This is a genomic window from Lacticaseibacillus sp. 866-1, assembly GCF_016861825.1.
Taxonomy (GTDB): Bacteria; Bacillota; Bacilli; order Lactobacillales; family Lactobacillaceae; genus Lacticaseibacillus.
Window position 1 is genome coordinate 1 of the sequence record NZ_BOLU01000013.1, and the last position, 56537, is coordinate 56537.

Here is a 56537-nt window from a genome sequence, read left to right on the forward strand (position 1 = left end):
GCATTGCTGGAATTAACCATGGTCACTTTAGGGTAGCTGGCGAATTAGAAACGCAGTCGACCACAGTTGCCACGACCCTGTTCACAGGGACTTTGTACTATGAAAGCGGATATGCTGAGCAGGCCGTAGCGATGTGCGCTGACACTAATTATCTTCTGTATCAAGATGAGAGCCGCAAGGGTCACTTCATCACCATTTCTGGGATAACAGATGATGGTCAAAATAGCATATCATTCTCTGGAATGGACGCCGGTAATGACCTGACAGACGAAGTGGTGCCAGAATATACTGCTGCTAAAGCCATGACCTTTGAACAATACTTCAATCAATTTTGCGCAGACAGTGGTTGGGAAATCGGCGTTAACGAGATTCCATCTAGTGTTCGCACTCTTACATTCTCTAGCGAGCAGTCTTCGTATGACCGTATGAATTCTGTGGCTAAAGAATTTGGCGTAGAGATATACTACTCATTCCAAATTGAGGGGACAACACCTAAGCACCTTTATCTAAATGTTGTTCACCAACGAGGCGCCGATAACAGTGTGACACTTCGGGTTGGTAGCGAATTAAACAAGATTGAAGTAACTAGCGATTCAACCGGCCTTTTGACTTCAATTTATGCGCGTGGTGCTACTCCAGATGGATCTGATTCACCAATCACGCTAAAAGGTTACAAGTGGACTGACCCAGATGGCCGCTATGTCCTGTACAGCGATGGGACGCTGCTTGATACGGTTGCTAACCGCTCATACTCACGGCTGCGTAAGAAGTCAACACCAGACCCGCATGGGTCATACTTGAACCAGTGGCGTGATTATGAAGCTACTACGCAAGCAGACCTATTACAGTCGGCACTGAGCGACTTAAAGCATTATGCAGCACCAGTTACCAACTATACAGTAGACTTCGCATTCATTCCGGACAACATCAGCATTGGCGATACGATTCATGTGGCAGATGAAAAGCGAAATCTGTATGTTTCAGCACGAGTGCTTGAGATTTCTCGCTGCTATTCCTTGCCAAGTTCAAGCACCGCTACACTAGGCGATTATAAAATAGAAGCAGATAAGGTTTCAGTAGCCCTCAAGACGGCGGCAAAACTAGCACAAGCAACAGCCAGCACCGCTAAAGCCACTGCAACACAGGCATACTCCGCAGCTAATGAGGCAGCTAACGATGCGACGGATGCTAAGGAGACTGCGACTAGTGCACAAACCACAGCTAACACCGCTCAGACTAATGCAACAGCTGCTCAAACAACTGCCAACGCTGCTCAGTCTACTGCCACAAACGCTGCTCAAGTTGCCGAAAAAGCGCAAGCAACGGCCAAAGCTGCACGAACCTTCATGAAGTCGGCTACTGCGCCTGACACGACTAATTTGCCAGTTAACGCCGTATGGATTACACCAGCAACGACTGACAGCAATGGTAACACGGTAGCCGCATCTGCAAAGACTTGGGACGGGACCAATTGGCAGAATACGCCAATCGAGTCAAGTCTAATCGCAGAGAACATTGTCGGAAAAAACATTACTGGCTCCACATTTGGCAACACCTCGGGGACCTTTAGCATTGATGAAGGCGGCAACATAACTGGCGCAGTAATTTCGGGCTCCGAGTTTATCAGTAGCTTCAAGAATGCGCCGGTTGACGAGAGCGACTTCGCAGACATCACCGACCCGACCGGCCAAGACATGCTCACAAAGGGTACTGGCACGGCGAAGATGGGCGATGGCTACCTGACCGTTGACGGCACGATTGATGGTAGTAGCGGCAGTACCCTTCAAACCTTCCACACGGAGGTTGGCCCAGCGGGATACCTGTCACGGCTTTATACGGGTGGCACCGCCGAAAGTAACATTTCCGCGGCGGCACAGCTCTATCTGGGGCATCTATTACTGTCCAACCTAGACACCAGTGGAAAAAAGGTAAGCGGATTCCTGAACGGTGAGATGCTCCAACAGCTCGACAACAGTGGAACGGTGATTTGGACCGGGAGCACATACCTACTTAACACGACGACGATTACACCTACCATTCCAATCACTGACTGCTTCTCCGGGTGGCTACTGTGCTGGGCTAATGCGGGTACGCCGCTAACTGACTTTTTCAACTACACGTTGATCTCGCGCGCATTCGTCACAGCTCATCCCGGCCACCAGCACAAGATCAAGCTAGTCAACGGCGATAAGTTCTTTTACGTGTCTACGCAGCAAATTGGGGGCACGGCACAAAACAATGGCGGGTCTGCACTTGTTGAAGTTGTCGCGATATAGGAGGCGGACATGGAAAAAGAAAAAGTGATTGTGCTTCTTGAACTCGATGCAGACGGCTACATCACCGGCTACCAGCAGGAGTTCTGGGACGGCCGGCAGTGGCAGACACCATTCGATACCACGAACGCAGTGGAAGTGGCTCCGGGCGACCTTGACACAATCGTCACGGGGGCAACCAAGCTCATAAACGGCAAGCTGGTGGTCGATGAGGCCAAACAGGCAGAGCTTGAAGCAGAAGCCAATAAGGTGATTCCCACGGCCGAACAGCAGATGATCAATGCACTGGGCTTGCAAAACGCGCAATTGGCGGCACAAGTCACCGCGCTCACCGAAAAGTTAGGGGGCGAGAGCTGATGCGATACTTTGTAAAACAGATGTACACATGGGGTTGCCCGATAGAGGGCTATGTAGAATCTGGAGCAATCACGTCTGATGAGTACAAGCAGATTACAGGCACTGACTATGTCGCCAGCAAAAGCTAGCGGCTATTTTTGTGTAAGGAAGTGAGAAAGTGACATTTTTTGGATACACGATTGGTGACTGGGCGGAGTTCATATCAATCATAGGGGTGGGCGTGAGCGCGGGCAGCTGGCTGTTCAAAAAGATTGCCTTGGATCCGTTACGCTACGATATTCAATTGCTTTCAGAGACGATTAATCGACAGCTCAAGCTACACGAACAATCGCTGGCAGACTTGAATACTCATCTGAAAACGCATGATGAAGAGCTTGGCAGTCACTCGGTTAGGATTACTCGATTGGAAGACCATGTAGGCATCAAAGGAGATAATGATGATGAATAATTGGACAGATCTTGTAGTATCACTTGCAGTAGCAGCAATCCCGATCATTGGGGCTTGGATCTCAAAACAGTTGCTGGCTAACAAGCAAGCGCTGACTTTGGTAAAGGTATTAGGCCCATTAGCAAACGCGGCCGTAACAGCGGCAGAACAGCTCGGTGTGACACAGGCGATTGACGGTGCGGTCAAGAAATCGACTGCCATTCAGGCTGTGAAAGACGGCTTGAAGTCGCTTGGTTTCACCAGCACAGACGAGCAGACAATTGCCAATGCAGTTGAACAATCTTATGCGAATTTGAAAGACAGCCTAGCAGAAACCTATCCGCAAAAGACAGTCGATCAGGAAGCATCTAATCAAGACAAGGTAGCGGCCGCAGCTCAAGCAGCCGCAGATGCAGTTAAGGCTCAGCTGGCACCATCATCTGTTGCTCCACAGCAATAAGGAGGGCACCATGAAATTAAAGAATAAACTCATTGCCTCGGTAGTCGCCATCTTGGCGGCTATTTCTTTTGCCTTGCCAACGCAGGTTCGTGCAGCAAAGGGAGACATTGTCCTTGATTGGTCGGTTTATCAAGGCAATTATGGTAAGTATGGCAACGCTCCAAGTAAGGCAGTCATTGCTCAGGTAGGGGGCACCTATAACGGCCTATATGTCGTACAGAGCACTTATCGCACTCAGGTAAGCTCAGCTATTGCGGCCGGCAAGCACGCCCATACCTATATCTGGTATCAAGTTGGTGGTAGTATCCCTGTTGCTAAAGCGGCGATGGACAAGTTTTTGCCGATGATACAAACACCAAAGGGTTCTATTGTGGCCCTGGACTATGAGGCCGGTGCATCTGGCAACAAGCAGGCTAACACTGATGCAATTATCTATGGCTTGCAGAGAGTTAAAGCTGCTGGATACACGCCAGTTCTGTATTCAGGTAAGTATTACTTGAACGACCATACCTACTACTCACAGATTAATAAGGCCTTTCCAACTAGCCTATGGATTGCTTCCTACCCAACGACAAGGACAGTCACAGCTCCGAACTTTAACTACTTCCCGTCAATGGACGGCATCAATATGTGGCAGTTCACAGATGCTTATAGCACCCCTGGCTTGGATGCCAGTGTTGATCTGACAGGTATTACTGATAATGGCTACGGCAAGAGCACGACCACGGGGACGGGTAAAGTGATTGTTAAGCCTGATACGAAGACACCAGCTACTAATGCCGGTCAGAGTGCTAACAATACCCACAAGTCTAGCATCTCCGCAGGATATGCGGTAAAGGTAAACTTAAGTGCCAAGCGCTATGCAAACGGCACAGCCATTCCTAATTGGGTGAAAGGCAGAACTTACAAGGTCATTCAAACTAGCGGCAATAAAGTGCTGCTGGGCTCAATCATGAGCTGGGTCAACCGGTCAGATGTTGAAATCCTTCAAACCGCCAGTCAGGCACGTTCTGTGCTGACGGTAGACGGATACTGGGGCCGTGAAGTGACGGCCGCATTGCAGCGTCACGAAGGCACGACCGTTGATGGCATCATCAGCGGACAGATCCGCACCAACAACGTGCGTGGCGTGCAGATTGGCCGTGGTGGTTCTCGTGTCATTGCCGCGATGCAGCAGAACTTGGGAGTTCGTGTAGACGGATACCTTGGCCCGCAAACCATCAAGGCCATGCAACGGGCTCTCGGCACTAAGCATGACGGCGTGATTAGCAATCGTTCCCGCATGGTAATTGTCTTGCAGGAGCGACTCAATGCAGGCACGCTTCCTTTCTGATATCTAAATGGATCGATTTAGAACCATTTTGAATTAGCCTCACTCGCTTCGGCGGGTGGGGCTTTTTGTTGTCTTAGTATGCCGCTGATGATAAACTAGAAGTACCCCAGAAATGGGGTGCCCCGCTACCCACTGACTCTTGCGCCAAGAGCAGATGTGATGGCCTCACTCGCTTCGGCGGGTGGGGCTATTTTTGTGCGGTCCAAATTGGCATATTGATATGATGTACTAAAACGGCATTGTATATCATCGAATGATTTTTTTAAAATGGAGTATCGTTTCTCACGGCCTCACCCTTTGCGGGGTGGGGCTATTTGTTTTGTGTTATGATTACATCGAGTAAAAGATGAATCATCACCAGGGACGGACCAGTCAACCGGACCATCTTTCACGCCTTCCGTCTGCCGGAAGGTTTTTATTTTGCGCTGAGTTGCGTGCCGTTAGGCAATCTGATTTCAGTTGAACAAGCCTATGTTGGACATAAGTGGGACAGAATACGTCGTTGACGCCTGTGGGGCGGCAATGTTAGAATCCGGTAAACGGCTGCGGTGGCCCGACAGAGATGTCGGGCCTATTTTTTCGCCATTTTTAAAAGTATGCTAGGATGGAACTCATAATTGACAAGGCGGTGGCAGCGATGATCAAGGGGCAGACCCTGAGCCTAGACGAGGTGCAAGAGGACCAGACGTACAGCGGCTGCAGCTTGACGGTGTCCAGCGAAGACATTCGACTCTCCGGCGTGACGTTCGCCAACTGCCGCTTTGCGCAAACCGATTTTCGCGGCGGCGAGTGGCTGGATTGCACCGTGAAAGGCAGTCGCTTTCTCACCGCGGATTTCACCGGCAGCGTGATGTACCGCTGCCGCTTTGAAGGCTGTCAGCTGATGGGCGCCGACTTCACGCGCAGCACTTGGCGCGAGGTGACGGTGCAGGACTGCCAAGCCACATACTTGATCCTGGCCGAGGCCAAGCTCAAGAACGTCCAATTTGTTGACACCAAGCTGACCGAAAGCAGTTTTCAGGCCGCCAGCATGGTTAAGCCCGGACTCAAAATTTTCGGCGGCGACGTGACCGGTGCGGATTTTTCCGACGCCAAGCTTTCGCAGGTCAACTTGGCCAAAACGCGCTTTGACAGTCTCTTGTTCACGCCGGCGCTGCTGCAGGGGCTGAAAATCAACCAGTTTCAGGCGGCGGTGATCGCCGGCAGCTTGGGTGCGGACATCGTCGCCGAGTGACGCGAAGGAGGATAGCCATGATTAAAACCACACTGAAGCGCCTCGGCATCGTCTTCTTGCTATTTCTGGCATACAGTTACGCCGAGTACATGGTGCTGGTGCCAACGCTTCGCTCCCACGGGCGCGCCGGCACGCTGGTGGTTGCCGGCCTGTTCACGGTGGTGTTCGGGATTCTGCTGCTCCTGCTTTGGCGCACCTACCAGTGGTTCCTGAGCAAAGAGGATGCCGCGCACTGGCACCGTAAACCACTGGATTTAAAAATGGTCGGGTTTGAGGCGCTGATGGTGCTGCTGATGTACGGGGTGCAAATCGCCGGCGGGCTGCTGCAGGCGCACGGCGCGACTAGCGAGCCGGCGAACCAAAGCAGTCTGATGGCGATCATGCAGCAGGCGCCGCTGGCCATGACGCTGATTGCCTGCGTCGGCGGCCCGGCTGTTGAGGAGCTCTTATTCCGAGGCCTGCTGATGCACAGCTTCCCGCACCAGGAAAAAATTGGCTGGCGCGTGGTGGCTGTGGTCCTGTCCTCGATGGTCTTCGGCTTGGCGCACACTTCTTTCACTGATCCGCTCAATTGGGCGATTTACAGTGCTCTGGGCGCGGTTTTCGCGCTGACCTATGCCTACACCGGCGACATTCGGTACTCGATGTTCCTCCATTTTTTGAACAACCTCGCGGCGCTGATGCTGTGAGACGAACGTCCAGCTGCCCTGGGCGGTTTTTTATTTGGCAATCCGCGTGCTGAGGGGCAAAATGAAGGCGATGAGAAAGGGTGGGGAAAATGGATTTCTTTAAGCCGCAGGTCAAACACTTTGGGTTTAAAATGGCGGCAATCATCGTGGCCGGTATCGTCGGGATCTTTGTGGAAATGCTGCTGACGGCTAGGCTTGGCCTGAACGGCGACACCTGGGAGAGCCTGGGTGAAATTGCCGGCGGGCTGGTGATGCTGACCCTTGCGATGTGGTGGCTGCACCTGCCGCTGCTGGCTAAGCCGCAACACGTCCGCCTCGGGATTTTGGCGGTGATGACCATGCTGGTCGTCGGCTGCCTGGATTACGGGCCACTGCCAACGTTTTCGGCGCACCGGCTGGGGCGGGCGGTACTGTTCGGGCTGTCCGCTGGCATTTTTGAGGAGGTAATAACGCGCGGTCTGCTCTTGTTTCTCTTTTATCGCCACACGCCGCGGCACCTGTCAGCGTTTTGGTGGAGCGGGGTGATGTCCGCGTTGTGCTTTGGGGCGATTCACCTGACCAATTTGGGCAGCAACCAGGATCTGAAGCAGACGCTGATCCAGGTGCTGTACGCCACGGCCTTGGGGCTGGGCGCCGCCGGCATTTACCTGCTGACGCACAACCTTGGGTTCACCATTTTTCTGCATGCCTTCTTTGACGCTTTCTCCTACTATTTCTCCCCGGGCGGGGCCAGTGCCGGCTCTTACATTGGGGATAATTGGCAGGACCAGCTGTTCCTCTGGGTCATGGTAGTGGTCCACCTGGCAGTGGGCATCTACCTGATTTGGCTGGTCAGTCGCGAGGCCAAACACCGGGCAGTATCATAAAAACGAGAGGCTGAGACATCAAGCGGTTTTAGCCCAAAGCAAAAGCGCCCCTGCACCACGACTCGTTTTTAGAATCGCGGTGCAGGGGCGTTTGTGCACTTGGGCGTTGCTTGATGGAACGCGACTAGGCAATTTTGTCTCAGTCGCCTCGTTTGCGTTAGTGAGCCGGATTTGAGGCAGCCGCATGGTCCGCGGCGTCGATCGTTTCGTACAAGTCCTTGGGCAGCGCCGCAACCAGCGGGCTCGGCCGGTCCAGCGCGATGAGGATCAGGGTGTGCAAGGCGCGGGACGCCAGGGTGTACAGGACGTCGGCGTCGCTGGCCTGGTCGTAGGTGCCGGCGGAAATGTCAAAGCCGACCACCGCGTCGAACTCCAGGCCTTTAGCCAGGTAGACCGGCAGAATGACGCAGTCGGCGTGGAGCTGATGGTCGCTTGCCGTTAGTAGCTGCACCGGCACGTCGAGTTGCAGCGTGGTGAACAGCTGGGCGGCCTGGGCCGCGTCGCGCGTGAGCACGGCCACCGTCGTGTTGGTTTCCAACAGCTGGTTGAGGGTGCGAATCAGCCCGGTGCGGTAGGCATTTTTGGGCACGGTCACGAGTTGCGGCTTGGTGCCGCCGCGGGTGAAGGCCTGAATGTGGTCGTTGACCGGCAAGAGAGCCTTGGCGAAGTTGGTAATCGGCAGAGTCGACCGGTAGCTGCGGTTGAGGTTGATCAGGCGCACTGAACTGGTGGCAAAAACCGCTGAGATCTCGTGGATGAAGTCGCTGGGCTGATAGTCGGTCGTGAACACATCCTGGCGCGCGTCGCCGAGCAGGGTGAGCTTAGCCTTGGGAAAGGCGAAGTGGAGGTAGCGCAGCTGGGCCATCGAGTAGTCCTGCATCTCATCGATGAAGACGTACTGGATCGCGTGATTTTGCCCGGAGCCGGCGATCAGGTCGCGCAGGTACAGCACTGGGGCGGCGTCGGCCAGGCGCAGAATGTGGGCCTCAAGGTCGGTTTGGTAGGCGCGGCTCATTTCGGCCCAGACGTTGCCGGCGACCGGCGGCTGGCACTGCGCCAGGAAACGGGCATAGTCCTGGTAGGGGTCGAGGAAGTAATCGTTGTAAATCGCATCGTAAACCGGCGAAAAGGCGTCCTTAACCAGCTGGGTGGCGATGTAGCGCTGCTCATCTTCGCCGTTTTCAAAGCGCTTATCGCCTAAAATGTCGCGGGCTTCGCCAGACGACAGGCTGCCCAGGCGCTCCTGCACCCAGTCGTCGTAAATCGCGAGCTTGATGCGGGTCTTGAGCCGTTTGATCAGGGCGTTCTTGGTGTCGAGGAATTTGTTGGCCGCAGTGGCTTGGGCCGGCTGGCTGGCAAAAATCTTCGTGATGGTTTTGGCGGAGAAGAAGACCTCCCCGTTCAATGTGATATCGATGAAGTACGGGATGCGGCCTGGCGTGTTGGCGTAGGCCTTCAGCTCATCGAGGTAGCTGGCGCGCTCCTTGTAGCGGCGGATTGCCTTGGCGGCTTCAGGCAGACTTTCGTGGTCGCGCTCGTAACGTTCAAACAGGGTCTCGACGTGCAGCCCGGAGAAGCGCTTGGCCAAAAACTCGGCGAGCGTCGCCTGGCGCATGTTCTTTTCCCCCAGCGACGGGAGCACTTCGGAAATGTAATTAGCAAAGAGCTGATTGGGTGAGAACATCACCATTTGGTCGGCGTCCAGGTCCTTTTGGCTGTGATACAGCAGGTAGGCGACGCGCTGCAGCACCGCCGAGGTTTTCCCTGAGCCCGCCACGCCTTGCACGACCAGCAAGTCGTGCTTGGTGTCGCGAATGATGTCGTTTTGCTCCTGCTGAATGGTCGCGACGATGTTCTTCATATAAACGTCGCTTTGCGCGCCTAACACGGATTGCAGGATCTCATCGCCGACGGTTTCGTCGGTGTCGAACATGTTGGTGATGCGGCCGTGCTCAATGGTGAACTGGCGCTTGTTGACGAGCTCGACGGTTTCCGGTCCGAAGGGGGTGGTGTAGGTCACCTGCCCCAGCGTCCCGTTGTAGTATATTGAAGCAATCGGTGCGCGCCAGTCGTACACCAGAAAGTCGTCGTCCTGGTCGATGAACGTGCCCAGCCCGATGTACAAGGTGTCAGGCTCGCCGTCTTGAATGATGTCGATGCGGCCAAAATACGGCGTGTCTTGCAGCAGGCGCAGGCGCCGCTGCTCTTTTTCCAGAATCTGCTCGTTTTCGACGGCGCGGGCGACCATGGTCTTCTGCTGTTGAACAGCAGCATTGGTTTCCATGCGGTCATCGATTTCGGTGATGTTGACGCGGGTGGCATCACCGTAGGCCCGCTCAATGCGGGTGGTTTCACGGTGGGCCCGGGCCAGTTGCTGCTTGACGATGGTCAGCCGCTGCGTCAACTTGGCCCGCACGAAGTCGACGCGTGCCTGTTCTTCCTGCTTCGTCTGATTTTGCATGGACGCCCTCCTCGCTTAAAAATCGTGCAATCAGTGTAGGCTTTTTGGCCGTGGTTGTAAAGCAGCCCGGTACAAATGTTTGCTTACCAAACGTGGGAAAGTGTTATCTTTAGAGTACATAGAATTAGATACGGAGGACACTATGCAGGCATTGTGGGAGACCTTTTTAGACCAGCGCGGGACGCTGTTGACCAAGCTGGTGGAGCACCTTCAGCTGTCTTTGATCGCGCTGCTGTTGGCGCTGTTGATCGCGATTCCGCTGGGCATCTGGGCCCAAAACCATGATCGGTTTGCCGGTTTTCTGCTGCAGGTGACGGGGATCTTACAGACGATTCCCAGCCTGGCCCTGCTGGGACTGCTGATTCCCATCGTCGGCATTGGCACCGCGCCGTCGATCATTGCCCTGGTCGTTTACGCGCTGCTGCCGATTTTTCAAAACACGTACACTGGGCTGCATGAAATCGACCCGGCTTATAAAGAAGCCGAAGAAGCCTTTGGCATGAGCAAGCCGCAGCGCCTGATCAAGGTCGAGCTGCCGCTGGCGATGCCCGTGATCCTGGGCGGGGTCCGCACCGCGGCCGTTCTGATCATCGGCACTGCTACCCTGGCGGCGCTGGTTGGCGGCGGCGGCCTGGGCGACATCATCATGCGCGGAATCAACCTGAACGACCCGACGCTGACGCTGCTGGGTGCTTTGGCCTCAGCACTACTGGCGATCCTGTTTTCCTGGTTCATCTCGATGTTTTCCAAATGGCGCTGGCAGGTGTCCGCCGTGGTTTTAGGGGCGTTGGTGCTCGGTTTTGGCGGCTATGCGACCTATCAGACGGTGGCCCCAAAGCCGGAGACCATCATTGTGGCCGGCAAGCTGGGCTCTGAGCCCGAGATCCTGATCAACATGTACAAGGATCTGATTGAGCAGGCGGATGCGAACGTGAAGGTCGAACTGAAGCCGAACTTTGGTCAGACCAGTTTTCTCTACAGCGCACTTAAAAGCGATAAAATCGACATTTACCCTGAATTCACCGGGACGGTTGTCAGCAGCCTGTTGAAGCCTTCCAAGAAGCAGGCCGCGCAGATTGCTGAAGGCCAGGACCCGTACCCAATCGCCGAATCCCTGCTGAATCAGCAGGGCCTAAGCCTCGGCAAACCGATGGCCTATAACAATACCTATGCCGTCGTCGTCAAAAAGGCCTGGGCCGAGCAGAACGGGGTCACGAAGATCTCGGATCTGACCAAGCTCAACACGCCGCTGAAGGCCGGGTTTGATGTTGAATTCAACGCGCGCGAGGACGGCTACAAGGGCATCCAAAGCAAGTACGGCGTCAGTTTCACGGTCAACACGCTGGATTCCTCAATGCGTTATCAGGCGCTCAACCGCGGCCAGGTGCAGGTGACGGATGGGTACTCGACCGACTCGCAGATCCGCCAGTATCATTTGCTGGCCCTGCAGGATGACCGCAAGCTGTTCCCAGTTTACCAAGGCGCCCCGCTGATGCGGACGCAGTTTGCCAAAGATCATCCTAAGCTCACCGCCGCGCTGAATCAGCTGGGCGGTAAGATTTCTGAAGCGGATATGCAGGAAATGAACTACGAGGTCAACGTGCAGGGGAAGTCGGCCAGTGCGGTCGCCAAGACTTACCTGACCAAGCATGGCCTGTTAAAGGAGGCGCGCTGATGACCAAAGACGTCTTGCGTTTTGAACACGTGGTCAAGCAGTTTGAAGGCACTACCGCGGTCAAGGACCTGAACCTGACAATCGGCGACGGCGAGCTGTTCGTGCTGGTCGGCGCGTCCGGCTCTGGCAAAACGACCACGCTGAAAATGATCAACCGGCTGATCGAGCCGACCGACGGCAACATTTACTTTAACGATAAGCGGCTCATTGACACGGATCTGCGTGATTTAAGGTGGAATATCGGCTACGTGCTGCAGCAGATCGCCCTGTTTCCCAACATGACCGTGGCGCAGAACATTGCGCTGATTCCGCAGATGAAGCACTGGTCAAAGGAGCAGATTCGTGAAACGGTTGACGAGATGCTGACTGCGGTGGACCTGGAGCCCAAACAGTACCGCGACCGGATGCCGGCCGAGCTGTCCGGCGGCGAGCAGCAGCGGGTGGGCATTTGCCGGGCGCTGGCGACCAAACCACCGATGGTGCTGATGGACGAGCCTTTTTCGGCGCTGGATCCAATCTCGCGCACCAGCTTACAGGACATGGTGCTGCGGTTACATAAAAAAATGAAAACGACGATTGTTTTTGTCACGCACGACATGAACGAGGCCATGAGGCTCGGTGATCGGATCGCTGTCATGCGTGAAGGGGTGCTTCAACAAGTGGCGACCCCTGAAGAAATTGCCTCGAATCCAGCCAGCAACTTTGTTTCGGATTTCTTTGCCAGCGCCGCCCCAGAAGTGTTGGACACGCCGCTCATCGAACTGCGGCGGTTTGCCGACAGGAGTACTGAGGCGGGCGAGGCGCAGGAGGGCGATCCTTTGCGCGCAATTTTGACCCCGCTGGGCGAGGGCAAATCCGTGACAGTAGCGTGTCAGCAAGGTAACTTTAAGGTAAACGCGACGCAGGTGATGGCCTTTTTGGCCGACGTTGCCAAGGATTAAAGGGGGAGAACACATGCAGCAGTATGATGTGATCGTGATCGGTGGCGGCCCAGGAGGGCTTGCCGCGGCCTATCCGCTGGCTTCAGCGGGTAAGAAAGTGTTGGTCGTGGAGCGCGATTTATGGGGCGGGACCTGCCCGAACTACGGCTGCGACCCGAAGAAAATGCTATACAGTGCGGTGCAGGCCAAAACCTACGCCGCGCGCATGACCAAGGCAGGGCTGAACGGCATCCCGGACATCAACTGGCCCAAGCTGATGGCGTTTAAGCGCGCCTACACGCGCACGGTGCCGAGCGGCACGCGCAGCGGGGTGACTGGTGCCGGCATGATGGCCGTTGATGGTGAAGCGCGCTTTATCGACGAACACACCATCGCGGTCGGTGAGGATATGTACGAGGGGCAGGATATCATTATTGCCACTGGCGTGCAGCCCGTTTTGCCTGACATCAGAGGCCGCGAGCTGATCGCCACCAGCCGCGACTTTCTCGACATGGATCACTTGCCTCAGCACATCGCCTTCATCGGTGCGGGCTATGTCAGCATGGAGTTGGCCAACATCGCCGCAGCCGCTGGGGCGGAAGTTGACGTGATCATGCACGGCGACCGCGCCCTGCGCGGCTTTCCCGCAGCGGCGGTCGATGCGCTGCAAAAAGCCATGCAAAATGAACACATCCACTTCCACGAAAACATTGAACTTAAGCGGGTCGATGAGACACCACAGGGCACGCTGCGGCTGCAGGCCGATGGCTTCACCCTAGACGTGCAACGCGTCTTTGCGGCGATGGGGCGGCGGCCGGACGAGCAGCTGCACCTCAACCGGGCGCACGTCAAAACGACGGCACGCGGCATTGTCGTGAACGAGTTTTTGGAAACCACGACGCCGCACATCTACGCGATTGGGGACGTTGCGGCCACCAGCCAGCCTAAGCTGACGCCGGTAGCGGGCTTTGACGGCCGCTATGTCGCGGAACACCTGCTGGGCAGCGCCGCGCCGATTGCCTATCCGGCGATTCCAACGACGGTGTACGGCAGCCTGGAAATTTCCAAAGTCGGCGTGTCCCCAGAGTCTGCCGCCGGAGATGATCGTTATGTGGTGAAAAGCGAGGACGTGACCCACTGGTACACTTACAACCGGACCCAGGAGACTTTTGCCTCGGTGACCGTGGTTGAGGAAAAGGCGACCAACCTGATTGTCGGCGCCACTGTGGTCTCAAGCAGCGCGGAGTCGCTGGTGAACCTGCTGACCATGGCAATCAACACGAAGACTCCTGCGGATCAGGTGCAACGGATGGTCTTTGCCTACCCGAGTGAGGCCAGCGACATGGACTACCTGCTGTAATCCGGTTTGATTTTGGCATTGCCCGTGCTATCATTAACCTATATTCGCGTCAATGCGGGTGATGAGTAGCTGAGGGCAATTGCGTGCAGGAAGTCGACGATACTGAAAAGTCGGCCGCAGCTTTCAGTGAATTGGCTCACCCAAGGCGCTCGGTGGGTGCGCCTTAAGCCGCTTGAGAGTGCCGGTTTAGTCCGGTGAAGTTAGGTGGTACCGCGCAAAGCCGTCCTATGTAAAGCATGGGGCGGTTTTTTGTTGTAAGGTGCGCCAGCCCGGAGCCCGATTAAAGTCCAAGCCCCTTCCTCAAACATCTCAACAATCAATTAGGAGGATCATTTCATGTCCAAAAAAGTCATTTTAACCGGCGATCGTCCAACCGGCCGCTTGCATATCGGCCACTACATCGGCTCTTTGAAGAACCGCGTGGAGCTGCAAAACTCTGGCGATTACGATACCTTCATCATGATTGCCGACACGCAGGCGCTGACTGACAACGCGCGCGACCCGGAGAAGATCCGGCACTCGCTAATGGAGGTTGCGCTGGATTACCTGGCCGTCGGCATCGATCCGGCCAAGTCGACCATTTTGATTCAAAGCGGGGTCCCGGCGTTGACTGAGCTGACGATGTACTACCTGGATCTGGTCACCGTGTCTCGCTTGGACCGCAACCCCACAGTGAAGACCGAGATCAAGCAGAAGGAATTCGGCGCGTCCGTGCCCGCCGGCTTCTTCATCTACCCGGTCAGCCAGGCTGCCGACATTACGGCGTTCAAGGCCGACACGGTCCCAGTGGGCGACGATCAGGAACCGATGCTGGAACAGGCCCGCGAAATTGTCCGCACGTTCAACCGGACGTACAACAAGGACGTGCTGGTCGAACCGGAAGGGTACTTCCCGGCCAAGGGACTTGGCCGCCTGCCAGGGATTGACGGCAACGCTAAAATGAGCAAGTCCCTAAACAACGGGATTTACCTTGCCGACGATGCCGACACCGTGCAAAAGAAAATCATGTCCATGTACACCGACCCCGACCACATTCACGTGGAGGACCCGGGCAAGGTCGAAGGCAACGTGGTGTTTACCTACCTGGACATTTTTGATCCGGATAAAAAGCAGGTCGCGGCGCTCAAGGACCAGTACCAGCGCGGCGGTTTGGGTGACGTCAAGCTCAAGCGCTACCTCAACGAGGTCATGGAGCAGATCCTGACCCCGATCCGCACCCGCCGTGCGCAGTACGCCGAGGACATGGGTCAGGTCCAGCAGATGCTCATCGACGGGACCAAGCACGCCAACGAGGTCGCAAACCAGACACTCGACGAGGTGCGCGACGCCATCGGCTTTAATTACTTCAAATAAATTGTCTCATTCTTAGGGCTGATGCTGCCTAGTCGAAACATGTTAAACTAGGCGTATCAACCCGTTTTTTTATTTTAGTGAAACGAAGGAGAACGTTATGCAAAAAAAGAAGCTCAGTCCGCTGGCTATCACGTGGATCGTGATCGCGGCGGTCGCAGTCATCGTTGGCATATACAGCATCAGCACCTATAACTCGCTGCAAAAGCAGAACCAGGAAGTCGAGGCGCAGTGGAGCCAGGTCGAAAACGTTATGCAGCGCCGCGCCGACTTAGTGCCGAACCTGGTCAGCTCCGTTCAGGGCTCGATGAAGCACGAGGATAAAATCTTCGGCACCATCGCCAAAGCCCGTGAGAATTATAACAAGGCGAACACGACCACGGCCAAGGCCAAAGCTGATGACCAGCTGAACAGTAGTGTCGGCACCTTGGTTTCCGTCATCCAGGAACAGTACCCGACGCTGGCGTCCAACCAGAACGTGCAAACCTTGATGACGCAGCTGGAAGGCTCCGAAAATCGCATCTCCGTTGAGCGCAAGCGGTACATCGAGGACGTGCGCGACTACAACCAAAGCGTCGTCACCTTCCCGAAGAACCTGTTTGCCTCGATGATGGGGCTCGGCCAGAAGCCGACCTTTAAGGCCAACCCGGGGGCCGACGAAGTGCCGAAGGTCAACCTCGGCGATTAGGAGGCCGCACATGAAAAAACGCTGGCTTAGCGTTTTATTCCTGCTGCCGCTGGCGTTCCTTTTTCTGCATGCCACCCCAGTTGAGGCGGTCAGCTACCCGGCAAAGCCCACTGGCGATTCTTATTACGCCGATGAGCTGAATTTGCTCGAGCCGCAGACGCAAACGCTGATTAATGACAAGAACCGCTCGTGGGAGCAGACTAAGCAGAAGCCCGCCGTCGCCGTGGCGGTGATCAAATCCTCCGGCGGCGAGGACCTCGGCGACTACGCCCCAGACCTGTTCAGCAAGTGGGGTGTGGGCCAGAAAAACAGCGACAACGGGGTTCTGCTCGTGTACGCCGATAATCACGGCGCCCAGAACCTGTTCATCGAAGTCGGCTACGGTCTGGAAGGGGATCTGCCCGATGCAATGGCCGGCCGTATCCTGCAGGACAACAAGACACTGATCAAATCCAAAAACGATGCCGAGGTCAATAAGGGCCTGCGCAACGTTTTCAACGCGGTCGCGACCGTCATCGACAAAAAGTACAAGTTCAAAACCGATGACAACACGGTGTCCGACAGCCAAATGGCGCAGTACCAAGAGCGCCAACGCAGTGACGAAAACGGCGGTGGCGGCATCCTGGCCACGCTGATCACGCTGTTTATTGTGGTGGCCATCATTGCGCTGTTTTTCAGCGGCGGCAACAATCACCGCGGCGGTCGGGGCGGTGGCACTGGCTTCTGGCTCTGGTGGCTGCTTGGTGACCTGCTGTCCAGCTCTAACCGCAACGACCGGTGGGGCGGCGGCAGTGGATTCGGCGGCGGAGGCGGCTTTGGTGGCGGCTCCGGCGGTGGGTTCGGCGGTGGCTCCTCCGGGGGTGGCGGCGCCGGTATTTAACGCAAAAGTTCGGATTCGGCAGGCTGCGGTCTGCCGAATTTTTTTGTTTTAATCTGCTATATGACGGAATTATATCAACTCGTTTTTACGGGCGCCGCTTCAGGCCAATTGTGATACAGTGATTCAAGGCATTTGGTTTGAGTGGAGGAGGAAATACATGCACACGCTGACAAAGGGCAATCCCATCAAGCTCATCTTCTTTTTTACGATCCCGCTGTTGATTGGGAATATTTTTCAGCAACTGTATAGTTTCATGGATGCACTGATCGTCGGGCGGACCATTGGCAAGGACGCGCTGGCGGCGGTTGGGGCGACTGGGTCGGTTAACTTTCTGATCATCGGGTTTGCGCAGGGCCTGACCGCCGGGCTTTCCGTGCTGACGGCGCAGGCGTACGGCGCGCGCGACGAACGCGGCGTGCGGCGCAGTTTTGGGGTGTCGATTTGGATCTGTGTGGCCCTGTCGGTAGTGCTCACCGCGGCGGCGGCCGTGATGACGCGGCCGATTCTGGTGTTGATGCAGACGCCACCGGAGATTTTGGAAAACTCCGTGGCCTTTCTGCGGGTCATCTTCTACGGGATCGCGGCGTCGATGGCCTTCAACCTGCTGAGCAACATGATGCGGGCGCTGGGCGACTCCCGCACGCCGCTGATTTTTCTCATCATCGCAACCGTCATCAACATCATCCTTGAGTTCACCTTTATTCTCGGGTTCCACTGGGGCGTGCCAGGGGCAGCCTGGGCCACAGTGACTGCGCAGGCGATTTCTGCGGTACTGTGCTGGATTTACATTAAACTGCGGGTCCCACTGCTCAACATTCACAGAAGCGACCTGAAGTTTGACTGGCCTGAGATCAAGCACCACATGGTCGTGGGGATGCCGATGGGCTTTTCCATGTCGATCATCGCCATTGGATCGATTATTTTGCAGGTCATGCTCAACACGCTGGGCACCGATGCGGTCGCGGCGTACACGGCGGCCGGCCGTATCGATCAAATCGCCACACTGCCGGCGTCGTCCTTTGGGGTGACGATGGCCACCTATGCGGCGCAGAACCTCGGGGCTCGCGAGTACGGGCGCATTCGGCGCGGGGTGCACCAGACCTTGCTGCTGAACGTCGGCATTTCGGCGGTGCTGGGGGCTTTGATCATCGTCTTCTCCAAACCCCTGGTCAACCTGTTTCTGGGGCCGAATCAGCCGGCGGTCACGGCGCTGGCGCAGACTTACTTCCACTATAACGCCAGCATGTACTGGCTGCTGGCGATCCTGTTTACGATGCGCAACCTGCTGCAGGGCCTGGGACACACGCTGGTGCCGACCGTTGCTGGACTGTTTGAGCTGATGATGCGCGCGTTTGCCGGCATCGTGCTGGTCGCGCACCTCGGCTTTACCGGTGCGTCAATGGCCAACCCGCTGGCCTGGGTCGGCTCCGTGTTCGTTTTGGTCAACATGTACGTTCGGACGATGCGGCGGATCCGGCAGAAGGAGGACGCCCAAGTGCAAGCTCAGCAAAGGAGCCTGGACGATGCCAACAAAGCAGAGCAAATCAATTGATCCGACTTTAAAAGGACTCCTCAAGTGGGGCCTGATCATCATCGGCATCGGGGCCGCCATGTTCCTGATCCAGCTGGTGTTGGGGCTGTTTTTTGCCAATGCTGGGGTGACCGGCGAGTCCATGGCGCCGCACCTGAATCCGGGCGACCGGCTGGTGGTGCGCCGGCATGCCAAGATTCACCGCTTCGACGTGATCACGTTTGACAGTCCCGAAGAACCCGGCCGCGCCTACATCAAGCGGGTGATTGGGCTGCCGGGCGACACCGTGGCCGTGCGCCGCGATGTGCTGTACATCAACGGCAAACGGGTAAAGGAGCCGTTCATCACGCCTGCGTTCAAACGCAAGGTCATGGCCTTTGAGGCCAAGCAAAATGGTGAGACCGGGAACAGTCCTGCCTTTACCCCGAACTTTTCACTGGCTTCGCTCAAGGCGACGCGGACCCGCACGGTGCCGGAGGATGCCTATTTCGTGCTGGGGGACAACCGGCCGGTGTCGTATGACAGTCGTAAATTCGGGTTTGTGAAGCGGTCGAAAGTGTTCGGCGTCGTCAAGTGGCGCTACTGGCCGTTAAACGCGGTGGAAAAATTCTAAGGAGGCTTGCATGATGCAAGTGATTCGTGAAACACTGACCACGCCGTTGTCCAAGGACGCCTATTTTGACGCGTACCTGATGGATCAGTACGAGGATTTGGAACCTGATCGCGTGCGACCCGCCGCTGTAATTGCCCCGGGCGGCGGCTACGCGTTTGTTTCACCGCGCGAAGGCGAACCCGTCGCCATGGCGCTGCTGGCCAAGGGCTGCCAGGCGTTCGTGCTGCATTACAGCGTTGGGCCTGAGCACCGGTTTCCGACAGCGCTTTTGGAGCTTGCCGAGGCGGTGCGGACGATTCGCCAGCACGCGGCCGAGTGGCATGTGAACCCTGAGGCCATCATCGGGGTCGGTTTTTCTGCCGGTGGCCATCTGGTCGCAAGTTTAGGCACGCTGATTGCGCAAACGGTGCTCGCCGACTACCAGGATGATGAGATCCGGTTAAACGGGATGATGCTCGGCTATCCGGTGATCACCAGCGGTGAATTTAAGGAGCCCGGCTCGTTTGACCAGCTGATTGGGCCTGACGCTTCGCCGGCGCTGCGGTTGCAAGTGTCTCTGGAGCGGCAGGTCAGCGCACAGACGCCGCCGACTTTTCTGTGGACAACCATGACCGACGAAACCGTGCCGGTCGAAAACAGCATCCGCTTCGCCGAGGCGCTCCACGAGCACGACGTGGCCTGCGAGCTGCACATTTTTCCGACCGGCCGCCACGGCCTGAGCCTGGCCACGCGCGAAACCTGGAGCCAGCGGCACGACTACGGCAAAGAACCGGTGGTGGCCCAGTGGCTGCCGCTGTTTGCCACCTGGCTGCAACAGTTCATGTAATCGCCCTGACGTTTTCCGCGGACTCACCAAATTTCGGGTGAGCCTTTTTTTGCTGGCTAATTCGAAAATAATCTAAATAGTTGTTGACGGCACACCGCCAAGGTCTTACTATCTACTTAGATAATTATCAAAATAGAAAAACGGAGGCAGGACCATGGCAATGAGTGACACTCTGAAGGCCATTTCCGATCCGGTGCGGCGCAAGATCTTGAACCTGCTGAAGGACGAGTCGAAACCGGCCGGTGAAATCGCGGCCCAGTTCGACCTGACACCGGCGACGGTGTCGTACCACTTGAAGCTGCTCAAGCAGGCGAATTTGATCACCGAGCGGCGCGAGAAGAATTTTATCTACTACGACCTAAACGCCAGCGTGTTCGAGGAAGTACTCAGCTGGATTTACAGTTTGGGAATTGGAGGCGAGTCTGATGACAAAAAATAAATGGGTCCTGATGGCGATCACCAGCGCTGTCATCTTAGCCACGATGCTGTACGGCGCAAGTCAATACAGTGCGCTGCCGGCGACGTTGGTGACGCACTGGGGCGTCGACAATCAGCCAAACGGGTGGATGCCCAAAGCGCTGGTCGTGTACGGCTTGCCGCTGCTGATGCTGGCCGCCCACTGGTTGGCCGTTGGCACCACGTACTGGGCCAGCAGCCGTGGCAAAAGTGCGCCGCGGTTTGAACGCATCACTGTGTGGATCATTCCAGTGGTGACGGTGGTCATCTACGTGGCAACGATTCGTTACGCCCTAGGCCAGGCGGTCAACATTCGGCTGTGGGCGATTGCCGTGGTCGGCGCCATCTTCATTGTGATGGGCAACTACCTGCCGACCGTGCCGGTAAGCACGGCGCACCAAGGCTGGGTCGGGGTCGGTTATCACGTGCCGTGGCAGGTGAAAAACCCCGCCGGTGCGCTGAAGGCCATGCGCGTGTTGGGCTATGTGATGGTGGCCGGCGGCGTCTTGATGCTGGTCAGCCTGTTCTTCCCACCGGTGGTCTCCGTGGTTGCGTTGGTGCTGCTGATTGCCGCCATGATCGTGGTAATGCCGCTGAGCTACCGGTGGACGACGCGCACTGATAAGTAACGCTTGCCGAATGCTGACTACAACCGGGCTTGATTTGATAGGGAGAAGCTTTAGAAGTGGAAAAATCAGGAATTTTGTTTCATAACGTTGAACGGATCCGCGAGACCTCGGCCGGGCCGCTGCTAGACCGGGTGCCTGAAACGGTGTTTGGGCAGCTGGACGAACCGGCCACGCACACCTCGTCTGACGCCAGTGGAGTGGAGCTGCGGTTTGTGATGAAGGCGTCGACCGTCACGCTCAAGCTGGCGGTGGAAAAAGCCGCCGAGGCGCAGGTGGCCTATATTCGCTACGGCACGTTTCCAGGGACCTGGGCGGCCTCGTCGCGCATCTTGACCCCGCAGAAGACGACTATCACGATCCCGCGGCCGGAAAACCTCGCACGGTTGCAGGCACTGGCCACGCAGCAGCACTTGGCTTTTGATCCGGCGGTGGTGCGGGTTTGCCTGCCTTATTGCCGCAACTACTTTTACGGCGTCAGTGGGGACGTCGCGGTGCCAGCACCGATGCAATTGCCGCAGCGGACATACCTGGCCTACGGGTCTTCGATTACGCATGGGTCACTGGCCCTGAATCCGTTCGCGACGTATCCGCAGTTAGTCGCCGACCGGTTCAAGGCTGATCTGCTCAACTTCGGGTTTCCGGGGTCCGCGTGGTTGGAGCCTGCCGTAGCCGATTACCTGGTCGGCCGTGATGACTGGCAGTTCGCCTCACTTGAAATGGGCATCAACGTGCTTGGCGCCTTTTCGCCTGATGCCTTTCGGACCCGGGTACGACGCTTTATCGCCCCATTTGCGGCCGATCCGCGCCCGGTGGTGGCCACGGACATGGTCGTGACCGACTATCCGGAGGACCCAGCCAAAGTGGCCGCCTTCCGCCGCATTGTGCGCGAGGAAACCGTCGACAAGCTCCCGTACATCAGCGGTCTCGATCTGCTGGCCGACATGACCGCCTTAAGTTCAGACCTGCTGCATCCGACTGCTCAGGGGATGGCGCAAATTGCTGCGCACCTGGGTGATTTTCTTGCCAGCCAGGGTGTGGCCTGACAATCTGTCCACTAAAAAAACGTGGCCACTTCAACATTGAAGAGACCACGTTTTTATGCCTAATTATGGATGCATTAAGGCAAGTCGTTGCCTGCCGCAAAGTAGATGTCATACCACTCCTGGCGCGTCAGTGTGATGTCGCCGGCTTCGGCGATGTTGGCAATGCGCTTGGCGTTGGTGGTGCCGGCAATGACCTGAGTGCCTGGCACCCGGATCAGCCAGGCCGCCGCAATCGCACTGGAATTCGTGTGGTACTTATCAGCCAACTCCTGGAGTTTGGCGTTAAGCTTCGGGAACTTCGGGTTGTCAATGAAGACGCCCTCGAAGAAGCCGTACTGGAACGGGCTCCACGCCTGGATGGTCATGTCGTGCAGCTGCGAGTACTCAAGAATCGACCCATCGTGGTCAACGGAGCGGTCGTCGGTCATGTTGACATGAATACCGTTATCGATCATGCCAGTGTGGGTGACGGCAAACTGCAACTGGTTGGCGACCAGCGGCTGCTTGACCGCCTTTTTCAGCAGTTCGATCTGCATCGGGTTGCAGTTGGACACGCCGAAGTGGCGCACTTTGCCGGCGGCTTGCAGCGCGTCAAAGGCGGCCGCGACTTCTTCCGGTTCCATCAATGCGTCTGGCCGGTGCAGCAGCAGGACGTCCAGGTAGTCGAGGCCGAGGCGCTTCAGCGAGCCGTCAACGGCTTCGGTGATGTGCTGCTTGGAAAAGTCGTAGCGCTTGCCGGGCACGATGCCGACCTTGCTTTGGACGATGACGTCATCCCGGGAGAAGCTGGCGTTTTTCAGCGCCTGGCCAAACAGGGTCTCAGCCTTGCCGCCGTCGTAAATGTCGGCGTTGTCGAAAAAATTCACGCCGGCGTCATGGGCGCTTTCCAGCAGATTCGTGGCTTCTTCCACGTCCAGCTTAGTGATGCGCATGACGCCCAGGGCAACTGCGGAAACGGACACGCCGACGCCGCCAAGATTCAAATGTTTCATTGAAAAAATCCCTCCTTCAGTGGGTCTCAGCCGCAAGCGGCCGAACCAATGCTTCTTCACATTAGCACACCCGCACGGCTTTTGAAAGCTGTTACATGCGGGTCCGCCCCATTCGCAGAACGCGGTGAAAATGCTATGATTGAAACCAGAAAGAGGGGGAGTCACATGGCAGTTTCTGAACGCGGCTTTGTCGTGATCGGCGCACAGTTTGTCTTTTTCAGTATTACGGATCTGCGCACGCTCAAGGAAGTCGAGCGCGGTTCTTACCCGGTCGCCACAGGCGAGGACATTTACGCCACCCACGAGATCGAGCCGGAAACTGTCGATCAGCTGGTGGTGGCGCTTCAGACCATCGATCGGCTGATGAAGGACTACGGCGTCCGCGACGTGCAAGTCGTCGGCAGCCACAGCTTCTTCGAGGCGGAAAACGCCCAGTTCATTCGTGATCAGCTGCAAAGCCGCACCGGCTTGGTGGTGTCGACACTGACACTGTCGGAAGAGTCGTTCTACCGGACGCAGGCGGTGCTGGGCAAGTTTCCGAATTTCAACCAGGTCACCAAAGACGGCACGGTGCTGATCGATATTTCCAGCGGCTCGGCCGAGCTGACCGCCTTTGCCGACGGGGACTTCGGGTTTTCGCGCAACCTGTCGCTCGGACCGCTCCGTGTGTTCGAGGTGATGGCCGATTTGCAGCGGACGGTGCCCAATCCGGTCGAGGTCATGCGCGACTTCATCGATTCGCGGCTGGCGGATTTTATGCGCCTGCTGCCCAAGAATCAGCATTATCCGCATGTTATCTTGATGGGTTCGGCCCTGTCGGTGTTCAGCGCCTTGATCCCCACCGGCGCCGACACTGTGGAAATCGACCGCGACGGCTTCAAGCTGCTGTATCAGGAAATCACTCATGCGTCGGACCAGTATCTTAGCGAACAGTACGACCTGACGCCGACGGAAATCGCGCAGGTGCTGCCGACGGTGCTGCTGGTCTACCGCCTGATCAAGTCGCTGAACTCGGATGAGATCTGGATCTCGGACCTCAAGCTGCTGGACGGCCTGGAGGTCAACGCGGCGTCTGAGGCGGGCTCCAAGGCCGTCAACATCGATTCGGACCACGAGATTCTGATCTCCGCGCGCAACCTGGCGGAGCGGTACATGGTCGATCCCAAGCACCGCGACTTCACCGTGAAGTACGCGCTGCAGCTGTTCGACCGGCTGAAAAAACTGCATGGGCTGGGCAAGCGTGAGCGCCTGCTGCTGGAGATTGCGGCCACGGTGACCGACGTTGGCGCGTACGTGGACACCCACAAGCACTACGAGCACTCGGACTACATTATTCAGGCCTCGGAGCTGATCGGGCTGACTGCGGCCGAGCAGCGGATGGTGGCGACCATCGCGCGCTACCACTCCAGTGACACGCCTCAGACAGATTTGTCTGATTTAACCGAGCTGAATGCGAACCGCCGGCTGGTGATCGCCAAGCTGACCGCACTGCTGCGGGTGGCCGACGCCCTGGACGCCTCGCGCCAGCAGAAGATTGAAAAGCTGCGCGTCTCTCTGCAAAAAGACCGCGTGCTGCTAACGGTCACCGCGAGTGATGACGTCGAACTGGAGCGCTGGTCGCTGCGGACCAAAGGGGCGTTTTTCGCCGCTGTGTACGGGCTGCCGATTGAATTGAAAGGAAAGACTCGGCTATGAGCAAAAAAGGTGTCGATTTCGCAGATCCCAAGCATTTTACCAACCGCGAGCTAAGCTGGCTGGCATTTAACGACCGCGTGCTGGAAGAGGCGCGCGACAAAACCAATCCGCTGCTGGAACGCGTGCGCTTCTTGGCGATCACGCAAAGCAACCTGGACGAATTTTTCAACGTGCGCGTGGCCAGTTTGCGCAAAATGGTCGCCGTTAATTACGGCGAGCCGGACGCGGCAGGGCTGACGCCATCGCAGCAACTGGCGGGCATCGCCAAGGACGCGCACGCGATGGTGGAGAAGCAGTACTCGACCTGGACGCGCTCGCTTTCCCCACGGCTGGATGAGCTGAACATTCGGCTGCTGACACCAGACCAGCTCTCACCGCGCCAGGTGGAATTTTGCCGCGACTACTTCGAGCAGGAGCTGTACCCGGTCCTGACCCCGATGGGCGTTGACCCGACGCGGCCGTTCCCGTTTTTGGCCAATAATTCACTCAACCTGGCGATCAGACTGCAGCGGCCAGAAGACGAAGGCAAGGACGATAAGGACGAGAAGAACCGCAGTTTTGCCATGGTTCAAGTGCCGGATGTCTTTCCGCGCGTCCTGCGGCTGCCAGACGGCGACAACGACTTCATTTTGCTGGAAAATGTCATCAGCAAGCACCTGGGCGCTCTGTTTGTCGGCGCGAAGATCCGCGAAACCGCGCTGTTTCGGGTGACGCGCGACATGGACCTCGATGTGGCCGAAGAGGACGCGTCCGACCTCATGAAGGAGATCCAGTCCCAGCTGAAAAAGCGTCAGCGCGGCAAAGTGATGCGCCTGGAAATCGACGCGGACATGAGTAAGTACTTGAAAAAGCGCCTGATCAAAGGCCTGGGCGTGGAAAAGGAAAACGACATCTACGCCATCAAGGGCCCCATCGATTTGAACGTGCTGTCCAAGCTGGTCAAGCAGGTCCGCGGCCATGACGAGCTGCTTTACCCGCCATTTACGCCATACCTGGACCAGCATCTGGTCTCTGGCAATTTGTTCGATCAGATTCGCGACCACGACATTTTCATGCAGCACCCGTACGACTCGTTCACGCCAGTGGTGGAATTCATTCACCAGGCCGCCCAGGACCCGCAGGTGCTCGCGGTGAAAATGACCCTGTACCGTGTGTCGTCCAAGTCGCCAATCATTTCTTACCTGAAGCTGGCCGCGCAAAATGGCAAGCAGGTGACCGTGCTGGTCGAACTCAAGGCGCGCTTTGACGAGGAAAACAACGTGCACTGGGCGCAGGAACTCGAGCGGGCCGGCTGCCATGTCATCTACGGTCTGGTCGGGCTCAAGACGCACAGCAAGCTCGCTTTAGTCGTACGCCGCGACGAGGACGGCATCCGCCGCTACATGCACATGGCGACCGGGAACTACAACGATGTCACTGCGCGCGTCTACACAGACATGGGGCTGTTCACCGCCGACACCGAAATGGGCACCGACGCCTCGAACATTTTCAACATGCTGTCTGGTTTCTCGGAGCCGGCGTACTTCAACAAGCTGGTGATCGCGCCGCTGGGCATTCGCGACTTTCTGAAGGAGCGCATCGCCGAGGAGATCAGCGAGGCCAAGGCGGGCCGGCCAGCCGAGATCCGCATGAAAATGAATTCGCTGTCCGACACTGAGATGATCTTGGCGCTGTACCAGGCGTCTGCGGCCGGGGTGAAGATTCACCTGCTGGTGCGCGGTATCTGCAATCTCAAAGTCGGCATTCCGGGCGTTTCGGACAACATCACAGTGCACTCGATCGTCGGCCGGTTCTTGGAGCATAGCCGCATTTACTACTTTTACGCCGGCGGGGCCGAGCACCTGTACTTGTCGTCAGCCGATCTGATGAAGCGCAACTTATCACGGCGGGTGGAGCTGCTGTTCCCGATTCTGCAGGACGACATCCACGCCCGCATCTTGCAGATTTATCAAACCCTGTGGGACGACAACGTGAAAACGCGGGTGCTCCAGCCCGACAACAGCTGGGCTCGCGTCGACCGTCGCGGCGTCAACCCGCAAAACGCCCAGGCGACCTTCCTGGCAGAGGCTGCGGCTAAAACTGTGGCACAGGCTGCCAGCAAGCAGGAACAAGCCCCGGCGGATCCGACCAGCGCGCGGCACTTCACGCCGCTGACGGCCCCGCTGGATGAGGAGGAGACTAAATGACCTATTACGGCGTGATCGACCTGGGCTCCAATTCGGCGCGGCTTTCGATTTGGCAAATCGATGCCAACAACAATCCCAAGGAAGTCGTCAAGCTCAAGGACATGGTGCGCCTGTCTGAGGGGATGGGGCCGGTGCGCACGCTGAAGGAGCCGGCAATCGCGCGCACCATTGCGGCCCTCAAGCGCTTTGGCGAGGCCATCAAACCCTTTGCGCCGCTGACGCTGGAGGTGCTCGCCACGGCGGCCACGCGCAATGCCGTCAATCAAAAGGCCTTTGTGGCGCGCGTCCAGGCTGAAACCGGGCTGGCGGTCACGGTGATCACCGGCGAACGGGAGGCCGAGCTGGACTACCTGGGCGTGGTCAACACGCTGCCGATTCAAAACGCGCTGATTATGGACACCGGCGGCGGGTCGACCGAGCTGGCCTTGGTGCAAAACCGCAAGCTGATCCACCGGGTCTCGCTGCCAGTCGGCGCGGTCAATCTGTCCGAGCAGTACATCCAAGCAGACCGGGTGACGCCGGCAGAGCTGTTCAACCTGACCACCTCGTTTACGACAATGCTTAACGGCATCTGGTGGCTGCGCAAGGCGCTCAACTTGCCGATCGTGGCTTTGGGCGGCTCCAACCGCACGTTGGCCAAGATTCAGCGGCGACGTGAGGGGCTCGGCAGCTACGAGGACATTCACGGCTACCGCATGTCGACCGTCGCGGCCAACGCGATTTACGCCGACATTCTGGGCAAGGACCTTGCCGAGCGCAAGGAGGTGCCAGGGCTTTCCCGTGAGCGGGCCGATATCATCATCGGCGGGTTGACACCGGTGATCACCATGCTGCGCTACATCGACTGCGATCGCCTGCTGTTTTCCCAAAACGGGCTGCGCGAAGGGGCGCTGTACACGTACCTGAACCAGGCCGAGGCGGCCATCGCCGACTAACAGAACTGTCACGGATTGCCAAAGCTTTACTTAAAAGCCGACCAAATGCGCGTGCATCGGGTCGGCTTTTGGTATAAATAGGGTATCAATCACGAATGGAGCAATTATCATGAAAAAATGGTTACTTGCACTTGCTGCTGCTGCCGCGCTTGCGGTGGGCGTCAGCGTCAGCCAAAGCACGTCGGTGCACGCCGATGAAACCTGGACGCCGGTGGCGACGCTGGGGGTCTCCCTGACGCCAGATCAAAAGTCCGGCACGCTGAGTACTTTGGAAAACGCCGCGAACGTGTCGAATGTTTCCCAGCTGACGGTGAACGGCAGCACGCTGGTCAAGTACCTCAACCCGGCCGGCTCGTCGTTTACGGCGAGCTCCGGGGTCTGGTCCAGCGCGCTGGTGCAAAAAACCAGCAGCGGCGGGATCAACGTCCAAATCGTCAATTACAATGGCGTCAACAATATCACGACCATTACGGCTGACCAGTACCGCAACGCGGCGTTGACCGCTGGTGTCACCAACGCCAACATTTTCATCACCAGTGCGGTGCGGATCGACGGGTCTGGCGCCTTGGCCGGGGTCTACGCGGCCTTTGCCCAAAACGGCGAGACGCTGAATTCGGCGCAAATCGCCGCGGCTCAGGATGAGGTCAACACGCTGTCCGGCATCACGCAGGCCAACAAGGACCAAAGCGGGTACTCCGACAAGCAGCTGAACAATGCCGTCGCGGGGATGAAGTCCCAAATGGCCAGCCAGAGTAACAACGGCAGTCAGACGCTGTCGCAAAACCAAATCGGCAATATCGTCGACAGTCAGCTGAAGCAGAACAACCTGACCCAGATCATCAACAACAACCAGCGGACGCAAATCATCAATTTGCTGGTGAAGATTCAAGATTCTGGGGCGTTGAAAGGCAACGATTTTAAGACCCAAGCCAATCAGCTGGCGTCCAGCATCCAAAACAGCGCCAAGGGCCTGTTCAGCAAGCTGAAGAGCTTGGACACCCCGGAAAATCGCAACTTTCTGCAGCAAATTTGGGACAGCATCGTCAACTTCTTCCAGACCCTGGGCGACTGGATTCAAAGCCTGTTTAGCTAGCCAAATCAAAATCGCCTCACGGCCTTGCACGAAACTGTGCGACCGTGAGGCGATTTTTTAGTGTTGCCTGGCCTGTTGGACCACTGCGGCCCAGTCGGTACTGCTGCCGCTTAACCGAGCAGTGGCCTCAGGAATTGGGAGCAGCGCCACTGCCGCGACTTCGGTTGACTGAAGAATGAGCTGCGCCACGGTCAGCCCGGGAACAGTGACCTGGTACACGACCTCGACCCAAGAAGCGTGCCACAGGGTCGCGACTGGCGACTGGTGGGTAAAGTCGGCGGTAATACCGAGTTCTTCTTGCAGTTCGCGCGCCGCCGCCTGGGCACTTGATTCACCGCGCAGCGCAGACCCGCCGGCGGCCAGGTCCCAGCAGCCTGGCCGGTGCAGCTTGTGCGAACTGCGCCGCTGGATTAACAGCTGACCGGTATCATCGAATACCAGAATCGCGACGGTCAGGTGAAAAAGACCTTGCGGGACGGCGTCTTTGCGCAGCTGGGCGCCAACAATGTGAAAATGCCGGTCATAAAGATCCCAGGGTTCGTTTAACTTATCGGTGACCATTTGCCGCCTCCTCTCATGGAACACCGAGTTTACACTCTGGTGGCTGCGGACGCAAAAAGCCCCTGCGCGGGCAGGGGCTAGTCGTGCTTATTCTTCAGACTTTTTGCAGACCTGATAGGTGAGTGTCACGACCTGGTCGTGTTGAATGGTCGTCTCCAGCTTCAGTGGCACGTCGTGGAGATTGGTCGACACGAGGCTGATGCCATCGCCCAGCAGCACTGGTGCAATGGTGATGGTCAGTTTATCAATCAAGTCGGCTTTTAGCAGGTCGGTGAAAATATCCGCGCCACCGACCAGCCAAATGTCACCGCCTTTTTTCGCCTTGAGCTGACGGACAAATTCAGGAATGTTGCCGGCCACCACCGTGGTAGGGTCGTCCGTGTCGTGCAGCGTGGTCGAAAAGACGTAGGACTCCTTATCCTGGTAAGGATAAGTGCCAGCCAGCTTCAGTGCACGCTGATAGGTTTTACGCCCCATGAGCACCGTGTCCACATTTTGGTAGAAGCCTTGGTAGGCATCGTCGCCCGCGTTAGAGTTCAGCTTGCGGAGCCATTCGGTGCTGCCGTTTGGTTCGGCGATGAAGCCGTCCAAACTTTCGGTCAGGTACAAGATCACATTGCGAGACATCCAACCACCCTCTTCTGTTTGATTACGTTAATTGTATCACAAAAGAAAGCGGTTTCTCACTGTTTCCAGAACTTACTGGCGGGACCACAGATCTTGGCTGACTTGTGCCAGAATGTGCCCCTGCATCGCGTGCCGCAAGTCAGACAGCCAGTAGCCGTTTTGCAGCGCGAGGGTCGTGTCAAGCGCGAAAACCGTCAGGGTGTACGCGTGATCGGCATTCGGCGGCTGCGGGCCGACATAGCCGGTGGCGGTGACGGGATCGGTGCTGCCGACCAGGTGACCAGACGTGGAGTTGTGGCCCTGAACCATTTTCAGTGTGCCTTGGTGGCTGGCGTCATCGGGGATGAGCGTGGTGCCTGCGGGGATGTTGGCCGCGGTCCAGTGGATCCACGGAAAGCCGGAAACGGGCACGGCATCGTAATCGATCAGCCATAGGGCAAACGACTGTGTGCCTGCTGGCGCCTCGCTGATTGTGATGGGGAAGCTGCGCGTTGGCGTGCCCTGGTGCTTATCGCTTTCGACTGCATACTTGCCGTAGCGATCGGCGAGGTAACCATTAATCGTGGGAACTGTTACTTTCATTGTTTATTGCCTCCTGTTTGCGTTAACTTAAGAGTAACACGAACCGGGAGGGCAGGCTTACAATGGAATATGACCAGCACGTGCACACCTATTTTTCGTTCGATTCTCAGGCCCAATTTGAGGATTACCTGAACCAAACCGAGCGGCCGTTCATCACGACGGAACACCTGGAGCTGAGCAATCCCGAAGACCGCGCCAGCGATGACGAACCAGACCAAGCCGCCTACACGGCCAAGCTGCAGGCATTAAAGCGGCGTTATCCCAACCGGTTCTTGCGCGGGATCGAGTGCGGGTACTTTGCACCGCGCCAGGCGGACCTGCAACGCTATTTGCAGGCGCAGGACTTTGACCTGGTGCTGCTGAGCTTTCACCATGATGGGCGGTACGACTACCAGGATCCACACTTTAAAACAGTCGACCGGAAACGGCATGTGCAGACCTACTACGACCGCATGCTGGCCGGACTGCAGAGTGCACCGTTTGGGGATGTGCTGGCGCATTTTGACTACGCCCTGCGCGTGCTAGACGTGACACCGGCGCAGCTGGAAGCCTGGGTCAAGCCCCAGCTACACGCCATTTTGGCGCTGGCCGTGAAGCGCGGCATGGCGTTTGAGGTCAACACCAAATCCATGTATCAGTGGGGCAATGCCGCCTTGTACGAGCTGGTGCTGCCTTGGTACCGGCAGGCGGGCGGCGAACTGGTCACCTTGGGCTCTGACGCTCACACCGCCGATAAATTTCAAACTGGGTTTGCGGAAGCGAAGACGCTGCTGCGCCGAAGCGGGTTTTCGCAGGTGGCCTTATATCAGCACCACCGCCCGCACCTGACCGCATTTTAGGAGGGAAAACACATGAATGAACAAGTCAAATTACTGCTGGATGACGTGAAGCAGCATTATACCATGCCGGTGGACGTGGTGATCGACGGCCCGGCGTCTGGCGTCTTGACCCACACGCAGTCGGCGCAAAAGCTGCTCGCCAATGGCCATTTGGAGCTGAAGGTAGCGGACACCACCAATGTCGATTACACGCTCAGCCACGAGCTGCTGCACATGAAGCTGGTCACCGCCGGCTTTTCACCGCTGCAGTACCGGCTGGCCACCGGCGATCCAGACGTCGACCAGCAGTTCTTTGCCGTTGGCACTTCGCTTTACGACTCGGTGATGCACGTGCAAATTCGCGCCGAGCAGGCCAAAATGGGGCTGTTGACCGGGGAGACCATGAAGCAGCTGGGGGCCGGGGTCACGGCGTCGCTGCCCGATGACCCGCGGCCGGACCAGCTGGTGTACTGCATCATGACGCTGCTGGACGCCTTGGTCATGTTTGAGGGCGGCAGCAAGCCCCAGCTCAAGTACTGGCAGGCCAATTTCCCAGATGCCTTGCCGCTGGCCCAGGAGCTGTACGCGACCATCACGTCGAAGAGCACGGCGACCCCGTTTGATTTTCGCCGCATGGTGGTGCGAATCTGGCGGCAGTTCGACCAGATCCTGCAAAAGCATGGCTTCCAGGAAACGGCCAACGCGGAGTTTGCGACGCTGCCGCCGATCCTGTCCGAGCGGCAGCTGCGGCTGAACTTGAATCAGACCTACGAGATCTTGCACAGCGAAATGACGGATCGCGCGACCAAAAAACGCGCCTATGTGGCCATGGGCAAGGGCGACCAGCAAAATGCCTTTGTCCTGCCGCTGGCCGACCTGTCTTCGGAAGGGTTCCAGCAGCTGTATCAGACCCCGCTGAAAACGGTACTGCTTCAGTATCAGGTGGATTACGCGATCCGCGATTAAAGGAGAGTCAGCATGTTTGATCTTAAACAAGCAATTGCCGAGGCGAAGTTTGTGACCTTCATGACTGGCGCTGGCGTGTCGACGGCGTCCGGTATTCCGGATTACCGCAGCAAGGGCGGGCTGTATTCCGATCTGGCCAGTCCGGAAGAGGCGCTGTCCGACGAGAACCTCAGGCAGCACCACGCGGCCTTCCACGACTGGGTCGTCAAGAAAATGTATTACCCGGATGCTAAACCGAACGTGATCCACGAGAAAATGGCCGCCATCACGAACGCAAAAGGGGCCATTGTCACGCAAAATGTGGACGGCCTGCACCAAAAAGGCGGCGCCAAGCACGTCATCGAATTTCACGGCAATCTTTACAATATCTTCTGCCAGACGTGCGGCAAGCACTTTGACTACCAGACCTACCTGCAGTCGGATGTCCACCAGGAAGACGGCGGCATCCTGCGGCCAGGAATCGTGCTGTACGGCGAGCCGATTGACCCGGATGTCGTGGAACGGGCTGTTTTGGCCATCAGCCAAGCCGACCTGCTAGTAGTGGTGGGCACCAGTTTTCAGGTGTACCCGTTCGCCGGTTTGATCAGCTATGCCAAGCCAGGTGCGGTGCTCGCGGCGGTCAACCGCGAGCCGATCGCGCTGCCGGCCGGGGCCCACATGGTCGTCGGTGATGCCGTTGACGTGTTCAGTAAGTTATAGGAGTGATCGCATGACAAAGCAGTTAACGGTCGGTTTGGTGACCACCAAAACCGGCGTGGTCCTGATCAACCGCGCAAAGCCGCCGTACCGCGGCCTGTGGAACGGGCTGGGCGGCAAGGTAGAGCCCGGCGAAACGCCGCGCGAAGGCATGGCCCGCGAGTTTCACGAAGAATGTGGGCTGGTCTTGCCGTCTGATGTGTTTAAAGCCTGCGGACTGGTGCATTGGTACGTCGACGGCGCGCTGTTAGGCGACCTGTTTTTGTTCAAGGCGGAAACCAGCCAGGAACTGACGCTGCCGATGCAGACGCGCGAGGGCATTGTGGCGGCCATGGATCCGGCATGGCTCACCGCCTCGGATAACCTGGGATTGGTCCCGGATCTGGGCGCGATGCTGCCGTACTTTGAGGCAGGCAGCAGCGTGACGACGCTGCGCTCAGATTTTGAAGGCGAGCGGTTCCTGGGCCTGAAGGCAGTCAGTGATGATTAACGTCGGGCTCACCGCGGTAGCGGATCACCCAGACTTGGCGAGCGGCCGCACTAGCAGCCTGGCGGATCTGGCGACCACGTTTCCGGTGGTGGAGCTGGACACCACGTACTACCAGGTGCCAAGCGACCAGGTCGTGAGTCACTGGCTGCAGCAGGTGCCAAGCAGTTTTCAGTTTGTGGTCAAGGCGACGGCGGCGATGTCCGCTCACAAAGTCGAAGATCCCTATGACGCTGGGGCTGAGTTCACCGGGCTAAAACGGGCGCTGGCGCCGATGCAAGCGACCGGCCAACTGGCGGCGGTGCTGTTTCAGCTGCCGCCTTATTTTGGCGTCAGTGCTGCCAACATCCGGGTGCTCAATCGGATTCGCACGCTGTACCCCGAGCTGCCGGTCGCGCTGGAGTTTCGCAACGCCGGCTGGTATTTGCCGGAGTATCGGGACCAGACGCTGGCTTTGATGCGCGAATTAAACCTGATCCACGTGGTGGTCGATGAGCCGCAAACGCCAGCCGGCAGCGTGCCGCTGGTGGCAGCGGCGACCAACTCAGAACTGTCGATCATGCGGCTGCACGGACGCAACGTGGCCGGCTGGCAGCGCGGTGGGGCCAAGTGGCGCAGCGAGCGCACTAACTACCGGTACACTCAAGAGGAGCTGCAGGCGCTGGGCCAAATCGCCAAGCAGTTGGCCAAGCAGTCCAAGCAGGTGATTGTGATTTTCAACAACAACGGTCACCATGACGCCTCGCCCAACGCGCAGCAGTTCATTAAGCTGCTGGGGCTGCATTATCAGGGCCTGGGACCCCAGCAGCTGGATTTGTTCTAACGGCCTTTTGGCCTAAATGCTATACTTGAAGGCATACGAGCATCCGGCGCCATTTCGCCGGGTGACTTTTTCAGGAGGCTCTTTCAATGTCAAAACCCACTTTTTATGTGACCACGCCGATTTACTATCCATCTGGTAAGCTTCACATCGGCAACGCGTACACGACCATCGCGGCCGACGTGCTGGCGCGCTACAAGCGTCTGACCGGCTACGATGTCTTTTTCCTGACCGGCACCGATGAGCACGGGCTGAAAATCGAACAAAAGGCCGACGCGCTGGGCATCACCCCGCAAGCTTACGTCGACGGTATGGCGGCGCAGATCAAGCAGCTGTGGAAAATGCTCGAGATCACCAATGACAAGTTCATTCGGACCACCGACAAGGAACACGTGGCGGCGGTTCAAAAAATCGTTGAGCGCCTGATCAAACAAGGCGACGTCTACCTGGGTGAGTACACCGGCTGGTACTCGGTCGAAGACGAGGAGTACTTCACTGAATCGCAGCTGGCCGAAGTCTACCGCGACAAGGACGGCAACGTCATCGGCGGCAAGGCCCCGTCCGGCCACGAGGTCAAGCTGGTGCACGAGCCGAGCTACTTCTTCAAGATGAGCAAGTACACGGATCGCCTGCTGAAGTATTACGACGAGCATCCCGACTTCATCCAGCCGACCAGCCGCAAGACGGAAATGATCAACAACTTCATCAAGCCGGGCCTGGAAGACCTCGCGATGAGCCGTACCAGCTTCAACTGGGGCGTGCCGATCCCGAGTGACCCCAAGCACGTGGTTTACGTGTGGGTTGATGCGCTGCTCAACTACATCACCGCGCTGGGCTACGGGTCGGCTAACCAGGATCTGTTCGACAAGTACTGGCCGGCCGATGTGCAGCTGATCGGCAAGGAAATCGTCCGGTTCCACACCATTTACTGGCCGATCATCCTCTTTGCCCTGGACCTGCCGCTGCCGAAAAAGATTTACGGTCACGGCTGGCTGGTGATGAAAGACGGTAAGATGAGCAAGTCGAAGGGCAATGCCATTTACCCGGAGATGATCGTCAAGCGTTATGGACTCGACGCCTTGCGTTACTACCTGATGCGCGCCATTCCGTTTGGCAACGACGGCATTTTCACGCCTGAAGATTTTATCGACCGGATCAACTTTGACCTGGCCAACGACTTGGGCAACCTGCTCAACCGGACGGTGGCCATGATCAACAAGTACGACGGTGGTGTGCTGCCGGATCTGGCCCAAACTGAGCCGACCAAGTTCGACGCTGATTTGGAGCAGGTGGCGAAGGACGCCATCGCCAAGTACGGCGACTTGATGGACAACTTGCAGTTCTCTGACGCCTTGGACGCGGCCTGGAAGCTGGTGGCCCGCGCGAACAAGTACATCGACGAAACCGAGCCATGGAACCTGGCCAAGACGCCGGAAACCAAGAAGCAGCTTGATTCCGTCATGGGGCACCTGGCCGAAAGCCTACGCCTCATCGCGCTGCTGATCCAGCCCGTGATGACCCACGCACCCAAGCAAATGTTCGAGCAGCTCGGCCTGGATCCGGCCATTGATGAGCAGGAGACCCTCGAATGGGGCCACCTGCCGGCCGGCAATAAGGTCGTTGAACAGGGCACGCCAATCTTCCCGCGGCTGGACGCCGAGGAAGAAGTCGCGTACATCAAGTCCCAGATGCAGCCGCCAAAGAAGGCCGCGACAGTCGACGAAAAGACGCGCAAGGGCGAAATCGAATGGAAGCAGTTCGACAAGTCCGAGATTCGCGTCGCCGAGATCCTGAACGTCGAAAAGGTCAAAAACGCCGACAAACTGCTCAAGTTCACGCTGGATGCCGGGGATGAAGGCACGCGGCAGATCCTGTCCGGGATCGCCGAGTACTACCCTGATTTCAAGCAGCTGGTGGGCAAGAAGGTGCTGGCGGTCGTCAACCTGAAGCCGCGCAAGCTGAAGGGGGAAATGAGTGAAGGCATGCTGCTGTCGTCTGAAGACAACAACGGCAAGGTCACCTTGCTTCAAGTGGATTCAGCCATCGAAAATGGCAGCCTGATCAGCTGATCTGGCCGCCGGATACGTCGCCTGCCGGGCGGCGTTTTTTCGTGGTTGACCGCAAAAAAGAGGCGCTGCTGGGCGCCCCTGGGGGTAAAGCGATTAAGCTTCGACTTCGACCTTGGCCTGCCAAGGCGTGGCCGTTTTGGCCAGCGGCTTGGCCAACGCGGTCAGCACTTTGGACGAGGCGAGCAGGCCGTTGACTTCTTCGCCGCTGTCATGGGCGAAGTTCAACTGCGCTTCCAGCTCGGCCGCAGTGAGCCCAGCTGCGTAGAACGCCAGCGGCAGGTCGGTCGCATCACTTTGCTGCTTGAACAATGAGGCTGCCTGGGTGCGGTCGTAGTCTGGTGTAGCCGGTGTTTTCACGAAGCCGTCAACGTGGCTGAGCGGCACCGGCGCTGGCACTGCCAACACCGTGGCACCGTAGCGCGGATCGCTGAACTCGCGGGTCATCGCGATGATTTCCTCTGGCACCGTGCCTGCCGCTTCGGGGGTGGCCAGCGCCAGCACAAAAGCCAGGTGATTGGCCTTGGCCTCGGCGCCCACGCGCTCCACCAGGGCCTTTTTGCGGTCGTTGATCACCTCATCGGCATCGGCCAAGTAAGTGAGGTGCAGCAGCACGCCGTCGCCGCCGGTTTCGGCGATGCGCAGCGCACTGAGGTCGGCTTGCAGGCCGGGCAGCCCGGCTGCATCCGCTGGCGCATCGTAGGTCATCAGCCGGCCGAGGACCTCGGTGTGGTCGGTGGTGGCGGTGAGCACCTGCTGGTGGTTGGACAAAGCCGTGAGGTGGGCGAATTGGCCCGCGGTCAGTTTGACAGACATATTGATTCCTCCCAGGACAAGATTACATTTAGTGTACGCTAGCTGGGCGCCGCTGCCACAAAAAATTTGGCCCGCGGTTTGTGGAAATTCGCTGCCCTGCGTATAATGAATTGCGACATCTAAGGAGCAACTATGAAAATTTTTGATACCCATACCCACCTGAACGATACGCCATACGCCGGCAAGGAGGCCGAGTACGTCGAAGCGGCTAAACAGCTCGGCGTTGCGAAAATGGCCATTGTGGGCTCGAATGCCGAGCTGAACGCGGGGGCCATGCGCCTTTCCCAGCAGTTCGCCAATCTTTACGCCATCGTCGGCTGGCATCCAGACGACAGCAAGGATTATGACCAGGCAGCCGAAACCCTGCTGGAAGAACAGCTCGCAGCGCCTAAGACGATTGCGCTGGGCGAAATTGGCCTGGACTATCACTGGGACAACAGCCCGCGGGAGATCCAGCGCCGCGTGTTTCGCCGTCAGCTGGCGATTGCCCGCGAGCTGCATCTACCGGTCTCGATTCACTCGCGCGACGCGTTTGAGGACAGCTATCCGATCCTTAAGGACGCCCATGTTGGCGACTTTGGCGGCATCATGCACAGCTTTACCGGGGATGCTGAGTGGGCCAGGAAGTTTCTGGACCTCGGCATGTATATTTCGTACTCCGGGATCATCAGCTTCAAAAATGCCCCGCTGGAGCACGCAAGTGTCAAGGTGGTGCCGGCAGACCGGCTGCTGGCGGAAACGGACGCGCCGTACCTGACGCCGACGCCGTACCGCGGCCGCCAGAATCAGCCGGCCTACACCCGTTACGTGGTCGAGGCCGAGGCCAAGTACCGCGAGGACACACCGGAACACATCGCTGCGTTGACGTGGACCAACGCCCACCGGATTTTCGGCTTGAAGGAGACAGAATGACGGCTTTTAAGCAAATCATCGTGGTCGAGGGCCGCGACGACACCAAGCGCCTGACTGAGGCGTTCGGCTCCATCGACACCATTGAAACGCGCGGCAGCGCCATCGATCAGGCCACCTTGGACCTGATCAAAAAGGCGCAGGCGACGCGCGGCGTCATTGTGCTGACCGATCCGGACTTCCCGGGTGAGAAGATCCGCAAAACCATCAGCGCGGCGGTGCCAGGCGTGACCCACGCCTTTTTGCCGGTCAAAGAGGCGGTGCCTGACCACAAGGGGTCGCTGGGCGTGGAACACGCCAGTCCCGCGGCGCTGAAGGAGGCCCTGGCCCATCTGGTGACGGAGCAACCTGACGCCACGCCGCTCATCCCGCGCGCGGTGTTGCTTGAGGCCGGGCTGCTCGGCGGGCCGAACGCCCGGGCGCGCCGAGAGCGGCTGGGGGACTTGCTGCACATTGGGTACACCAACGGCAAACAGCTGCAAAAGCGCCTGGCGCTGTTTGAGATCAGCGAAGACGCCTTTGCGGCGGCGCTGAAGCAGTTGAACAAGGAGGAGCCGCATGCCTGAACACGAGTACATTGCATCACCCAGCCGCACCAAGGAAATTTTGCAGCGCCACGGGTTTCGGTTTAAGAAGCGCCTCGGCCAGAACTTTCTGACCAACCCCAAGGTGCTGCAGCGCATCGTTGCTGCCGGCGGCGTGAGCGCAGCCGACGACGTGATCGAAATCGGTCCAGGGATTGGCGCCTTGACGGAGTTTTTGGCGGAAAGCGCCCACCAGGTGCTGACCCTTGAAATCGATCCAAGGCTGTTGCCGGTACTGGCGGAAACCATGGCGCCATACCCGAATGTCGCGGTGGTTGAGGCGGACGTGCTGAAGGCTGACCTGCCAGCCCTGATCGCCGAGCACTTCGACGGCCAGCACCAGCTGAAGGTCGTCGCCAATTTGCCGTATTACATTACGACGCCGATCTTGATGCACCTGATCGAGGCCCCGGTGGCCTTTGACGACATCACCGTCATGATGCAAAAAGAGGTCGCGGACCGCTTAACCGCCGCTCCCGGCAGCAAGGATTACGGCAGTCTCACCATCGGCGTGCAGCAGCGCATGGCCATTGAGGTGGCGTTCACGGTCAGCCGTACCGCTTTTGTGCCGGCACCCAACGTGGATTCGGCCATCGTCAACTTGACGAAGCGGTCGGCGCCCTTGGCCAAGATATCGGACCAGGCGGCGTTTGACCGGCTGGTCCGAGGCAGCTTTGCCGCGCGGCGTAAGACGCTGTGGAACAACCTCACCAATTTATTTGGCAAGGACGAGGCGGTGAAGGCCAAGCTGACGGCCACGCTCGCTGCGGTTGGCGTGGCACCGAGTGCCCGGGCCGAAACCCTCAGCATCCCGCAATTTGCGGCCTTGGCGGAAGCGCTAAAGGCGAACGGGCTGTAAGCTTGACCTAATCGGGAAAATTTGCGCGGTTTTCAATGATTCTCGCTTGTGTACACCCTTTTGTAATGGTATAATTGCAAATTTCTTGCAAATCTGCTAGAATGTTCACTAAGGGGTGAAGTGCATGCCAATTACATTAGCAAGCATCAAGCAGCAACTCGACGCAAAAGTCGGGGAGAATTTGACCGTTGTCGCACAAGCGGGTCGCAAAAAAGTGATCCGCCGCAAAGGCACGCTGAAGGAAACTTATCCGGCAGTTTTCGTGGTCGCCCTAGACCAGAAGGAAAACTCGTTTGAGCGCGTTTCGTACAGTTATGCTGACCTCCTCACCAAATCGATCCAGATTACATTTGATGACGAAGAGCAAGCTTCATAAAAGCAAACCAGCCGCTGCCTGCGGCTTTTTTGTTACGTTCAGTTTTGGGTGATGATTCTGGAAGGAGTTCTTGGCGATGCTAAAATTTCATGCGGCCCACTCGGCTGCAGACCGCGCGGCGGCGCTGACCGTTTACCAAAGCAACCCGGCTTTTTTTACCCAGCTGAAGCAGCAGCAGCCCACAGCGCTCACCGTCCGCGAGGATGCCGAAGCCTATCCGGACGACGTCAGCGAAACCCAGAAGCACTACGGGCTGCTGCTGGTCAACGGTGACCCAATCGGGGTGCTGGACCGGCTGAATGGCTACCCGGAGCCAAGTACGGTGTACATTGGGCTGCTGATGATTCGCAAGGACCGCCAGCGGCAAGGCCTGGGCCGGCGGACGATCGACGGGCTGGCCAAGCAGTTTCGCCGCCAGGGCTACACCAAGCTGCGCGTTGCCGTGGCGGCAGACAATCCCGCAGGGTTGGCCTTTTGGCAGCAAATTGGGTTCACGCCGGTGGGCGAGGGACACGCCGAGGCCGCCGTACCAGTCGTGATTTTGGATCGCGACTTAGCGGACTAACATATGAATTCGGGCGGTAAACCGGTATAATTAGGCAAAACAAGTAGAGACTGGTGGTTGATCATGGAACTGATCCAGAAGGCCCCAGCCAAGATCAATCTCAGTTTAGACGCCCTATTTCAGCATCGTGACGGGGCCCACGAGTGGGAAATGGTGATGACGTCGGTTGATCTTGCTGATTATGTGCGGATAAAACCAAGCCGCACAATCACAGTCGCAACCGATAGCGGATTTCTCCCTGAAGACCCGCGTAATTTGGCGTACCAGGCGGCCTTGGCCCTGCAGCAAGCAGCTGGCGTGCGCCAAGGCGCCGCCATCGAGCTGGAAAAGCATATTCCAGTCGCGGCTGGGCTGGGTGGCGGCTCGTCTGACGCCGCGGCCGTCCTGCGCGGCTTAAACGAGTTGTGGGGGCTGAACTGGCCGTTAGCCCGGCTGGCCCAAGTGGGACTGGCGGTGGACTCTGACGTGCCGTACTGCGTGTACTCGCAAACCGCTTTGGTGCAGGGCCGCGGTGACCAAGTGACCCCGCTGGACCGGCGCCCCGACTGCTGGGTGATTCTGGCCAAGCCAAGCATTTCGGTGTCGACCGCCAGTATTTTACGCGCGATCGACTATGATCAGCCGATGCCGCGTCCGGACACCGCCAAAGTCGTGCGCGGCGTTCAAACCGGCAACTTTGAGCTGATGACGACCGGCATGGCCAACTCGCTGGAGTCGGTGACGGCCGCGCGGCATCCGGAGATTTTAGCCCTTCAGCAGCGCTTTTTGCGCTACGGCGCGGCAGTCGCCCAGATGTCCGGCAGCGGGCCAACCGTGTTTGGCCTGTGCCGCAAGCGCAGCCGGGCGCACCGCATTTATAACAGTATGAAGGGGTTTTGCCGGGAGGTTTACCTGGTAAGGCCGTTGCAGTAGACGTCAACAGGCGTCTTTTTTTATTCGTAACCAGTCCTGATAAACGCCGGTGCGCCGGGGTTTGGTTGACTTTGCTCAGGGGGTAGCCGACAATGAAGCTGACCGGTTGCACCATTTGGACCGCACGCACGGGAGGCATTAGGATGACACAACCGAAACCAAATCACGCGTTTCGCTGGGGAATTTTTCTCAATTCAATTTATATCATCGCCGAGGTCGGCTTTGGCTTGGCCATCGGGTCCATTGCCCTGGTGGCCGACGCCTTGCACAACCTGAGTGATGTGCTGGGTCTGTGCATCGCCTGGTTTGCCAGCTGGCTGACGCTTCTGAAGCCGACGACGCAGCGCACATACGGGTACAAGGGCTCCTCGATTCTGGCGGCTCTGATCAATGCGGTGTTTCTGCTGGTGGCGATGGGGGCCATTATTGTCGAGGCCGTGCAGCGCCTGGCCACACCGGAGCCGACAAAAGGCGCGGTCGTGATGCTGGTGGCCGGCGTCGGAATTGTCATCAACGGCGCGACGGCCATGCTGTTTCATGCCGGCCAGCAGCGCGACTTGAACATTCGCGGTGCCTTCATGCACATGGCGGCCGACGCCGGCGTGTCTTTGGGCGTCGTGGTCGCGGGTGGCCTATACGTGCTGACCGGCTGGGAGTGGCTTGATCCGGCCATGTCGATCCTGGTAGCAGCGTTTGTCCTGATTGGGACCTGGGGGCTGCTCAAGGACGCCTTGAACCTCGCGATGGCCGCCGTCCCCAAAGCAATCGACCCAGACAAAGTGCGGGCGCTGATCAATGCCTATCCCACGGTGGCGGGCTGTCATGACCTGCACATCTGGGCGCTGAGCACGACAGATGTGGCGCTGACGGTGCACATCACGCGCAAAACGGATGTCAACAACGATCAGTTCCTTGAAGAGCTTGGCCACAAGCTGCGGCACACGTTTGACATTGCCCACGTCACGATTCAGGTCGAGTACGGCGACTACCTGCCGCTTCAAGCCGGGGACAACCCGTACTGAGCCGCCAACTTGACGCAGATCAAGTTATACCTGCGCGGATCCTGGTATGCTGGGTTCAGGTAGCAAAGGGGGAATTCGTCATGCATCAGCATGAAGCAGAGGATTGTGTGCGGCTTGTGCCGATTTTTCAAACGCTCAGCGATGCCGACATCACGGCAATCGCCAGATTGGTTCGCGACCAGACGCTGAAGGCCGGCGACTTTCTGTTCACTGAAGGCACACTGGCCGATCGCCTTTACATTCTGGCGCACGGCCAGGCCAAGGTCACGCAAAGCACCGCTGCCGGCCGCGAGCAGCTGCTGCGGGTGCTGGGTCCCGGCGATTTCGACGGGGAAGGGGTGCTGTTCACCAAAGGCGAGCACACGACTACCGCCACAGCCCTGACCAAGTTATCAGTCTGCACCATCAGCCAGCACGACTTTCAGGCACTGCTCAAAAACACCCCGGCGCTGGCGCTGAACGTGCTTAATGCGCTGGGACGGCGGGTGGTTGCTTTGGAAGCTAAGACCACGGCGCAGGCGGTGGCCAGCGTCTCCGAGCGGCTCGCCAACTACCTGGTGGAAACTGCCGGCGCCATCGGCAGGGAGAGCTTTGACCTGCCCCTGAAGAAAAAGGACCTCGCACAGTACCTGGGCACCACGCCGGAAACCATCAGCCGCAAGCTGGCGAGTTTTGAAGCCGCCGGGCTGATCCGGCAAAGTGGACGCCAGCACATCGAGGTGCTGGACGAAGACGGACTGGCATTACAGGACTGACACATAAAAAACCGGCAGCAACACGTTTTGGCGTGTCGCTGCCGGTTTTGGTGTGGCCTAAAAGTCGCGGTAATAGTAAATGTCTGTGTCGCCTTCCTGGGTGGTGAAGCGGTAGTCGTTGGTGTTGAGCCCGCCGATGTGAAACCCGGCCGCCAGGTAGAAGCGGTTAGCCCCGAGGTTTGAGCCCTGCGCGATTGTGCACAGGCCGCGCTTGTGGTGCGCTTTAGCCAAAGGCTCAGCCGCGTTCAGCAGCTTTGCGGCAATGCGTTGGCGGCGAAAGGGCGGGTCTACCTTGAGATCGGCCAAGTACAGATAGCGATTGAAGTGAAAGTCATATTCAAAGGTCGCAAGTGCCACGCAGCGGCTGCCTTCAAATGCGCCCAAGGCAAAACCTGCCGCGTCGATGGCGCTCAGCTGGTAATTTTCTTCGGGAAAGATTTGCTCAAACGTCTGGTCGCTGAGCTGCTCCTGGTGGTGCCAGCCCGTTTCGGTGCGGGTGACGAGCAGCGTGCCGAACCGTTTGAACGGCTGGTTGGGCAGACGCAGAGCCGCCTCGTTTACTTGCGTGATGCGTTTAATTTCGATCGCCATGAGTTACCTTCTTCCGCTTAAAATGGGTACCTGCCTAGTTTACCGCAGTTGCAGGTCCTCGTTGAAAAATTGCGGGTAGGCGCGGTAGCAGGCGATGACGCTGGCCAGACTGGTGGCGGCCAGCAGCATGAACGTGACCATAATCTGGTACATGATGGCCTTACTGGGATCGATGCCGGCAAAAATCAGGCCGGACATCATGCCTGGCAGGCTGACCAGCCCGACCGTTTTGGCCGAGTCAATCGTCGGGGCCATGCCAGTCTTGATCGCGTTGCGCACGATGTCAAGCGTTGCCAGCTTGGCGTCGGCACCCAGGGCCAGCCGCTCCAGCACTGCCTGACGCTGGTCGTGAAAGGACGCGTTGAGGTTGCGGTAGCACAGGCCGATGGCCACCATGGCGTTAGAGGCGATCATCCCGGAAATTGGGACGATCTGGCTCGGGGTGAACTTTACCGCATGGGCCAGGACCAGCAGGGCAATCGTGGTGATGGTGGCCACGCTGATGGCGAGCAGTGAGATGGCGAACGCGTGGGGAATGCCGTTGGCGCGGCCACGGGCGTTCCAGGCGGCATTCAGGATGATGATGACCACCATCAGCAGGGTGAGCGCCGGCCGGTCAACCTTGATGATGTAGGTTAAAACGTACCCGACCACGGTAAGCTGGATGACGGCGCGAATGACGCCGATGATCATGTCTTTTTCCAGGCCGATGTGTTCTTTGAAGTTGAGCAGCAAGGCGATGATGACCAGGATCACCGCAAAGGCCAGGGCGGTGGGACTAACAATCAGATTATTCATGTTCGGCCTCCATTCTGCCGGCGGTGATTGTGATTAGACGGTGGGCGACAGCAATCTCGCTTTCGTCATGTGTGACGGCCAGTACGCTGACGCCTTGGTGCAGATTTTTATCCTCGATCAGCTGGTGAACAATGTCCTTGGTCGCCGTGTCCAGCCCGGTCGTCACCTCGTCGAGCAAGATCACATCCGGCGTGAACAGCAGGTTGCGGATCAGGGCCACGCGCTGCTTCTCGCCGCCGGACAGTTCCTTGATCGGCTTGTCTAACATGCTGGCAGACAGGTCGACCTGCTTTAGCGCGGCGGTCGCCTTTTCCGGATCAAACGGTTGGTCGCGCAGCGTGAAGGGAAAGGCCAGATTGTCGCGCACCGAATCGCCGAACAGGCTCGGCTGCTGGAAGCAGTACGAGACCTGGCGCCGGTAGTCCACCTTGGCGTAGTCGCTTTGCGGCTTGTCGTGATACAAAATGGTGCCAGTGGTCGGCGTCAGCAAGGTGGCAATCAGGCGCAGCAGCGTGCTTTTACCAGACCCCGAGGGGCCGGAGAAGGTGACGTATTCCCCCTCCGCCACGGTGAAGCTGACATCGCTCAAAATGGGGCGCCCCCCGGTTTCGAAGCCCACATGATCCAAAGAAAATAGCAAGACCTCACGTCCTTTCTATACAATAATCATTCTAATCTAACGGCGGGAAAATTGCATCAAATTACCTGAACTGAACGCAAAAATTTGAATTAGGCGAACGTTCGGAAGTTTTTTCTAATAATGCTAGGAATTTTGGCTGAAATCCCATATAATATTGAGGATTGGTACCAAATTCGGTGCGATAATCCAAATATTCGGAGTTTAAGGAGATTACTCATGACAAAAGTTCGGCGTAGTGACCGGTTGATCGACATGACCCGGTATCTGTTGGAGCGGCCCCACACCCTGGTGCCGCTGACTTACTTTTCCAAGCGTTACGATTCCGCGAAGTCTTCGATTTCCGAGGACCTGGCAATCGTGCGGCGCGTGTTTGCAAACCGCCAAACCGGGATACTCGAAACCGTGCCAGGGGCGGCCGGCGGGGTCCGGTTCATTCCGACTATCGGTGAGGCAGAAGCAGAGGCATTCATCACTGAGATGTCGCACCGGCTTTCCGAAACCGACCGCCTGCTGCCAGGCGGCTACGTTTACCTGTCCGACCTGCTGGGCACGCCGGACGTGCTGCGCCAGATTGGCCGGCTGATTGCGACGCAGTACCTGGACGCGAAGGTCGACGCGGTGATGACGGTGGCCACCAAGGGCATCCCGATCGCGCAAAGCGTCAGCCAGTACCTTGACGTGCCATTTGTGATCGTTCGCCGCGACAGCAAGATCACTGAAGGCTCGACCGTGTCGGTCAACTATGTCTCGGCCAGTTCGGCGCGCATTGAAAAAATGGAGTTGTCTAAACGCAGCCTGCCAGCCGGCTCGCGGGTGCTGATTGTCGACGACTTCATGAAGGGCGGCGGCACGGTTAACGGCATGCGCAGCCTGATCAAGGAATTTGACGCAGAGCTGGTTGGCATCTCCGTGTTCGCCGAGGGCAACTTCTCTGGCGACCGGATGGTGACGGACTACACCAGCCTGATCCGCGTAGATGAAGTCGACACGAAGGCCAACACGCTGCACGCCATCGCGGGCAACTACCTCGCGCAAAATCAAGACCGCCTGCACGCACTGAAAAAATGAGTGCTTACCTGATTCCCATTAAAAGTGCGGTGATTGCTTTTCCCTTCATCGCACTTTTTGTGTCGTTGCCATTCATGGTGGGCCAGTATCGGAAGTACGGCAGTTTCCTGTTCTGGCGGGCAGTGGTGCTGTACAGTTTCGTGTTCTACCTGCTTTCGGCCTACTTCATGATTATGCTGCCGCTCCCCAGCCGCGCTAGCGTGGCGGCGCTGACGACACCGAAATACAACCTTGTGCCACTAACGGCTTTGCGGACTTTTTTCGCGACGACAGTATTTTCACCGCTCCACCCGGGGACCTGGCTGGCGGCGCTCAGGCAGCCGGGCTTCATTCAACCGGCGTTCAACTTGGTTTTGACGCTGCCGTTTGGCGTGTACCTGCGTTACTATTTCAAGCGCAGCCTGAAGCAAGTACTGGTGATGACGTTTGGCCTCAGCCTGTTTTTCGAGCTGACGCAACTGTCCGGGCTGTATGGCATTTACCCGCGGCCCTACCGGCTGTTTGACGTGGACGATTTGATCATCAATACGACCGGCGGGGTGCTGGGCGCCCTGATCGCGCCGGCGCTCATGCGGGCGTTTCCGACGCGTGAGGAAATGGACCGCAAAAGTTATGCGCAAGGCGGCCGGGTCACCTGGCTGCGGCGGTTTGTCGCTTTCATCATCGATAACGTGGTCGGCGTGGGCCTGGTCAGCCTGGTGTTGACGCTGCTGACGCGACTGTTTAGCCTCAACAGCAGCTTGCTGACGGTTTTGATCAACGCGGTGTTTGCGCCGCTGGTCGTGTTTGTCCTCGGGCCTTTGCTGTCAGGCGGGGCAACGTTGGGCAAGCGGCTGGTGCGCATTCGTATTGTGCGAGAAGACGGCCGCCCTGTGGGCTTTTGGCGCCTGCTTTACCGCGAATTTCTGCTTTACGGCTTTGCTAAGTATGTGGCGATCGGCCTGAACACGGTGTTTGTGGACTTGTTTTCCAAGTTTCACCGCACCGACCTTAACTGGACGCTTTTTGTGCTTTTGGGCGCAGCATTCCTCTTCCTGCTTGCCAACTTCTTGTGGGAAGTGATCACCCGGGACAATCATTACTTCTACGATGTTTGGGCCAAGACTAAGCAGGTCAGCACCACCGTCCACCAGTGATGGTTGTCCCCCGGGCGAGTCGACACTGCGTCACACAAACGGGCCAATCGGCGGTGTAAACGCCGGTGTCAAGCGGTCTATTCCACTGAGAAAATTTGCGGTAAAAGGCCGCCTGGGCTATGCTTGAGGCAACTTGAATTGAGATAGGAGCATGAACATGACGAAGAAATTCACTCTCATTTTGGCGGCCGGCAAGGGCACCCGAATGAAGTCGAAGCTCTACAAAGTGTTGCATGAGGTCTGCGGCAAGCCGATGGTCGACCACGTGCTGACCGAGGTGGAAAAGACGCACCCGGACCAGGTTGTGACCATTGTCGGCCACGGCGCCGATGCCGTCGAGCAGGCGCTGGGCCAGCGCACCAAGTACGTCGTCCAGGAGCAGCAGCTTGGCACGGGTCACGCGGTGCTGCAAGCGGAGCCGCTGATTGGTAAGGAAAGCGGCATGACGCTGATTGTCTCCGGCGACACGCCACTGTTTACGGCTGAGACGTTCGAGCAGCTGTTTGAATATCACCAGGACAAGGGTGCAACGGCGACCATTTTAACCGCGCAGGCTCCGGATCCGTTCGGCTACGGCCGGATCATTCGCAGCGACATCGGCACGGTACAGAAAATCGTCGAGCAAAAAGATGCGACGGCCGAAGAGGCCCGCGTGGATGAGATCAACACCGGCGTTTACGTCTTTGACAACCACGAGCTGTTTGAGGCGCTGCACCAGGTCAAAAACGACAACGCGCAGGGCGAGTATTACCTGCCCGACGTGATCCAGATCATGAAGGCCAAGGGTGACGTGATCGCGGCTTACCGGATGCCTGATTTTTCCGAGTCGATGGGGGTCAACGATCGTGTGGCGCTGGCGGCTGCGACCAAGGTGATGCAGGCCCGCATCAACAAGCAGCACATGCAAAACGGGGTGACGCTGATCGATCCTTCGACGACTTACATCGACGCCGACGTTGAGATCGGGCCGGACACCGTCATCGAACCCGGTGTTTCGCTCAAGGGCCACACCAAGATCGGCGCCGACTGTAAGATCGGTACGCACTCTGAGCTAATCGACGCGACCCTGGAAGACGGGGTCACCGTCACCAGCTCGACGATTGAGGATTCGATCATGCGCAAGGGCTCAAACATCGGGCCAAACTCGCACCTGCGCCCGCAGTCGGACATTGGCGAAGCCGTCCACATCGGCAATTTTGTTGAAGTGAAAAAGGCCACGATCGGGCCGCGGACCAAGGTCGGCCACCTGACTTACGTTGGCGATGCCACCCTGGGGTCAGACATCAATGTCGGCTGCGGGGTCGTGTTCGTGAACTACGACGGCGTGAAAAAGTGGCATACCAATGTTGGCAGTCACGCCTTCATCGGTTCAAACTCGAACATTGTGGCGCCGGTCAAGATCGCGGACCACAGTTTCATCGCCGCGGGGTCGACCATCACCGATGATGTGCCGTATCACGCGATGGGCATCGCGCGGGCCCGCCAGACCAACAAGGCGGACTTTTGGGACCGCTCGGCACTGGCCAAAGATGGCGAGTGGAACGCCGACGATTCGCATACTAAGTGAAAATAATGATGAAAACCAGCGGGCTTGAGCTGAAAGTCGGCTGGTTTTGTTTGGTTAAAATCTGATGACACTGACCCGCGACACCGTCCTTAACCAGAATGTTCTGGTATAATCGGCTTGTAAAGTATGTGTCGGTGGCTGTTATGTCGTCATGTCAATCTGATGGAGGAAAACATGTCTTACTCTGATCCAAAGTTGAAGATTTTTGCCCTGAACTCGAACAAACCCCTGGCGGAGAAAATTGCCGCTGAAGTGGGCGTCGAACTCGGGAAGTCGTCGGTGACGCGGTTCTCCGACGGGGAGATCCAGATCAACATTGAGGAAAGTATTCGCGGGGATGATATTTACCTGATCCAGTCCACCTCCGCGCCGGTCAACGACAATCTGATGGAACTGCTCATCATGATCGACGCCCTGCGCCGCGCTTCCGCTCACACGATCAGCGTTGTCATTCCTTACTACGGCTACGCACGGCAGGATCGCAAGGCCCGCTCGCGTGAACCCATCACCGCCAAGCTGGTGGCGAACATGCTCGAACGCGCCGGGGCCACGCGCGTTTTGGCACTGGATCTGCACGCCGCCCAAATTCAAGGGTTCTTCGACATTCCAGTCGATCACCTGATGGGGGCGCCGCTTTTGGCGGATTACTTCATCCGCAATGGTTACACCAACGCCGACACGGTTGTTGTGTCACCAGACCACGGCGGTGTGACTCGGGCCCGCAAGCTGGCAGAGTTTCTGAAGGCGCCAATCGCCATCATCGATAAGCGCCGCCCACGGCCAAACGTGGCCGAGGTCATGAACATCGTTGGCCATGTTAAGGGCAAGCGGTGCATCATCATTGACGACATGATCGATACTGCCGGCACCATCACGCTGGCCGCGCAGGCGCTCAAAGACGCCGGTGCCATCGAGGTCCAGGTGGCGGCGACCCACGCCGTCTTCTCCGGCCCGGCCATTGAGCGGCTGCAAAACAGCGCCATTGAGCGCGTGGTTGTCACCGACTCGATCAACCTGCCTGATGCCAAGAAGATCGACAAGTTGACGATTGTTTCCGTCGGCCCGCTCATCGGCCGCGCCATCACGCGCATCCAAGAAAACAAGCCGGTTTCGCCATTGTTTGAAAACCGGTTCACCAAGTAAAGCAAGTTTTAAGGCGCCACGCAAAAGAGGCTGAGACAAAATTGCCTAGTCGCGTTCCATAAAGCGACGCCCAAGCGCACAAACGCCCCTGCACCGCGATTCTAAAAACGAGTCGTGGTGCAGGGGCGTTTGTGCTTTGGGCTAAAACCGCTTTATGTCTCAGCCTCTTTTTTGACGTGCAGTAAGTGGCCCTGGGTTAGTTTTGCTGCTTGGCCAACAGGTCGCGGATCTGCGTCAGCAGTTCCTCTTGGGTTGGTCCAGCCGGTGCTGCCGCTTTTTTTGGCAACAGGCGGTTGGCCGTCCGCACAATCAGGAACACGATGAAGGCGACGATCAGAAAGTTCAGGACATCGTTGATGAACTGCCCGTAAGTGAAGGTCGCACCGGCTACGGTAACGCTGAGCTTGGCCAGGCTCGAGCTCTTTAGGAACAGGCCAATCAGCGGGTTGATCAGGTTCTTGGTCAAACTGGTGACGACCGCGGTGAACGCACCGCCGATAATGACACCGACCGCCATGTCCAGCACGTTGCCGCGCATGATGAAGGCCTTAAATTCTTTGAGCACTGAGATTCCCCCTTATTCTCATTTGATTTCATTGTAGCAAAATGCCCGTGTTTCGGCCGGTCAAATCTGCCGATGATGGAGGTCGGACTACTCAATGATTTGAGAGTTTCTGGTGATGTGGTGCATTTTATTGATCCAGGGGCGAATCGGCCCTTTGAGCAGGAGTCCAAGAAAGAAGAAGACGACCCCAAACGCCAGCAATTTCCATACGTCCGTCCAGAAGTTGGGCCAGTAAATGCCGCCAACAGTTTCGCGCAGCAGATTGACCGCGTAGGTGAACGGCAGCCAGGGGTTGATCATTTGGAAGAATTTGCCGGATAAGACCACTGGAAAATTGCCGCCAGCGCCGGAAATAGATAAGACCAGGATGATGATGCCGATCCCTTTGCCGATGTTTCCAAACAGGCTGATCAAGGCGTACATGATGGACACAAAGACGATGCTGAGAAACATGGCCCCGAGCAGGTACAGTGGTTTGTTGACCACGTAGGTGCCAATCAGGTAAATGTTGCCCAGCCCGGCGATGAGACCTTGAAGCATGGCCAAGCCGGCAAAAGTCAACCACCGGGCGGCGTACTGCTGTCTGATGGTGACGCTGGTCAGCGCTTTGGGCAGTTTGTATTCGGTGATCAAAATTGCGCCGAGTAGCAGGGCGCCGACCCAGATGCAAAGGGCCAGGTAAAAGGGCGCGCTTTGTGAGCCGTAGGTCGGAATCGGATAAATGCTAGTTTGCGCGATCGTGACCGGATCAGCCAAAAAGTTGGCTTCTTTGGCGGCGTCGCGCCGCAGCAGCTTGATCAAGGCGCTCAGGTCGATCGTTTTTTCACTTTGCTTAATGGCACTGCTGCCCCGCTGGATCGCGTCCTTCAAGGTCGGCCAGTCATTCTGCTTGAACGCAGCCGCAGTGGTCAAGCCTTGCTTGAGTGCTGGCATCTTGGCATTGGCCAGGGCCAGAGTCTGAGTCAGCTGGGTTTCGATGCCAGGCAGGTCAGTGGCGATAAATCGACTGGCGGTCTGCAATTTGGTGCGCAGCGCGGGGAAATCGCTCTGATAAAGGGCCGCGACGGTGGTGACCCCGCTTTGGATCAGGGCCATGTGGCTATTAAGCAGGGTGTTGGCATCAGTGAGTTCTTGACGCAAGGCGGGCAGCTGAGCCTGCGTCTGGGTCAGGAACCGGTTCGCCTGGGTCAGCAGTGATTTTGTGGTCGCCAGCAGACTTGGCAAGGCCGGGATAATTTGATTATTAATGGTTGAAAGGGTAGTTTGCGAGGCCCCCAAAATGGTCGCAAACTGACTCAACACCTGGTGGACACTGGCACCCAGGTGCAGCTGCTGAAGGCTCGCCGCAGCTTGAGCAAAGGCTTGGGCCTTAGTGTTGAGCTGAGCGAGCCCAGCTTGCAGCTGCGCAGTGGACATGGTTGGGACTTTTACGGCCATGGCGGTTGCTTCAGCTTGGACCGCTTGCGCAGTCGCCGCGAGTTGATTTAACTGCCGGATGGCTTCGGCAAATGGCGTCGCAGTGCTGTTGTGCAAGTGCTGAAAACTTGTTTGAACCTGGCTCAAAGCCTGTGCCGTTTGGGTGGCCGCACTGGCCGCCTTGCCTTGCTGCGCTGCCAGTGCCGTAAGGTGGTCAGCCATGGCGGCCTTGACCGCGGCGGTGTTGGGGCTGGTGTCAAGGCTTGCCAGCTGCTGCTGCAGCTGGGTGAGGCTTAAGCTTAAACTGGTGTTGGCGGTTTGAATCAAGCTGAGTCCTGAATCGACAGCACTTTGAACAATGGTCAGCGCCTGCTGGATCTTTGGTAGCACCTCATTTTTGGTGGTTGCCACTGCCCCTTGGGCGCTGCGGCCGAACGCGGTCAAGGCCGGCAGGGTCCCATCGACCTCGTCGATAATCGTGAGACTTTGCTGGGTGACCGTGATCCCGTTTGTGACTGCGGTGCTCAACTGATCAAAATTAGTTGCTACGGTGTTCAGTTGCGTGCCTGCCTGCCGGACTTCGGGCAGTTTGGTTTGCACCTGACCCGCCAGCTGGCCAGCTGAATCGATCATCGGCAGAAACTGCTGCGCCGAAACCAGTTTCTGCGCCATTTGATTCACTTCAGGCAGATAAGTGGCCATCTGATTGGCGGTGTGGAGTTTGGCTTCAATCTCTGGGACTTTGGTCTGCAGTGCCGCGACTTCATTCAAATATTTTTCGATTGTCGGCAGCTGGGCGTCGGTGGTCGTGACCAGACTGGCAAAGCGCCGGATCATCGGGAGATTGTCGTCCAGCTTAATGCCAGCCTGATTGAACACGGTGACCAGCGTTTTAGCCACGGTGTCGACGAACTGTTTGGAAATCGTGGTTTGCAGTGTTGAGGCTGCCGAACCAGTCAGCTTGGGCGCGACCGCGTTGATCTTTTCGTTGACGTAGTAATGCAGTTTCGGCTTTTGCAGCTTGCCGTCCACAATCGTCAGCAGATCTTTGGAAAAACGCTTGGGGACGACGATCCCAGCGTAGTACTTGCCGGACCGCACGCCGGACACCACCGCCTGCTTGGAATCGACAAAGCGCCAGCCGAGCTTCTTGTTGTGGTGAAGCTGATCGATCAGTTCGCGGCCGATTGCAATTTGCTTATGCTGAAAAGTGGTTGCGCGATCCGCGGAGTAAACCGCAACTTTGAGATCTTGCGTGTTGGAATAGGGATCCCATAGCGCCCACACGTTGAACCAGCAGTAAAGGCTGGGGATGACGACCAGCGCGGCGATTAATAAGAAAGCAAATGGACTCTTAAAAATGCGTTTCCAGTCCAGCACAAACAGACGGCCGATGTTCTTCATATTCTTCTCCTCATTAACCCCTTGCGCTCCCCCGGCGCTAGCATACCCAATTTTTGTTCTGATTAATAGCCCCTTTGATAATTACCCAAAATGAGCGGGCTGCTTGGCGCACGCAAAAGAAAGCAGGACGGATAGTCTAGTCGCGTTCCATAAAAGCGCGCCCAAGTGGACAAGGGCCTCTGCACCGCGATTCGATAATACGAATCGTGGCACAGAGGCCCTTGTGCTTTGGGCTAAAACCGCTTTATGTCTCAGCCTCCAGGTCGTTAGCCACTGATTCGGCCGATGGCCACGCTTACCGCGATCAAGGCAATCACGATGGCGGCAACGATATGGCGCCGCTTGTGGATCACCACGAAGGCCAGGTATTCGCGGATCACGGCGTTCGGGAGGTAGTAAAACGAGGTGGCGGCCCCGACGCCGTTGGCTTTAAGCCCCGCCGCCCGAGCGAAGACGCCGGCGCGAAACAGATGATAGTTATTGGTGAAAAAAGCGACCTTCGCTGCCTTGCCGTCTTCGCGCTGGTCAATCAGCGCTTTAGAGAATTTCATGTTTTGGTAGGTGGTTTTGGACTGATCCTCAATCAGCGTGTCGGCCTTGGAGACGCCGTGCGTGATGGCCCATTGCTGCATGGCCACACTTTCGGGCAGCGCCTCGTCCGGCCCCTGGCCGCCGGATAAAATGATTTTCGGCGCTGGCCGGCCCATGCGGATCTGTTTTTGATAAAAGTCGACTGCGACTTGAATGCGCGAGGCCAGAAGCGGGCTGACGCGGCTGCCGTTGAGCAGCCCAGCGCCAAGTACAATCAGGTAATCACGATCGTGGCGCGGCCGCTGCAGGTTGTACAGCACCAGGATGGTCAAGAAATTATACAGCGCCACCAGCTCGTAGCCAATCGCCAGTATGAAGAAAGTACTGAGCCCTGCATAGAGCCAGTTGGGGACCCAGCTGCGAGCAAACACCGCGGCCAGCTCCAGCAGAATCAAACCGCCGGCAAGTGCCAGAGTCAGCATGTTGGCCAGGCTGTGGCCTTCGCGCCGCCACACCAGCCACGCGTTCCAAAGCAGCCAGACCAAGTGCAGCGCGACGATCAGCGCGATCACCAGCACGAAAATGATGAATAAGGTCAAGGACACCGCAACCAGTAGGCGATTTTTCGATCCTAAAATGGCCAGCGCAAGGGTGGTCAGGGTCGTCAGCGCAAACAGGTTGAACAGCATGCCGTTGTAAAGGTGTCGGGGTTCGTGAATGAAGCTGGCAAGAAACAAGGCGCCCATGAGAATGGCCGGCAGGTAGAGCCAAAGGGGCAAGGGGGACATTTGATCACATCCTTAGTGGCGGTTAGACAATGAGTCGAGTATAATGAGGAAAAAATGAGAAAGAGGACGGCAGCGATGATGTCAGAGCCAGTATTTGGCCAGAAGGATCCGAAGCTGGATTACCACAAGCGCGTTGGGGTGTACGGGGTGATCCCGGATCAGGACGGCAAACGCCTATTGATTTTGCAGGCGCCGAACCACGCGCTATTTTTGCCTGGCGGCGAGGTGGAACCCGGCGAAACCGACGAGGAGACCTTGACCCGCGAGCTGCTCGAGGAGTTCGGGGTCAAGGTGAACATCGGCGAAAAGCTCGGGACGGCTTCGGAGTATTTTTACTCCCACCACCGCCAGACCGCCTATTACCATCCAGCAACGTTTTACGCCTGCACCGACATTCAGCAGGTTCAAAGTCCCCTGGAGGACTTCAACACGCTGATGCTGATGCCGATCGCCCTGGCCGCCGCCTCCCTGAAGCGGCCCACGCACCGCTATGGGGTGGCCCAGTGGCTGCGCACTCGCTAGCGCGGATCGATCAGGGAGTCGTTTAAGATATAGGTTTGAAAACGCGCGTAGGTGCCGGCGAATAAATCGTCGGCCTTTTTGCTCAGCATCACTTTCGGGAAGTAGAAGCGCTTGTCACCGATGGCTTTGCCGGAAATGGCGGCCACTAGCGGCGACAGAGTCGACAGTTCCTCTAAGGTGCCGTCGCGCTGAATGATCTCGATTTGGGTCTTCGGGTCGGCGACGCTGGGGTCATACTGGTCATAAGGCAAGTCAAAGCTGTCGTTTTCGGCCGTGTAATAAGCCGGGTCGAAGCCGGCCTCGGCCACTAGGGCCTTGAGCTGCGGCAGCAGGCGCGCCGTTTGCGTGGTGAACGCCACAGACTTTAGCGGCCGCCGGCTCAAGAAGCGGCTGGCCAGGTCCTGGAGCACTAGGTCCGGGTAGTCGAGCCAGTAGGTGAAGTAGGTATTGAGCACGCCGTCGTCCAGGCGCAGGTAGTCCTGCAAGTTGAACTGGTGCTCAAAAAACGGGATCAGCAGCCGCGGGTTGAACCGGGTGTCGAACTTGCCGGCTTCGTACAGCGTCTTCGCCCGCTCCAGCAGGTGGGTGAGGATCATTTCCATGCTCCGAGACACGGGGTGGAAGTAGACCTGCTGGTACATCTGAAAGCGGCCGACGATGTAGTCTTCGACCGCGTGCATGCCGTTGGCGTCAAAACCGATGCCGCCGCGATACGGCCGCATGACCCGCAGAATGCGGGCCAGGTCGAACTCCCCGTACTTGGTGCCGGTGAAGTAAGCGTCTCGCAGCAGGTAGTCCATGCGGTCCGCGTCGATTTGGCTGGAGATCATTTGCACGACCTGCGGGTTGGGGTAGGTGTGCGCGATGACACTGGCCACTTTTTCCGGAAAATCCGGGGCGACTTCGCGCAGCACCGCGTTGACCTTGGTGCTGGGATCAGTCAGGATGCGCCGCGTGATGGCCTCGTGATCGGTG

At 57.6% G+C, this 56537-nt stretch carries 57 protein-coding genes (1 of these 57 running past the window's edge); 44 read left to right on the forward strand and 13 right to left on the reverse strand.

What is annotated here, in order from left to right; translation table 11 throughout:
* The 9 genes from JUE30_RS05360 to JUE30_RS05400 all read left to right on the forward strand — a co-directional run.
* A partial coding sequence (locus tag JUE30_RS05360; protein WP_203623953.1) for a phage tail spike protein occupies positions 1 to 2276 on the forward strand: 2276 nt, incomplete at its 5' end.
* Positions 2277 to 2285: 9 nt separating this feature from the next.
* Entirely contained in the window at positions 2286 to 2630 is a 345-nt protein-coding gene (locus tag JUE30_RS05365) for a phage infection protein (RefSeq protein ID WP_203623954.1), read from the forward strand.
* 20 nt (positions 2631 to 2650) lie between these two features.
* A complete protein-coding gene (locus JUE30_RS05370; protein WP_239061366.1) occupies positions 2651 to 2758 on the forward strand; it encodes an XkdX family protein in 108 nt (35 codons plus the stop codon).
* A 29-nt stretch (positions 2759 to 2787) separates the two neighbouring features.
* Positions 2788 to 3078: a hypothetical protein gene (locus tag JUE30_RS05375; protein WP_203623956.1), complete on the forward strand. Its 291-nt coding sequence runs from the start codon at positions 2788 to 2790 to the stop codon at positions 3076 to 3078.
* Entirely contained in the window at positions 3071 to 3517 is a 447-nt protein-coding gene (locus tag JUE30_RS05380; protein ID WP_182628877.1) for a phage holin, read from the forward strand. Before JUE30_RS05375 ends, JUE30_RS05380 begins: the two co-directional genes overlap by 8 nt.
* A 10-nt stretch (positions 3518 to 3527) precedes the next feature.
* Positions 3528 to 4850 carry a GH25 family lysozyme gene (locus JUE30_RS05385; protein WP_203623957.1) on the forward strand — a complete coding sequence of 441 codons (1323 nt, stop codon included), beginning with the start codon at positions 3528 to 3530 and terminating at the stop codon, positions 4848 to 4850.
* Positions 4851 to 5454: 604 nt separating this feature from the next.
* Positions 5455 to 6084: a pentapeptide repeat-containing protein gene (locus JUE30_RS05390; protein ID WP_203623958.1), complete on the forward strand. Its 630-nt coding sequence runs from the start codon at positions 5455 to 5457 to the stop codon at positions 6082 to 6084.
* A gap of 17 nt (positions 6085 to 6101) precedes the next feature.
* Complete coding sequence (locus JUE30_RS05395) at positions 6102 to 6773, forward strand: CPBP family intramembrane glutamic endopeptidase (RefSeq protein WP_203623959.1); 672 nt, start codon at positions 6102 to 6104, stop codon at positions 6771 to 6773.
* An 89-nt stretch (positions 6774 to 6862) separates the two neighbouring features.
* Positions 6863 to 7639, forward strand: a complete 777-nt coding sequence (locus JUE30_RS05400; RefSeq protein WP_203623960.1) for a CPBP family intramembrane glutamic endopeptidase — start codon at positions 6863 to 6865, stop codon at positions 7637 to 7639.
* A 157-nt stretch (positions 7640 to 7796) separates the two neighbouring features.
* Here the strand turns inward: JUE30_RS05400 and helD are convergent, their stop codons facing one another.
* Entirely contained in the window at positions 7797 to 10100 is a 2304-nt protein-coding gene (gene helD / locus JUE30_RS05405) for an RNA polymerase recycling motor HelD (RefSeq protein ID WP_203623961.1), read from the reverse strand.
* A 142-nt stretch (positions 10101 to 10242) separates the two neighbouring features.
* On the opposite strand from helD, the gene JUE30_RS05410 reads away from it, so the two are divergent.
* From JUE30_RS05410 to JUE30_RS05465, 12 genes are all read left to right on the forward strand, one after another.
* Entirely contained in the window at positions 10243 to 11775 is a 1533-nt protein-coding gene (locus tag JUE30_RS05410; protein WP_203623962.1) for an ABC transporter permease/substrate-binding protein, read from the forward strand.
* Positions 11775 to 12716 (forward strand): ABC transporter ATP-binding protein, encoded by a 942-nt coding sequence (locus JUE30_RS05415; protein ID WP_203623963.1) that lies wholly within the window; start codon positions 11775 to 11777, stop codon positions 12714 to 12716. The genes JUE30_RS05410 and JUE30_RS05415 overlap by 1 nt, the downstream gene beginning before the upstream one ends.
* Positions 12717 to 12729: 13 nt before the next feature.
* The gene (locus tag JUE30_RS05420) at positions 12730 to 14055 is read left to right on the forward strand and encodes an NAD(P)/FAD-dependent oxidoreductase (protein ID WP_203623964.1); all 1326 of its coding nucleotides are present in this window, start codon (positions 12730 to 12732) and stop codon (positions 14053 to 14055) included.
* Positions 14056 to 14391: 336 nt separating this feature from the next.
* Positions 14392 to 15408, forward strand: a complete 1017-nt coding sequence (gene trpS / locus JUE30_RS05425) for a tryptophan--tRNA ligase (protein WP_203623965.1) — start codon at positions 14392 to 14394, stop codon at positions 15406 to 15408.
* Positions 15409 to 15505: 97 nt separating this feature from the next.
* Positions 15506 to 16093 (forward strand): LemA family protein, encoded by a 588-nt coding sequence (locus JUE30_RS05430; RefSeq protein WP_125755975.1) that lies wholly within the window; start codon positions 15506 to 15508, stop codon positions 16091 to 16093.
* 10 nt (positions 16094 to 16103) lie between these two features.
* Positions 16104 to 16973: a YgcG family protein gene (locus tag JUE30_RS05435; protein WP_203623966.1), complete on the forward strand. Its 870-nt coding sequence runs from the start codon at positions 16104 to 16106 to the stop codon at positions 16971 to 16973.
* Positions 16974 to 17130: 157 nt separating this feature from the next.
* A complete protein-coding gene (locus JUE30_RS05440; protein ID WP_203623967.1) occupies positions 17131 to 18525 on the forward strand; it encodes an MATE family efflux transporter in 1395 nt (464 codons plus the stop codon).
* Positions 18497 to 19117, forward strand: a complete 621-nt coding sequence (gene lepB, locus JUE30_RS05445) for a signal peptidase I (RefSeq protein WP_203623968.1) — start codon at positions 18497 to 18499, stop codon at positions 19115 to 19117. Before JUE30_RS05440 ends, lepB begins: the two co-directional genes overlap by 29 nt.
* Before the next feature lie 10 nt (positions 19118 to 19127).
* Positions 19128 to 19943 (forward strand): alpha/beta hydrolase, encoded by an 816-nt coding sequence (locus JUE30_RS05450; protein WP_239061364.1) that lies wholly within the window; start codon positions 19128 to 19130, stop codon positions 19941 to 19943.
* A gap of 154 nt (positions 19944 to 20097) precedes the next feature.
* Positions 20098 to 20382, forward strand: a complete 285-nt coding sequence (locus tag JUE30_RS05455; protein ID WP_203623969.1) for an autorepressor SdpR family transcription factor — start codon at positions 20098 to 20100, stop codon at positions 20380 to 20382.
* Complete coding sequence (locus JUE30_RS05460; protein ID WP_203623970.1) at positions 20369 to 21028, forward strand: DUF1648 domain-containing protein; 660 nt, start codon at positions 20369 to 20371, stop codon at positions 21026 to 21028. The genes JUE30_RS05455 and JUE30_RS05460 overlap by 14 nt, the downstream gene beginning before the upstream one ends.
* A gap of 56 nt (positions 21029 to 21084) precedes the next feature.
* Positions 21085 to 22071 (forward strand): GDSL-type esterase/lipase family protein, encoded by a 987-nt coding sequence (locus JUE30_RS05465; protein ID WP_203623971.1) that lies wholly within the window; start codon positions 21085 to 21087, stop codon positions 22069 to 22071.
* Positions 22072 to 22145: 74 nt separating this feature from the next.
* Here the strand turns inward: JUE30_RS05465 and JUE30_RS05470 are convergent, their stop codons facing one another.
* Positions 22146 to 23063 (reverse strand): aldo/keto reductase family oxidoreductase, encoded by a 918-nt coding sequence (locus JUE30_RS05470; protein ID WP_203623972.1) that lies wholly within the window; start codon positions 23061 to 23063, stop codon positions 22146 to 22148.
* A gap of 165 nt (positions 23064 to 23228) precedes the next feature.
* On the opposite strand from JUE30_RS05470, the gene JUE30_RS05475 reads away from it, so the two are divergent.
* The 4 genes from JUE30_RS05475 (at position 23229) to JUE30_RS05490 (ending at position 28972) form a co-directional block, all read left to right on the forward strand.
* The gene (locus tag JUE30_RS05475) at positions 23229 to 24758 is read left to right on the forward strand and encodes an exopolyphosphatase (protein ID WP_203623973.1); all 1530 of its coding nucleotides are present in this window, start codon (positions 23229 to 23231) and stop codon (positions 24756 to 24758) included.
* Positions 24755 to 26944 carry an RNA degradosome polyphosphate kinase gene (locus JUE30_RS05480; protein WP_203623974.1) on the forward strand — a complete coding sequence of 730 codons (2190 nt, stop codon included), beginning with the start codon at positions 24755 to 24757 and terminating at the stop codon, positions 26942 to 26944. The genes JUE30_RS05475 and JUE30_RS05480 overlap by 4 nt, the downstream gene beginning before the upstream one ends.
* Positions 26941 to 27879: a Ppx/GppA family phosphatase gene (locus JUE30_RS05485; protein WP_203623975.1), complete on the forward strand. Its 939-nt coding sequence runs from the start codon at positions 26941 to 26943 to the stop codon at positions 27877 to 27879. The genes JUE30_RS05480 and JUE30_RS05485 overlap by 4 nt, the downstream gene beginning before the upstream one ends.
* A gap of 109 nt (positions 27880 to 27988) precedes the next feature.
* Positions 27989 to 28972: a DUF1002 domain-containing protein gene (locus JUE30_RS05490; RefSeq protein WP_203623976.1), complete on the forward strand. Its 984-nt coding sequence runs from the start codon at positions 27989 to 27991 to the stop codon at positions 28970 to 28972.
* Between the two features lie 57 nt (positions 28973 to 29029).
* On the opposite strand, the gene JUE30_RS05495 is transcribed toward JUE30_RS05490, so the two are convergent.
* The 3 genes from JUE30_RS05495 to JUE30_RS05505 all read right to left on the reverse strand — a co-directional run bounded on the left by JUE30_RS05495 (position 29030) and on the right by JUE30_RS05505 (position 30742).
* On the reverse strand, positions 29030 to 29533 hold the full coding sequence (locus tag JUE30_RS05495) for an NUDIX domain-containing protein (protein WP_203623977.1): 504 nt from the start codon (positions 29531 to 29533) through the stop codon (positions 29030 to 29032).
* Between the two features lie 87 nt (positions 29534 to 29620).
* Positions 29621 to 30160: a dihydrofolate reductase family protein gene (locus JUE30_RS05500; protein ID WP_203623978.1), complete on the reverse strand. Its 540-nt coding sequence runs from the start codon at positions 30158 to 30160 to the stop codon at positions 29621 to 29623.
* Between the two features lie 72 nt (positions 30161 to 30232).
* Positions 30233 to 30742, reverse strand: coding sequence for a YbhB/YbcL family Raf kinase inhibitor-like protein (locus JUE30_RS05505; protein WP_203623979.1), 510 nt, complete (start codon positions 30740 to 30742; stop codon positions 30233 to 30235).
* A gap of 62 nt (positions 30743 to 30804) precedes the next feature.
* Here JUE30_RS05505 and JUE30_RS05510 point away from each other — a divergent pair, with 62 nt between their 5' ends.
* The 6 genes from JUE30_RS05510 (at position 30805) to metG (ending at position 36598) form a co-directional block, all read left to right on the forward strand.
* Positions 30805 to 31581, forward strand: coding sequence for a PHP domain-containing protein (locus JUE30_RS05510; protein WP_203623980.1), 777 nt, complete (start codon positions 30805 to 30807; stop codon positions 31579 to 31581).
* 12 nt (positions 31582 to 31593) lie between these two features.
* A complete protein-coding gene (locus JUE30_RS05515; RefSeq protein WP_203623981.1) occupies positions 31594 to 32526 on the forward strand; it encodes a hypothetical protein in 933 nt (310 codons plus the stop codon).
* Positions 32527 to 32538: 12 nt separating this feature from the next.
* Positions 32539 to 33225 (forward strand): NAD-dependent protein deacylase, encoded by a 687-nt coding sequence (locus JUE30_RS05520; protein ID WP_203623982.1) that lies wholly within the window; start codon positions 32539 to 32541, stop codon positions 33223 to 33225.
* 10 nt (positions 33226 to 33235) lie between these two features.
* Positions 33236 to 33712 carry an NUDIX domain-containing protein gene (locus tag JUE30_RS05525; protein WP_203623983.1) on the forward strand — a complete coding sequence of 159 codons (477 nt, stop codon included), beginning with the start codon at positions 33236 to 33238 and terminating at the stop codon, positions 33710 to 33712.
* Positions 33705 to 34532, forward strand: a complete 828-nt coding sequence (locus JUE30_RS05530) for a DUF72 domain-containing protein (RefSeq protein ID WP_203624007.1) — start codon at positions 33705 to 33707, stop codon at positions 34530 to 34532. The genes JUE30_RS05525 and JUE30_RS05530 overlap by 8 nt, the downstream gene beginning before the upstream one ends.
* 86 nt (positions 34533 to 34618) lie before the next feature.
* Entirely contained in the window at positions 34619 to 36598 is a 1980-nt protein-coding gene (metG, locus tag JUE30_RS05535; protein ID WP_203623984.1) for a methionine--tRNA ligase, read from the forward strand.
* Positions 36599 to 36691: 93 nt separating this feature from the next.
* Here the strand turns inward: metG and JUE30_RS05540 are convergent, their stop codons facing one another.
* The gene (locus JUE30_RS05540) at positions 36692 to 37411 is read right to left on the reverse strand and encodes a hypothetical protein (protein ID WP_203623985.1); all 720 of its coding nucleotides are present in this window, start codon (positions 37409 to 37411) and stop codon (positions 36692 to 36694) included.
* Between the two features lie 132 nt (positions 37412 to 37543).
* On the opposite strand from JUE30_RS05540, the gene JUE30_RS05545 reads away from it, so the two are divergent.
* The 8 genes from JUE30_RS05545 (at position 37544) to JUE30_RS05580 (ending at position 43393) form a co-directional block, all read left to right on the forward strand.
* Positions 37544 to 38323: a TatD family hydrolase gene (locus JUE30_RS05545; protein ID WP_203623986.1), complete on the forward strand. Its 780-nt coding sequence runs from the start codon at positions 37544 to 37546 to the stop codon at positions 38321 to 38323.
* Positions 38320 to 38886, forward strand: coding sequence for a ribonuclease M5 (gene rnmV, locus JUE30_RS05550; RefSeq protein ID WP_203623987.1), 567 nt, complete (start codon positions 38320 to 38322; stop codon positions 38884 to 38886). Before JUE30_RS05545 ends, rnmV begins: the two co-directional genes overlap by 4 nt.
* Positions 38879 to 39763: a 16S rRNA (adenine(1518)-N(6)/adenine(1519)-N(6))-dimethyltransferase RsmA gene (rsmA, locus tag JUE30_RS05555; RefSeq protein ID WP_203623988.1), complete on the forward strand. Its 885-nt coding sequence runs from the start codon at positions 38879 to 38881 to the stop codon at positions 39761 to 39763. The genes rnmV and rsmA overlap by 8 nt, the downstream gene beginning before the upstream one ends.
* A gap of 124 nt (positions 39764 to 39887) precedes the next feature.
* On the forward strand, positions 39888 to 40139 hold the full coding sequence (locus tag JUE30_RS05560; protein WP_203623989.1) for a Veg family protein: 252 nt from the start codon (positions 39888 to 39890) through the stop codon (positions 40137 to 40139).
* A gap of 76 nt (positions 40140 to 40215) precedes the next feature.
* A complete protein-coding gene (locus JUE30_RS05565; RefSeq protein ID WP_203623990.1) occupies positions 40216 to 40704 on the forward strand; it encodes a GNAT family N-acetyltransferase in 489 nt (162 codons plus the stop codon).
* Between the two features lie 63 nt (positions 40705 to 40767).
* The gene (gene ispE, locus JUE30_RS05570; protein WP_203623991.1) at positions 40768 to 41616 is read left to right on the forward strand and encodes a 4-(cytidine 5'-diphospho)-2-C-methyl-D-erythritol kinase; all 849 of its coding nucleotides are present in this window, start codon (positions 40768 to 40770) and stop codon (positions 41614 to 41616) included.
* A 143-nt stretch (positions 41617 to 41759) separates the two neighbouring features.
* Positions 41760 to 42638, forward strand: a complete 879-nt coding sequence (locus JUE30_RS05575) for a cation diffusion facilitator family transporter (protein WP_203623992.1) — start codon at positions 41760 to 41762, stop codon at positions 42636 to 42638.
* A gap of 80 nt (positions 42639 to 42718) precedes the next feature.
* Positions 42719 to 43393, forward strand: coding sequence for a Crp/Fnr family transcriptional regulator (locus JUE30_RS05580; protein WP_203623993.1), 675 nt, complete (start codon positions 42719 to 42721; stop codon positions 43391 to 43393).
* 57 nt (positions 43394 to 43450) lie between these two features.
* Here the strand turns inward: JUE30_RS05580 and JUE30_RS05585 are convergent, their stop codons facing one another.
* Genes JUE30_RS05585 through JUE30_RS05595 form a run of 3 tightly spaced genes read right to left on the reverse strand, consistent with a single transcriptional unit; the run spans position 43451 to position 45422 of the window.
* Positions 43451 to 43984, reverse strand: a complete 534-nt coding sequence (locus tag JUE30_RS05585; RefSeq protein ID WP_203623994.1) for an N-acetyltransferase — start codon at positions 43982 to 43984, stop codon at positions 43451 to 43453.
* A 39-nt stretch (positions 43985 to 44023) separates the two neighbouring features.
* Positions 44024 to 44782 (reverse strand): iron export ABC transporter permease subunit FetB, encoded by a 759-nt coding sequence (gene fetB / locus JUE30_RS05590; protein ID WP_125755920.1) that lies wholly within the window; start codon positions 44780 to 44782, stop codon positions 44024 to 44026.
* The gene (locus tag JUE30_RS05595; protein WP_203623995.1) at positions 44775 to 45422 is read right to left on the reverse strand and encodes an ATP-binding cassette domain-containing protein; all 648 of its coding nucleotides are present in this window, start codon (positions 45420 to 45422) and stop codon (positions 44775 to 44777) included. The genes fetB and JUE30_RS05595 overlap by 8 nt, the downstream gene beginning before the upstream one ends.
* A gap of 216 nt (positions 45423 to 45638) precedes the next feature.
* Between JUE30_RS05595 and purR the strand changes: the two genes are divergently transcribed.
* The 4 genes from purR to JUE30_RS05615 all read left to right on the forward strand — a co-directional run bounded on the left by purR (position 45639) and on the right by JUE30_RS05615 (position 50336).
* Complete coding sequence (purR, locus tag JUE30_RS05600; protein WP_125755916.1) at positions 45639 to 46490, forward strand: pur operon repressor; 852 nt, start codon at positions 45639 to 45641, stop codon at positions 46488 to 46490.
* The gene (locus JUE30_RS05605) at positions 46487 to 47626 is read left to right on the forward strand and encodes a VanZ family protein (protein WP_203623996.1); all 1140 of its coding nucleotides are present in this window, start codon (positions 46487 to 46489) and stop codon (positions 47624 to 47626) included. The genes purR and JUE30_RS05605 overlap by 4 nt, the downstream gene beginning before the upstream one ends.
* A 157-nt stretch (positions 47627 to 47783) precedes the next feature.
* The gene (gene glmU / locus JUE30_RS05610; protein WP_203623997.1) at positions 47784 to 49193 is read left to right on the forward strand and encodes a bifunctional UDP-N-acetylglucosamine diphosphorylase/glucosamine-1-phosphate N-acetyltransferase GlmU; all 1410 of its coding nucleotides are present in this window, start codon (positions 47784 to 47786) and stop codon (positions 49191 to 49193) included.
* 174 nt (positions 49194 to 49367) lie between these two features.
* Positions 49368 to 50336: a ribose-phosphate diphosphokinase gene (locus tag JUE30_RS05615; protein WP_125755911.1), complete on the forward strand. Its 969-nt coding sequence runs from the start codon at positions 49368 to 49370 to the stop codon at positions 50334 to 50336.
* A 196-nt stretch (positions 50337 to 50532) separates the two neighbouring features.
* Here the strand turns inward: JUE30_RS05615 and mscL are convergent, their stop codons facing one another.
* The 3 genes from mscL to JUE30_RS05630 form a co-directional block, all read right to left on the reverse strand.
* A complete protein-coding gene (gene mscL, locus JUE30_RS05620) occupies positions 50533 to 50901 on the reverse strand; it encodes a large-conductance mechanosensitive channel protein MscL (protein WP_203623998.1) in 369 nt (122 codons plus the stop codon).
* 87 nt (positions 50902 to 50988) lie between these two features.
* Positions 50989 to 53721, reverse strand: a complete 2733-nt coding sequence (locus JUE30_RS05625) for a YhgE/Pip domain-containing protein (protein WP_203623999.1) — start codon at positions 53719 to 53721, stop codon at positions 50989 to 50991.
* A gap of 266 nt (positions 53722 to 53987) precedes the next feature.
* Positions 53988 to 55040: a YdcF family protein gene (locus JUE30_RS05630; RefSeq protein ID WP_203624000.1), complete on the reverse strand. Its 1053-nt coding sequence runs from the start codon at positions 55038 to 55040 to the stop codon at positions 53988 to 53990.
* 78 nt (positions 55041 to 55118) lie between these two features.
* Between JUE30_RS05630 and JUE30_RS05635 the strand changes: the two genes are divergently transcribed.
* On the forward strand, positions 55119 to 55562 hold the full coding sequence (locus tag JUE30_RS05635) for an NUDIX hydrolase (protein ID WP_125756006.1): 444 nt from the start codon (positions 55119 to 55121) through the stop codon (positions 55560 to 55562).
* Here the strand turns inward: JUE30_RS05635 and JUE30_RS05640 are convergent.
* Positions 55559 to 56537 carry the 3' portion of an HD domain-containing protein gene (locus JUE30_RS05640; protein ID WP_203624008.1) on the reverse strand. 365 nt of this gene lie beyond the right edge of the window, so 979 of the gene's 1344 nt are visible here — the last part of the coding sequence; its start codon lies off the right edge, out of view; its stop codon occupies positions 55559 to 55561. The two genes, JUE30_RS05635 and JUE30_RS05640, sit on opposite strands and share 4 nt — an antisense overlap.

Bases quoted from the DNA above. Each gene is read 5' to 3' on its own strand.
- JUE30_RS05395 (WP_203623959.1), top strand. From the start codon at position 6,102: ATGATTAAAACCACACTGAAGCGCCTCGGCATCGTCTTCTTGCTATTT.
- JUE30_RS05560 (WP_203623989.1), top strand. From the start codon at position 39,888: ATGCCAATTACATTAGCAAGCATCAAGCAGCAACTCGACGCAAAAGTC.
- helD (WP_203623961.1), bottom strand. From the start codon at position 10,100: ATGCAAAATCAGACGAAGCAGGAAGAACAGGCACGCGTCGACTTCGTG.
- lepB (WP_203623968.1), top strand. From the start codon at position 18,497: ATGCCAACAAAGCAGAGCAAATCAATTGATCCGACTTTAAAAGGACTC.
- JUE30_RS05520 (WP_203623982.1), top strand. From the start codon at position 32,539: ATGTTTGATCTTAAACAAGCAATTGCCGAGGCGAAGTTTGTGACCTTC.
- rsmA (WP_203623988.1), top strand. From the start codon at position 38,879: ATGCCTGAACACGAGTACATTGCATCACCCAGCCGCACCAAGGAAATT.
- JUE30_RS05540 (WP_203623985.1), bottom strand. From the start codon at position 37,411: ATGTCTGTCAAACTGACCGCGGGCCAATTCGCCCACCTCACGGCTTTG.
- JUE30_RS05430 (WP_125755975.1), top strand. From the start codon at position 15,506: ATGCAAAAAAAGAAGCTCAGTCCGCTGGCTATCACGTGGATCGTGATC.
- JUE30_RS05450 (WP_239061364.1), top strand. From the start codon at position 19,128: ATGATGCAAGTGATTCGTGAAACACTGACCACGCCGTTGTCCAAGGAC.
- purR (WP_125755916.1), top strand. From the start codon at position 45,639: ATGACAAAAGTTCGGCGTAGTGACCGGTTGATCGACATGACCCGGTAT.
- JUE30_RS05485 (WP_203623975.1), top strand. From the start codon at position 26,941: ATGACCTATTACGGCGTGATCGACCTGGGCTCCAATTCGGCGCGGCTT.
- JUE30_RS05420 (WP_203623964.1), top strand. From the start codon at position 12,730: ATGCAGCAGTATGATGTGATCGTGATCGGTGGCGGCCCAGGAGGGCTT.
- JUE30_RS05480 (WP_203623974.1), top strand. From the start codon at position 24,755: ATGAGCAAAAAAGGTGTCGATTTCGCAGATCCCAAGCATTTTACCAAC.
- JUE30_RS05380 (WP_182628877.1), top strand. From the start codon at position 3,071: ATGAATAATTGGACAGATCTTGTAGTATCACTTGCAGTAGCAGCAATC.
- trpS (WP_203623965.1), top strand. From the start codon at position 14,392: ATGTCCAAAAAAGTCATTTTAACCGGCGATCGTCCAACCGGCCGCTTG.
- ispE (WP_203623991.1), top strand. From the start codon at position 40,768: ATGGAACTGATCCAGAAGGCCCCAGCCAAGATCAATCTCAGTTTAGAC.
- JUE30_RS05605 (WP_203623996.1), top strand. From the start codon at position 46,487: ATGAGTGCTTACCTGATTCCCATTAAAAGTGCGGTGATTGCTTTTCCC.
- fetB (WP_125755920.1), bottom strand. From the start codon at position 44,782: ATGAATAATCTGATTGTTAGTCCCACCGCCCTGGCCTTTGCGGTGATC.
- JUE30_RS05625 (WP_203623999.1), bottom strand. From the start codon at position 53,721: ATGAAGAACATCGGCCGTCTGTTTGTGCTGGACTGGAAACGCATTTTT.
- metG (WP_203623984.1), top strand. From the start codon at position 34,619: ATGTCAAAACCCACTTTTTATGTGACCACGCCGATTTACTATCCATCT.
- JUE30_RS05630 (WP_203624000.1), bottom strand. From the start codon at position 55,040: ATGTCCCCCTTGCCCCTTTGGCTCTACCTGCCGGCCATTCTCATGGGC.
- JUE30_RS05470 (WP_203623972.1), bottom strand. From the start codon at position 23,063: ATGAAACATTTGAATCTTGGCGGCGTCGGCGTGTCCGTTTCCGCAGTT.
- JUE30_RS05635 (WP_125756006.1), top strand. From the start codon at position 55,119: ATGTCAGAGCCAGTATTTGGCCAGAAGGATCCGAAGCTGGATTACCAC.
- JUE30_RS05415 (WP_203623963.1), top strand. From the start codon at position 11,775: ATGACCAAAGACGTCTTGCGTTTTGAACACGTGGTCAAGCAGTTTGAA.
- JUE30_RS05525 (WP_203623983.1), top strand. From the start codon at position 33,236: ATGACAAAGCAGTTAACGGTCGGTTTGGTGACCACCAAAACCGGCGTG.
- JUE30_RS05390 (WP_203623958.1), top strand. From the start codon at position 5,455: ATGGAACTCATAATTGACAAGGCGGTGGCAGCGATGATCAAGGGGCAG.
- JUE30_RS05545 (WP_203623986.1), top strand. From the start codon at position 37,544: ATGAAAATTTTTGATACCCATACCCACCTGAACGATACGCCATACGCC.
- JUE30_RS05505 (WP_203623979.1), bottom strand. From the start codon at position 30,742: ATGAAAGTAACAGTTCCCACGATTAATGGTTACCTCGCCGATCGCTAC.
- JUE30_RS05410 (WP_203623962.1), top strand. From the start codon at position 10,243: ATGCAGGCATTGTGGGAGACCTTTTTAGACCAGCGCGGGACGCTGTTG.
- JUE30_RS05385 (WP_203623957.1), top strand. From the start codon at position 3,528: ATGAAATTAAAGAATAAACTCATTGCCTCGGTAGTCGCCATCTTGGCG.
- JUE30_RS05475 (WP_203623973.1), top strand. From the start codon at position 23,229: ATGGCAGTTTCTGAACGCGGCTTTGTCGTGATCGGCGCACAGTTTGTC.
- rnmV (WP_203623987.1), top strand. From the start codon at position 38,320: ATGACGGCTTTTAAGCAAATCATCGTGGTCGAGGGCCGCGACGACACC.
- JUE30_RS05575 (WP_203623992.1), top strand. From the start codon at position 41,760: ATGACACAACCGAAACCAAATCACGCGTTTCGCTGGGGAATTTTTCTC.
- JUE30_RS05455 (WP_203623969.1), top strand. From the start codon at position 20,098: ATGGCAATGAGTGACACTCTGAAGGCCATTTCCGATCCGGTGCGGCGC.
- JUE30_RS05400 (WP_203623960.1), top strand. From the start codon at position 6,863: ATGGATTTCTTTAAGCCGCAGGTCAAACACTTTGGGTTTAAAATGGCG.
- JUE30_RS05365 (WP_203623954.1), top strand. From the start codon at position 2,286: ATGGAAAAAGAAAAAGTGATTGTGCTTCTTGAACTCGATGCAGACGGC.
- JUE30_RS05495 (WP_203623977.1), bottom strand. From the start codon at position 29,533: ATGGTCACCGATAAGTTAAACGAACCCTGGGATCTTTATGACCGGCAT.
- JUE30_RS05370 (WP_239061366.1), top strand. From the start codon at position 2,651: ATGTACACATGGGGTTGCCCGATAGAGGGCTATGTAGAATCTGGAGCA.
- JUE30_RS05435 (WP_203623966.1), top strand. From the start codon at position 16,104: ATGAAAAAACGCTGGCTTAGCGTTTTATTCCTGCTGCCGCTGGCGTTC.
- glmU (WP_203623997.1), top strand. From the start codon at position 47,784: ATGACGAAGAAATTCACTCTCATTTTGGCGGCCGGCAAGGGCACCCGA.
- JUE30_RS05565 (WP_203623990.1), top strand. From the start codon at position 40,216: ATGCTAAAATTTCATGCGGCCCACTCGGCTGCAGACCGCGCGGCGGCG.
- JUE30_RS05440 (WP_203623967.1), top strand. From the start codon at position 17,131: ATGCACACGCTGACAAAGGGCAATCCCATCAAGCTCATCTTCTTTTTT.
- JUE30_RS05510 (WP_203623980.1), top strand. From the start codon at position 30,805: ATGGAATATGACCAGCACGTGCACACCTATTTTTCGTTCGATTCTCAG.
- JUE30_RS05585 (WP_203623994.1), bottom strand. From the start codon at position 43,984: ATGGCGATCGAAATTAAACGCATCACGCAAGTAAACGAGGCGGCTCTG.
- JUE30_RS05515 (WP_203623981.1), top strand. From the start codon at position 31,594: ATGAATGAACAAGTCAAATTACTGCTGGATGACGTGAAGCAGCATTAT.
- JUE30_RS05460 (WP_203623970.1), top strand. From the start codon at position 20,369: ATGACAAAAAATAAATGGGTCCTGATGGCGATCACCAGCGCTGTCATC.
- JUE30_RS05580 (WP_203623993.1), top strand. From the start codon at position 42,719: ATGCATCAGCATGAAGCAGAGGATTGTGTGCGGCTTGTGCCGATTTTT.
- JUE30_RS05500 (WP_203623978.1), bottom strand. From the start codon at position 30,160: ATGTCTCGCAATGTGATCTTGTACCTGACCGAAAGTTTGGACGGCTTC.
- JUE30_RS05615 (WP_125755911.1), top strand. From the start codon at position 49,368: ATGTCTTACTCTGATCCAAAGTTGAAGATTTTTGCCCTGAACTCGAAC.
- JUE30_RS05490 (WP_203623976.1), top strand. From the start codon at position 27,989: ATGAAAAAATGGTTACTTGCACTTGCTGCTGCTGCCGCGCTTGCGGTG.
- JUE30_RS05530 (WP_203624007.1), top strand. From the start codon at position 33,705: ATGATTAACGTCGGGCTCACCGCGGTAGCGGATCACCCAGACTTGGCG.